The organism is Murinocardiopsis flavida, from assembly GCF_003014485.1.
GTDB lineage: Bacteria > Actinomycetota > Actinomycetes > Streptosporangiales > Streptosporangiaceae > Murinocardiopsis > Murinocardiopsis flavida.
Genome location: NZ_PYGA01000022.1, coordinates 1 through 56,778, shown reverse-complemented (window position 1 = coordinate 56,778; position 56,778 = coordinate 1). Strand labels below are relative to the sequence as shown.

Below are 56,778 nucleotides of genomic sequence, written 5' to 3'. Positions count from 1 at the left end.
CGGCAGGCGCACCAGCTCCGGCAGCAGCGCGCGCATGGGGTGCGTGCGGTGCAGGTCGTCGGTGCGCAGGCCGCCGAGAAGCTGGACGCCCGGCTCGTGCAGGTTGTGCAGCAGGAACACGAGGAGGGCCCGGGTGGAGGGGTCGGCCCAGTGCAGGTCCTCCAGGATCACCGCGAGGCCGCCCTTGTCCGCGGCGGCTTCGAGGAGGGTGAGGATCTCCTCGAACAGCCGGGCGCGGCCCTCGTCCGGCTGCTCTGGCAGCGGGCCGAGCTCCGGCAGCAGGCGGGGCAGCTCGTTGCGCCGCACCGCGCCGAGCTCGGCGGCGGGGACGTCGCGCACGAGCCTGCGCAGCACCGTGATGAACGGCGCGAAGGGCACGCCGTCGCCGCCCATCTCCAGGCAGCCGCCCGTAACAACCCGCGCCATGGGGCTGCGCGCCGCGTACTCGCGCAGCAGCCGGGACTTGCCGACCCCCGCCTCACCGGCGAGCAGGACGGCCGTCGCGCCGTCGTTGCGCGCCTGGTGGCCACTATCGAGCAGAGCGGCGAGTTCCCGCCGCCGCCCGGCGAACACGGGACTGCTGTCGCGATCACCCATGCCGCCCAGCATCCCACCCGCCGCGCGCCCACCCCGCCCCGGCAACCGCCCTCCCCCACAACCCACGCCGCCCACCACCCGCCACCTGGGACGTCGTAAATCTGCCAACTCACCCGCCGATAATTTGCCAAGTCACCTGCCAAATATTTGTCAGATCACCTGTCAAATAATCGACTAGTATCGAAGCGGAACCCCGACGACACGGAGTCATCATGTCCGACCTGGTTGCGCGCGTGGCCGCCGGCCGACTCTCACAATTGGCCGATCACTTGCGGATCGTCATGGTCGGCGGCCCCCGGCAGGCCGGCAAGACCACCCTGATGAAGGGCTACCTGGCCGACGGCGGCGGGGGGAGCTACCGCACCCTCGACAACGCGGACACGCTCCGCGCGAGCCGCGACGATCCCGCGGCATTCGCCGAATACGGCGACTCGCCCAGGATCATCGACGAGGTCCAGCTCGGCGGCGACGACCTGATCCGCGCCATCAAGGTCGCCGTCGACGCCGACCCCCGGCCGGGCCGATTCGTCCTCTCCGGATCGAGCCGCTTCCTGACCATCCCGACCCTGTCGGAATCCCTGGCGGGGCGAATGGCCTTCGTCGACCTCTGGCCGCTGAGCATGCGCGAGCGCACCGGTGCGAGCGAGGACTTCCTGACCCGTGCCTTCGCATCGCCCTCGGCGCTCCTCGACAATTCGACCTGGACGCGAGAGCAGTACCTGGAGTGCGTCGTCGCGGGCGGCTACCCGGAGGCCGTCTCGATCCCCCCGGGTGTAGCGCGCCACGCGTGGTTCGACGGCTATCTCCAAACGGTGATCAACCGCGACATCTCGAACTTCGCGAGCATCACTCACGGAGACGCGGCGGCGCGCCTCCTCGGGCTCGTCGCCGCCCGCGCCGGCAGCATCGCCGTCCTGTCCGACCTCGCCCAGAGCGTCGAACTCGCCAGGGAGACCACCAAGAACTACCTGTCCTACCTGGACATGGTCTACCTGACGACGAGCCTGCCCGCGTGGTCGACCAACCTGACGGCGCGGCTGCTCAAGACCCCGAAGCTCTACCCGACCGACTCGGGGTTGGCGGCGCACCTCCTCGGCGTCGGAGCATCCGAGCTGGCCGAGCCAGGGCATCCCGCGCTTGGGCCGCTGATGGAGACCTTCGTTGCGACCGAACTGCTCAAGGCCCGGTCGTACAGCGAGACGCGCACCAGCGCCTTCCATCTGCGCAGTACCGACCAGAACGAGGTCGACTTCGTCCTGGAGGGTCCCGCGGGCAAGATCGTCGCCATTGAGCTGAAGGCGTCGAGCTCGCCGGGCCCGCGTGCCCTGAAAGGACTCCGGTGGCTGCGCGAGCGGCTGGGCGAGCGCCTGCACGCCGGGATCCTGCTGCACCTCGGCACCGAGGCCGCGTCGCGCGGCGACGGGATCTACTCGATGCCGCTCTCCGTCCTCTGGGGCCACCGCCAACTGCGGTGACGCCCCCGCGCCAACCCGGTGCAGGTCCGCGCATCCCCTTGCGTCTCTAACGGTCGGCGCCATCGGGATGGATGCACGGCGAACTCGCGCCGATGGAGAGTTCCTTCTGGATGCTGGAGCGCACCGACATGCTGAACTTGTCCTTCTTGTGCTCCACCGACACGAACAGGTTGTCGGGGCGCTGGTCGCTATGCACCGTGTAGCCGTGGTCCTTCCAATACTCGACCAGCGCCTCGACGTGCTGTTCGTTCTCGCCGGGCGGTATGTCACGCAGCCAGTATTTCTTGGACACGGAGAGGAAGGTCTCGTGGTCGCACGAAGCTTTCACCGCTGGACCCACCAACTCCAGCTCCAGCGAGTCGGGCAGGACCGTAACCGTGTCATCGATGTGCGTATCGACGCGCCGCTCCGCCTGCCCCTCATCGAGAGGACTCTCCGGCACATCATCGGGACCTCCGCAACCGGCCAGCAGCATTATCGCCGCAGCCCAAACGAACCATTTCACCCGGCGCATACCGCCCTCCTTCCTTAGTCGCGCCTCGTACCGGCAACGACCTTGCCGATATGTTCCATCTCGGGGGTCTCGGAGTCATTGAAGTACCCGTCGTGCTCGGTCTCCGGGTCGGTCTGGACGTGAGTCGCCCGCGGGTCCTCCTGCTTGTCGAAGTAGTGCGTCTGGTACGACTCGCTGTCGCGAACCCAGTCGTTCTCCGACATGACGACGTGGATGTCCTTCATGCCACCGTCGAACTTCAGATCGGTGAGTTCACTCCCGACTCCGGGACTTCCCACGAGCACGAGGTTATCGGCGTAGGCCCCGGAGTCGTTGCGCGCTGCGGCACCGACCACCGTCGAGCCGTAGCTGTGCCCGATGAGCGTGTTGTTCGACGGGGCGCCCCTATGTGTGGTGCGCAGTCCAGCCTGGAAGTCCTGGAGGTCGTCCTTGCCGTCGTCCGCGTGTCCACCGGAGACGGCCCCAGTCCACCCAGGACTGTCGTATCCGATCCAGGAGACCACCGCGTGGTCGGACTCGCTGTCGGCCAGGTCTGCGGACTGGTGGACATTCTCGGCCCGGCCGAGCTGACCGTTGATCGCCGTCCACTTGATTCCCGTTCCGGGTACCAGTGTTAGACGTTGTCGGCGGTGTCGGGGTTACCGGTCGAGACGATCGCGCGGCCCTCCCCCTCGCTCGGGTCCAGCCCGAGGATGTAGTGGTCGGAGTCCTTCGCGGTGACGGTCCGCTCCAGCTTCTCCAACTCCCACAGCTCCAGAGATGGCGCACCGTCGGCACGGGATTCGGTCCAGCCCTCGGGGCGGACGTCCTGGAGGTCGAACTTCCGGACCTCCTCTCGGGTCATACCCTCCTCTTCCAGCATCCGGTCGATTTCCTCTGTGAGGAACTCGCGGTTGAGCTTGTCGCGGACCGCGGCGGGAACGCCGTCGAGGTTGCGGATGGCGTCGGGCTCCTTGCGCATGACCTCCTTGCGCTCGGCCTTGCTGAGGCCCTTCCACCACTTGTTGACGTCAGCGGGCTTGGTCTCGGGGTCGGGTGCCAGCCCGGAGCCGAAGTCGAAGAAGGTGAAATTGAGAGCACCGTCGTCAGGTGAACCCCCGCCGCCGTCCTTGGTTGGTTCGGCGTCTTTCGTGGGTTCTGCACGGTCGGGCGGGTCGCCCGCAGCGTCCCGAGATGCCGACGGGTCCGGGGCGGCACGGTCGGCCCGGCTCGGGGTGGGCTCACCGGGGTCCGACGCGGACTCGGGAGCGCCCTTGGCGGAGTCCGGATCGGTACCGCAGTCCTCGGACAGGGTGAGGCAGTCGACCGCTCCGGCGACCGAGCTGCTGATAAAGGAAGGGGAGATTGCACTGTAAAGGCCGGCGAAGATGGCACCGACAAGGACGACCACCGCTGCGTACTCGACAAGAGAGGCGCCGCGGTCATTGGGGGATGAGCGCTGGGCCACGAGGGCTCCATATGCGTGTTCTGTTGTTGGGGGACGCGGCGAGCCTACATTCCGTTCCCTTCCCGCAGAAGTCCCAACCAGGGCCCAGTTCGTCGGGACTTCGGGCCCAGCGCCGCTGTTTCGGCGAGCGCTGGGATGAGCGTGATGGTCATCGGCGGATGTGCACCGTGGTGAGGATTCGCGGGGGGTCCGGGCGCTTTGGGGGGCGGCGGGGCTCGCGCGATGCGGTGTGGCGGCGCTGCTCGGCCGCCCACTTGCGGGTGTCGGACTGGTACTGGTCGTTGGCCGCGGCGGCCTGGTCGAACGTCACGGGCACTCCCGGCTCGGTTGCGGGTGGCGGAGTGTCTCTCCGCCACCCGCAACCGTCGCCGTAAGGCCCTGGCCTGCGCTATCGGGAAGTCGCCCTAGTCGGCGGCGCCGCGCCCACCGCCTCCTCCCTAGGCAACCGCCCGGGACGGCGTCCGGCGTATGGCCGAACCGCGGCGGCGCCGCTCAGCGCGCTCGCACCGTGGCGCCGACACCGTTCAGCGCACGCGCACCGTGGCGCCGGCACCGCTCAGCGCGCCCGCGCCAGAGGGCGGGCTCCGCTCAGTGCGCCTGCGCCGTGGTGCGGGCGCTGCTCAGCGCACGCGGACGATGGTGCCGTAGGACATCCTGCCGTCCTTCCACAGCCAGTCCATCGCGGCGAGGCTCACCCGCGCGCAGCCGTGGGACGCCGGGTACGGCGGCACGGAGCCGTAGCCGTGCACCGCGATGCCGCCGTTGAAGTACTTGGGCCGGTACAGCTTGCCCAGCGGCCCGGGGTCCCACTTGTCGACGCCGCGGAACACCTTGTAGTCGCCCTTGGGGGTGGTGGCGGTGTGCTTCTTGCCGTCCTGGGTGTAGGGCTTGCCCGACCCGGTGGACGTGCTCAGGATCTGGCGGACCTTGCCGTTGTCGACGACGAGCAGCAGCTGCCGCTTGAGGTCGATCTCGATGACGCGGCCCTTGGTGCTGGTCGCCTTGGGCCGGACGCCCTTGTCGAGGGCGGCCTGGGTCTGGGGGCCGACGACGCCGTCGCGGCCGAGGCCGGCGGCCTTCTGCACCGCGTAGACGGCCTGCTTGGTGTTGCCGCCGAACTCGCCGTCGGCGGAGTCGATCCAGTAACCGAGCTTCAGCAGGCGCGATTGGAGGGCCTTGACCTTCGGCCCGGAGTCGCCCTGGCTCAGCAGTCCCTTCTTGGAGATGGTCGCGGGGACGCCGGTGGGGTCGTTGGCGGCCGGGCGGGCGTCGACGGCGCCGTTGGTGTAGGGGGCGGAGTATGCGGGGGAGGCGGGTACCGCCGCGGCGTGCGCCACGGTGCCGCCGCCGGTGACGGCGAGCGCGGACAGCGCCACGACGGCGGTGCGGGCGGCGCGGCGCCCGCGGGACCCATGTGCAGGAATGTGCATAAAGCCACTTTGCCCGGTATTTGCCTCGCTGCCACCTGATCCCGGCACGCTATTTTGGGCGGCTTGCCCGCGGGGCGCCATTGCGGAGAGGTGTGCCTGCACACGGGACCTCGCTGCGGGGCGGCCGCGGCTTGCCCGCGGGGCCCATTTCCGGGGAGGCTGGCGCCATGTCCCGGCAGCGACCGCCCGAACCAGCGGGCGACCCGAGCGGCCCGGTGGTCTTCGACCGCAGCGAGTACTACGCGCTTCGCACCTTCCGGTCCGACGGCTCCCCTGTGTCCACCCCGATCTGGCTCGCCCCCGCGGGCGGCCGCCTCTACGCCTACACCCCGGGCCGGTCCTGGAAGGTGCGGCGCCTCCGCGCGGACCCCCGCGTCGAGATCGCGCCGTCGGACTTCTCCGGCACCCCGCACGGGGCGTGGCGCGGCGGCACGGCACGGGTCCTGCCCGCGGCGGAACTGGCCGCGGCAACGCGCGCGCTGGCCGCGAAGTACCGGGGCCGGTTCCGCTGGTTCACGCTCGTCACGTTCATCGCCCGCCCGCGCGCCCGCGGCGGCGCCCCCGTGGGCCTGGAGATCACCGTCGACCCGGACTGACGGCGACCCGGGCCGGGCCCGCCGGGTGCGCCCGGCGGGTCAGCCGGGATCGGCGGCCGGTGCGGCGCACAGACCGTCGAGGAGGGTGTCCACCAGTTCCGCGGCGCAATCGCGCGGGGGGCGGGTGCCCTCGGACCTGCGCGCCATGAGCGCCCCGCCGACGAGCAGGTGCCGCACGGTCTGCGGCGGGAAGCCGGGCCGCAGCTCCCCTGTCCGCGCGCCGCGGCGCAGCACCGCGCGCATCTGCTCGTCGCGGGGCCCGAAGACCGTCCGCTTGATGCGCACCACCAGCTCGAGGTGGTCGTCGTTGAGCATCAGCACGCCGAGCGCGCGGTCGAGCGGGCTGTCGCCCTCGGCGCAGACCTGCGCCAGCAGGTCGACGAGGTCGTCGCGCACCGAAACGCCCGCCAGCGCCGGCAGGGGCGGCCGCAGGGTGGCGACCGCGTCGGTGAACAGCTCCTCCTTCGCGGCCCAGCGCCGGTAGATGGTGGCCTTGCCGACACCGGCGCGGGCGGCGATGGCGGCGACCGAGATCTTCGCGATGTACCTGCGCTCGGCCAGCAGCTCCAGCGCCGCCGCGAGGATCGCCGCCCCGGCCTCGCGGCTGCGGGGCCGGCCGGGCGCGCGGGTTCCGGTCGGTGCTGCGCTGGTCTCGGTCACGGGAGTCAGTCCCTCGCTGTCGCGGTCCGGCTGCCGGCGCCACTCTGCCGGGTCGCGCCGCCCGCCGCCACCTCGGGCCCGGGCGCCGCCGGGCCGCCGCGCGCGCGGCGGCCCGGCATCCAGACCAGGACGACGAGCATGCCGAACAGCCCGATGCCCATCGAGCACAGCGCCGCCATGTGCATCCCCGACAGGAACGCCGACTTCGCGGGCTCCACCAGCGCGGCGCCCGGCGCGCCCAGGGACCGCGCCAGCGCCATGGTGCCCTCGATGGACTCGCCCGCCGCCGAGCGGACGGGCGCGGGCACGCCGTCCAGGCCGTCGAGCGCCGGGCCGATGCCGGAGCGGTAGAACGCCGAGACCAGGGCGCCCAGGACGGCCACGCCCAGAGCGGTGGCGACCTGGCGCGCGGTGTTCTGCACCGCCGAAGCGGCGCCGGCCTGTTCGCGCGGCACGGCGTTCATGATGGCGACGGTGGTCGGGGTCATCGCCACGGCCATGCCGGTGCCCTGGGCGAAGAACGCCACCTCGATGAGCCACACGGGGGTGGTGCGGTCGATCAGCGCGTAGCTGCCCAGCGCCAGCGACGCCAGTGCCAGTCCGCTGGCGCAGACGAGCCGCGGCCCGAAGCGCGCCACGAGCGAGGAGCTGATCGGGGCGAACACCACCTGCGCCACCGCGACGGGGATCACCAGCAGGCCCGCCTGGAGCGGGGAGAACTCGCGGACGCTCTGCCAGTAGAAGTTGATGAAGAAGATCACCCCGGCCAGCGCGAAGAACATCAGCATGATCGCCAGCACGGCGACGCTGAGCTGCGGGTTGCGGAACAGGCGGACGTTGAGCGCCGGGTGCTCGATGCGCGACTCGTGCCAGACGAACACGGCGAGGACGGCGGCGCCGGCCGCGATCGACAGGTAGACCTCGGGGTCGGCCAGCGAACCGCGCTCCCCCGCGGTGATGATGCCGTAGACCAGCAGGACGAGGCCGACGATCGACATCAGGACGCCGAGCGGGTCGAGCCGGCCGGGGCGCTCGTTGCGCGACTCCGGCACCAGCCACAGCATCAGCGCGAGGGCCACGACCACGATCGGCACGTTGATGAGGAACACCGACCCCCACCAGAAGTGCGCGAGGAGCAGGCCGCCCAGCGGCGGCCCGATGCCGAGTGCCAGCCCGACCGCGCCGGCCCAGATCCCGATCGCGCGGGCCCGCTGCTCGGGCTCGAACACGTTGGTGATGATCGAGAGGGTCTGCGGCATGACCGCGGCGCCGCCCAGCCCCATGACGGCCCGCGCGGCGATGAGCTGCGCGGGGTCCTGGGCGTAGGCGGACGCGAACGAGCCGAGGCCGAACACGACGAGGCCGAACATCAGCACGCGCTTGCGGCCCATGCGGTCGCCGATGACGCCCCAGGTGAACAGCAGCCCGGCGAAGACCAGCGTGTAGGAGTTGATCGCCCAGGCCAACTCGCTCTGCGAGGCGCCGAGCCCGATCTCGGGGTCGGAGATGACCCGCAGCGCGACGTTCAGGATGGTGTTGTCGAGCACCACCACGAGCAGGCAGATCACCAAGACACCGAGGACGGCCCAGCGCCGCCGGTGTCCGGCGGGTCGGTCCGGTGTCTGCACCGACATCATCGACTCCTCAACGTGACTGAAGAACATGGCTGAAAGGGGTGTACCGCCCTATTTCAATACGAGTCGGTATCGTTTCGCAAGTCGGTTTCGCCATGGGAAACCGGCGCGGGAACACCTCGGCCTCGATGCCCGTTTTAGGTGCGTGCGATGATGAATGCACCGGCCGCGCACCGGCCGCGCTCGTCGGCCCCACCGGCGAGAAACCGTGTCGACCACAACGATCCGGGGACGCCCCACGGCGCTTCGAGATCACGGAGGAACGCACAATGTCGACGTCTGCCCCGAAGACCCCAACCCCCGCCGCGAGCGCCCCCAACGCCCTCTACGGCGGCACCACCTCCCGGCGGGTCACCGTCCGCGACATCGCCGAGGCCAAGCGCCGCGGCGAGCGCTGGCCCATGCTCACCGCCTACGACGCGCTCACCGCGCGCGTCTTCGACGACGCGGGGATCCCCGTCCTGCTCGTCGGCGACTCCGCGGCAATGGTCGTCTACGGCCACGACTCCACCATCCCCGTCACCGTCGACGACCTCGTCCCGCTCACCGCGGCGGTCGCCCGCGGCACCAGCAGGGCCCTCGTCGTCGCCGACCTCCCCTTCGGCTCCTTCCAGGCGTCGCCCGAGCAGGCGCTCGCCTCGGCGGCCCGGCTGATGAAGGAGGGCGGCGCGCACGCGGTCAAGCTCGAAGGCGGCCACCGGGTCGCACCCCAGGTCGAGACCTTGGTCGCGGCCGGTGTCCCGGTCATGGGCCACGTCGGGCTCACCCCCCAGTCGGTGAACACGCTCGGCGGCTACCGCGTCCAGGGACGCGGTGAGGAGGGCGCCCGGCTGCTCGCCGACGCCAAGGAGCTGGAGCGCGCCGGCGCGTTCTCCGTCGTCCTCGAATGCGTGCCCAAGGACCTCGCCGCCGACATCACGGCGCACCTGACCATCCCCACCATCGGCATCGGAGCGGGCAGCGGGACCGACGCCCAGGTCCTCGTCTGGCAGGACATGGCGGGGCTCAGCCCGCGGGTCGCCAAGTTCGTCAAGGAGTACGCCAAGATCGGCGACGCCCTCAGGGACGCCGCGTCGGCGTACGCCGAGGAGGTCGTCGCGGGCACGTTCCCCGACGAAGAGCACTCCTACGCCTGATCCCGGCACCGCTCGGCCCCGGGTCCGCCCACGCGGCCCGGGGCCCGCGCATCGCCGGACACGGTGGCGGGCCGCCGCGAAACCGAACGCTACTCGGCGGTAGAGTCGCTGCTGTTCCGGCGCGTTCCCCATGCGACCCACAACGGAGGCGACGATGCGCATCTCCATGCCCCTGCAATACGCGGGCGACCCGAAGCAGGCCGTCGACCAGGTCGTCGAACTGGAGAAGGTCGGACTCGACACCGTCTGGGTCGCCGAGGCGTACGGCTACGACAGCCCCACCTTCATGGGCTATATCGCCGCCCGCACCGAGCGCGTCAACATCGCCGCGGCCATCCTCAACGTCTACACCCGCACCCCCTCCCTCATCGCGCAGACCGCAGCGGGGCTCGACTACCTCTCCGACGGACGCGCCGTCCTCGGCCTCGGCGCCAGCGGCCCCCAGGTCATCGAGGGCTGGCACGGCGTCCCCTACAAGCGCCCGCTCGCCGCCACCAGGGAGACCGTGGAGATCTGCCGCAAGATCTGGGCGCGGGAGGAGCGCCTGACCCACGACGGCGCGGTCTTCACCCTGCCGCTGCCCCCGGAGGACGGCACCGGCCTCGGCAAGCCGCTCAAGCTGATCAACCACCCCGTGCGCCCGGCGATCCCCACCTTCATCGCGTCCCTCGGCGCGAAGAACGTGGCCCTGACCGCCGAGATCGCCGACGGCTGGCTGCCCATCCTCTTCATCCCGGAGAAGGCCGACGCGGTGTGGGGCGCGGCGCTCGCCGAGGGCGCCGCCAAGCGATCCCCCGACCTCGGCCCCCTCCAGATCGCCGCCGGCGGCATGCTCGCCATCGGCGAGGGCCCCGAGACCAAGGCGCTGCTCGACTTCGCCCGGCCCATGATCGCGCTGTACGTCGGCGGCATGGGCGCCAAGGGCAAGAACTTCTACAACACGCTCGCCCAGCGCTACGGCTACGCCGACGCGGCGGCCGAGATCCAGGACCGGTACCTGGCCGGCGACAAGGAGGGCGCGGCGGCGGCGGTGCCCGAGGAGATGCTGGAACTCACCAACCTGGTCGGGCCGGAGTCCTACGTCAGGGAGCGGGTCGAGGCGTTCCGCGAGGCGGGGGTCACCCACCTCAACGTCACCCCCGCGGCCGACGACCCCGTGGCGCTGATCGAGAAGGTCAACGGCTGGCTGAGCTGACCGCCCCCTCCTCCGCTGCGGCGGAGGCGAGGGCGCGGGCGAGGCCGGGGCGGGTGAGGACGTCGGTGGAGTCGGCGATCTGGTCGACCCCGCCCACGAGCGGGAGCGCGCGCAGGAAAGGGTCGTCGACCCGCTCCATGAGCGCCTCGGCGAACCGCCGGGCGTCCAGCACCGGGTACGGGCGGGCGTGGAAGGGGCGGGTCCGCGGGTCGCGCGGCGACGCCAGCGGGGCGCCGCTCAGCACCACCGCGCCGTTCTGCCAGGCCGCGACCTCCTCGTAGGCCCCGGCGAGGGCGTCCTGGCGTTCGGCGGGGTCGGCCGCAGCCAGCGCGGCGCCCAGCCGTTCGGCGGCCGGCGCGGCCTCGGGGACCTGGGCGAACGCGGTGCCCAGCCACTTGGAGTACGGGGGGTAGCGGCGCGCGAGCAGCAGGCACAGCCGCATCACGTCGCGGGCCTGGCGCGCCGCGACCACGCGGCTGCCGAGGTCGTCGCCCGCCTCGGCCGCGCGCCCGACGAACGGCTCCTCCTGGTCCAACCGCACCCACAGGGCGGCCGCGAGGTAGCGGCGGACGTCGTCGGGGTAGCAGGCGAGCCGCGCGCGCAGCGCTGTCAGCGCGCCTTCGCCGCTGTCGTCGCGCAGCCCGTCGTGGTAGACCGCGCCACCCGTGACCTCGGCGAACCGCTGGGCCGGCACGGCGAGCCAGTCGGTCGTCGCGATGCCCCCGCGCGGGTCGACGCCGAGGCGGGCGCGCAGGAACGAGCCGGGGTCGGTGACCGCCACCCGGTGCTCACCCGCCCCGTCGGCGGCCGCGGCGTCGGTGCCGTCCTCGTGCCGCGTGTAGCGGACCGGCCAGCCGCGGAACCGCTCGGGCAGCCGCCGGTCGAGCACGGCGCTGATGGCGGGGCCCTGCGTGCGCGCCACCTCGGGGTCGAGGAACAGGTGCACCCGCGGCCCCCAGTCGTGGTCGGTGGAGCGGGCGCTGTCGAAGCCGAGGACGTCGGACCCCTCCCCGATGCGCGCGGCGCTGTAGCGCAGCCCGGGGAAGGCGGCGGCGAGCACGGGCCGCACCGCCTCGCGGAAGAAGAGCCCGCACAGCCGCGCGCCAGGGATGAAGGTCGCCGTCACCCGGCCGATCCTAGGAGCGCCGCGCAATGGCGGACAAGCCCGTTTCGCGGTGCCGCGGGGCGGGGGTCAGGACCGCCGGGGCGGTGCGACGCCCCACCCCCATTTCGGGACGGGGGCCCACCCGGCGGCACCGGCGCCCGGCCGGGAGTTGGCGACCGCCAGCCGGGTCCCCCATTCGATGTAGCCGGTGAAGGCCGACCGGAACTCCGGGTCGGCGGGCAGGCCCACCTCGTCGGCCGCGTCCATGAGCAGGGAGATCCAGCGGCGGCGCTGCTGCTCGGTGATGCCCTTGCCGAGGTGCCGGTCGGCCATGCGCTGGAAGCCGCCGCGCTCCTCGGTGTAGTGCTCCGGCCCGCCGAAGACCTCGGCGAGCCACAGCGCGACGTAGTGGGGGTGGTGCGCGTCCATGTGCCGGAACAGCGGTTCGAGGAGGTCGTCGCGGTGCACCTCGCGGTAGAACGCCTCGGTCAGCCGCTCCCATGCCTCGGCGCCCCCGGCCCACTCGTACAGGTTCGGCGCGGTGTCCTCTGCGGCTCCGGCGCCGGCCCCCGCGACGCGGGTGGGTGCGTAGTGCCGCATCTCCTCGATGTCGCGCACGTAGGGCCGGACCTCGGCGACGAAGGCGTGGAACGCGTCACTGGCCCGGAAGCCCTTGAGGTGGTCCTCTGTCGACGTCCAGTCGATCCGCAGGATGTAGCTGCCGGGTTCCTCCTCGCAATGGGAGAGCTCGTATGCCCTGCACTGGGGCGCCGACGCCAAGGGCACCGCGGCCCGGGCGCAGGCGGCCTCGAACTCCGCTCGATCGGGTTCGGCGATGCGGTACCTGATGTACTCAAGGGTCATGCCCAGGAGCCAAGCACCGGCCGCCGCACGCCACCATTGCGTGCGCGCCACATCGCGGTAATCGCGGCCCGCCGTCACGCAGCGGAACCGGCGGGGCGGCGGGCGGAGACCGTGGCGGCCGATGCCGCCCCGTGGCATGGTGATCCCAAGCGCCCAGCGCGGCTCCGCACCAGGTGGGGCCGTGCAGACAGGGAGGAGCCCACCATGCCGAGACCCACACCGTGTCTATGGTTCGACACCCAGGGCGAAGAGGCCGCGAACTTCTACACCGGCGTCTTCGCCGACTCCAAGATCCTGGAGGTGACCCGCTACGGCTCGGCGGGCCCACGCCCCGAGGGCTCGGTCATGACCGTCACCTTCGAACTGGACGGCCAGCGCTACGTCGCGCTGAACGGCGGGCCGGAGTTCACGTTCAGCGAGGCCGTGTCCTTCCAGGTGGACTGCAAGACCCAGGACGAGGTCGACTACTACTGGGAGCGGCTCGCCGAGGGCGGCGAGCAGGGGCCCTGCGGCTGGCTGAAGGACAGGTTCGGCCTGTCCTGGCAGATCGTCCCGACGGTCCTGGCCGAACTGGTCGGCGACCCCGACCCGAAGCGGTCCCAGGCCGCGATGGCGGCCATGCTCACCATGGGCAAGCTCGACATCGCCGCCCTGAAGAACGCCGCCGACGGGGCGTAGCCCGCCCGCGAGCGGCCCGGCGCCCGGCACCGTCACCGGGCGAGTTGCCGCTCCAGCACCGCGCGCGCCTCCACCAGCGACGGGCCGTACCAGGTCAGGTGGCGGCCGCTGACCAGCGCGGCGGGCAGGCCGGGGAACGCCTCCGGGCCGTCGGACGCGGAGAACGCGTACGGCTCGTCGGGCAGGACGACCAGGTCGGCGGGCCCCGATGTCAGCTCCTCGATCGGCACCTTGGGGTAGCGCCCGCCCGACCCCGCGTGCACGTTGGCGACGCCGAGCCGGGCGAGGACGTCCCCGGCGAAGGTGTCGCGGCCCAGCACCATCCAGGGACGCCGCCAGATCGGCACGATCGCGTGCGCCCACGGCCGGGGCCGGCGCGCGATCACGTCGCCCCACGCGTCGGTCGCCGCCTGGAGCCACGCCGGGGCGTCCAGGCCGCACGCCGACAGCATCCGGTCCAGGCTCGTCAGCGCTTCGGGCAGGGTGCGGATGACCGTCACCCACACGGGGATCCCCGCCAGGCGGAGCACGTCGAGGTCGCCCTGCCGGTTCTCCTCGAAGTTCGCCACGACGAGGTCGGGGCGCAGCTCCCGCACCAGGTCGAGGTCGGGGTTCTTGGTGCCGCGCACCCGGGCGAGGGCCAGGCCCGGCGGGTGGGCGCACCAGTCGGTCGCGCCCACCAGCAGGCCGGGGTCGGTGACGGCGACCGCCTCCGTCAGCGACGGGACCAGGGAGACCACGCGGCGCACCCGGGCCGGCACCTCGACGGTCGCCCCGGTGTCGTCGACGGCGGGCCCACTGGTCACGCCGCTCCCGCCACCGCTCACACGTCCGTGATGCGGATCCCCGCGTGCGCCTTGTAGCGCCGGTTCACCGAGATGATGTTCGCGGTCAGCGCCTCCACCTGGTGGGCGTTGCGGAGGCGGCCGCCGTAGATGCCGCGCACCCCCGAGATCCGCGCCGCGAGGGCGCGCACCGTGTCGGTGGCGTCGCGGTCGTCGCCGAGGACGAGGACGTCGAGGTCCACCCGGTCGACCTCGGGGTCGAGCAGCACCACCGCCGAGACGTGGTGGAAGGCGGCGACGACGCGGCTGCGCGGCAGCACCGCCTCGGCCTGCTGAGCCGCGCTGCCCTCGGGCACGTCCAGGGCGAACGCGCCCTTCTTGTCGAAGCCCAGCGGGTTGACGCAGTCGATGACGATCTTGTCGGCCAGCGCGTCGGCGAGCGATTCGAGCAGCGCCCGGTGGCCGTCCCACGGCACGGCGACCACGACGAGGTCGCCCTGCCGGGCCGCCGCCGCGTTGTCGGCCCCGCTGATGTCCGCGCCGGCGCCGAGGCCCTGCCCGACTTCGGCGGCCGCGGTCTCGGCGCGCTCGGCGCTGCGGGAGCCGATGACGACGCGGTGCCCCGCCATCGCGAACCGCCGGGCGAGCCCGCGCCCCTGGTCGCCGGTTCCGCCCAGGACCGCGACGGACAGCCCCGCTACATCGGGGAGGTCGTGAGGAGACTTCTGGTCTGCTGCCATCCCCCGATCATTTCAGGCCGGGCCGCGCCCCAGTGCCTCCGGGTCACCGGCGCGCCGCGGGCGCTTCGGCCGCGCCGGCCGCCCCGCTCTCCGGCCCCGGCGGGCGAACCGGGCGGAGCGGCTGCGGCGGGCCGCGCGCGTAGGGCACCATGGGTGCGTGGAAGCCCATCACGTAGCGGCACTGCACGAACTCCTCGCGGCGACCCCGTGGGTCGACCGCGCCGAGGAGCTGGCCCGCGCGCTGCGCCACACGCGCGACCCCGGCGGGCTGCTGCTCATGGGCACCCCCGAGGAGGAGCCGTGGCACCTCACGGCGCACCTGGACGACGAGAGCAGGTACGCGGGGCTGCCGCAGCTCTCGCCCACGCTCGTCCGCTGGGACCCCGCTCCCGGGGCACCCGCCCACCTGCGCGTCGGCCTCGACCGGCTGGCGGAGGTCCGGCAGGGGGAGACCCTGTTCGTCGTCAACTCGGCGGCCGAGGCGCCGGTCCCGCTGCTCGAACGGGTCGACGACGCCCGGCGCACCGGTGCCACCGTCCTCGCACTCGACCAGGGCGACCGGGAGCTGACCGCGCTCGCCCACGACTCCATCACCCTCGACCCGGCGACCGACCCGCTGTCGTTCGAGAGCCTGCAACACCTGGTGAGCACCGCGGCGGGGCATCCGCGCGCGCAGCGCCGCCCGGGCCTGCGCGACCGGCTCAACCGCTTCCTCGACGTCGTGAGCGGCCCCCGCATCGGCGAGTGACGGGCGCGGGGCCCCGCCTCACCAGCCGCCGAGCTCCTCCGCGACGCTCATCCGCCGCCGGTCGAAGGTCGTCGTGAGCGGCGGGGCGGTGTCCCGGCCCGGCACCGCCTCCTCGACGATCCGGATCCGGTTCCCGCCCGCGAACTCCATGCGCTCGGGGCACGGGGCCTCCTGCCGGTCCCAGACCACGACCTGCCTGCTGAACGGTCCGCCGCGCTCGCGCAGGTACACCCGGCAGGACGGGTCGATGACGCTGACGTAGGACTCCGCGACCAGGACGTGCCGCCCGCCCGGCGCGACCTCGGCGGCCACCGTCTCCTCTGGTGGGCCGGAATGCACCAGGGCGACCAGCGACGCGAGGACCGCCCCCGCCGCGCACAGCAGCGCCCCGGCGACGGCGACCACCACGATCACCCAGACCCGGTGCCCCCAGACGCGCCGCGCGGCAACGGAGTAGAGCACGGTCGCGGCGAACCAGCAGGCCGGCGCCGCGACGGCGTAGAGCACGGGCGCCTCCAGCAGGTAGAAGCGCCGCCCGAGGGGCACGGCGGCGAACGCCGCGAACCCCGCCGCGACGAGCCCGAGCACCAGCACCGCCACGACGACCCGCCGGGTCCGCCGCACGGCGCGCGGGCCGCCGGCACGCGGGGCGTCCGCCCGGACGTGCTCCGCCGCTGTGCGCGGCGCCGGATCGGCCACGCGGCTACTCCTCCCGCTCCTCCTCGGCGTCCCACGCCTCGTTGCGCTCCGCGGCGTGCCGCAGCGCGTTCGCCGCCGAGGGCTCATCGGGGTAGGGGCCCATGCGCACATTGTCCGGGCAGCCCGCGCCGTGTTCGACGCGGCCGTGCTTGAGGCAGTACCACCAGTCGCCGTCCATCGGTCCGCTCATCGCCGCCTCCCGCCGGGTCGATCCGGGCGCGCGCCCGCGCGCCCGCACCCAGCCTGCCATCCGCCCGGCCCCGCGCGCGGCGGCGGCGCACACCGGAATCCCGCGGGCACCCGGCCCGCCGCCGGGCGCCGGGGCGCAGCCCCATGTCAGCACGGCGGGTCGGTAGACTTCGCAGACATGACGACTCCGCTTGTCCCCGGGCGCCTATCGCCGCCGCGCAGGGTCCCCGGCAGCATCGAGCGACCCGAGTACGTCGGGCGCAAACGCCCGGTCGAAGGGGTCCTCGGCGACATCCAGACCCCCGAGACCATCGAGCGCATGCGCGTCGCCGGACGCATCGCCGCGCAGGCCCTCGACGAGGTCGGCCGGCACATCGTGCCCGGCGTCACGACCGACGAACTCGACCGGGTCGGCCACGAGTTCCTCATCGACCACGGCGCCTACCCGAGCACGCTCGGGTACAAGGGCTTCCCGAAGTCGCTGTGCTCCTCGCTGAACGAGGTCATCTGCCACGGCATCCCCGACGACACCGTGGTCGCCGACGGCGACATCGTCAACATCGACATCACGGCCTACATCGGCGGCGTCCACGGCGACACCAACGCCACCTTCGTCGCGGGCACCGCCGACGACGAGTCGCGGCTGCTGGTCGAGCGCACCCGCGAGGCCACCATGCGCGCCATCAAGGCGTGCCGCCCGGGCCGCCAGGTCAACATCATCGGGCGGGTCATCGAGTCCTACGCCAAGCGCTTCGGCTACGGGGTGGTCCGCGACTTCACGGGCCACGGCGTCGGCCCGGAGTTCCACTCCGGCCTGGTGATCCCGCACTACGACGACCCCCGCGCCGACACCGAGATGGTGCCGGGCATGACGTTCACGATCGAGCCCATGATCACCCTGGGCGACATCGCCTACGACGTGTGGGACGACGGCTGGACCGCGGTCACGTCCGACCGCAGGCGCACCGCCCAGTTCGAGCACACCCTCGTCATCACCGCCACCGGCGCCGAGATCCTCACCCTGCCGTAAGGCGCCGCTCCACCCGCACACCCTGTCCGCACCCCCCGCACGCGGCGGCGCCCACCGGTGCCGCCGCGTGCGGCCGCGGACGCGAGGCAATAGGGTCGGGCACCGTGAAGATCCTCATCTCGGCCGACATGGAGGGGGCGACGGGGGTCACCTGGCCCGCCGACGTCGAGCCCGGCACCGAGCAGTGGCAGCGCTGCCGCACCATGTTCACCTCCGACGTCAACGGCGCCATCGCGGGCTTCTTCGCGGGCGGCGCCACCTCGGTCCTCGTCAACGAGGCGCACTCCACGATGCGCAACCTGCTGCTGGAGGAGCTGGACGACCGCGCCACCATGCTCACCGGTCGGCACAAGGACCTCACGATGGTCGAGGGGGTGCAGCACGGCGACGTCGACGGCGTCGCGTTCCTCGGCTACCACTGCGGCGCGGGCGCCGAAGGCGTCCTCGCGCACACCTACCTGCCGAACTCCATCACCGGGGTGTGGCTCGACGGCGAACCCGCGAGCGAGGGGCGGCTCAACGCCCACGTCACCGCCGCGTACGGCAGCCCCGTCGTCCTGGTCACCGGCGACGACCGCGCCTGCGACGACGCCGCGACCTACGCACCGGCGGCCCGCACGGTCGCCGTGAAGGACCACGTGTCGCGCTACGCCGCCGTGTGCCGCCCGCCCGCCCGGACGTTCGCCGACATCGCTGCGGCCGCGGAGTCCGCCGCGCCGCTGGCGCGGCGCACGGCACCGGTCGCGCACGGCGAACTCACGGTGGAGGTGGAGGTCGACGCCGCGCAGCTGGCCGGCGCCGCCGCCATGGTGCCCGGGGTGACCCAGATCGGGGAGCGGCGGGTCCGCTACACGGCGCCCGGCGCCTACGCGATGATCCGCTGCTTCAAGGCCGTGACCACGCTCATCTCGGCGGCGGTGGAGCGCACCTATGGCTGAGCACACCACGCGCACGGCCCCGCACACCGGCGCTGGTAGCGTCCGCGACGACGAGGCCGTCCGGTTCACCTCCGACCTGATCCGGATCGACACCACCAACCGCGGCGGCGGCGACTGCCGTGAGCGGCCGGCCGCCGAGTACGTCGCCGAGCGCCTCGCCGAGGCCGGGATCGAACCCGCCGTCCTGGAGGCCGCCCCGGGCCGCTCCAATGTGGTGGCACGGGTGCCGGGCAGCGACCCCGCGGCGCCGGCCCTGCTCGTCCACGGGCACCTCGACGTCGTCCCCGCCGACCCTGCCCAGTGGAGCGTGCACCCGTTCTCCGGCGAGGTCCGCGACGGCATGGTGTGGGGCCGCGGCGCGATCGACATGAAGAACGCCGACGCTGTCGTGCTCGCCGTGGTGCGGGAGTGGGCGCGCAGCGGCCGGCGGCCGCGCCGCGACATCGTCCTCGCGTTCACCGCCGACGAGGAGGACAGCGCCGCCTACGGCGCCGACTACCTCGTGCGCGAGCACGCCCACCTGTTCGAGGGGTGCACCGAGGGCGTCAGCGAGTCCGGCGGGTACACCTTCCACGCCGCCGATTCCGGCGGCGGCCCGCTCCGCATCTACCCCGTCGCGGCGGCCGAGCGGGGCACCGCGTGGCTGCGCCTCAGCGCGCACGGCACCGCCGGCCACGGGTCCAAGGTCAACTACGACAACGCGGTCGCGGCGCTGGCCGCGGCGGTCGCCCGCATCTCCGCGCACCGCTGGCCGGTGCGGCTCACCCCGGTGACCCGCGCCGCGCTGGCGGGCATCGCCGCCGCCGTCGGGGTGCCCGCCGACCCGCACTCCCCGGCGTTCGACCCCGAACGCGACCTCGACCCGCTGCTCGACGCGCTGGGCCCGGCGGCGGCGATGCTGCGCTCCACCGTGCGCAACAGCGCCAACCCCACGATGCTCGACGCCGGGTACAAGGTGAACGTCATCCCGGAGACCGCGTCGGCGGGGGTCGACGGCCGGATCCTGCCCGGCGGCGAGGCGGAGTTCCGCGCGACCCTCGACGAACTCACCGGCCCCAAGGTCGACTGGGAGTTCGCGCACCACACCACCCCGGCATCGGCGCCGGTCGACGCGCCCCTGTTCGGCGAGATGCGCGCGGCGCTGCTGGCCCACGACCCCGGGGCGCACGTGGTCCCGGTGTGCATGTCGGGCGGCACCGACGCCAAGCAGTTCGCCGCCCTCGGCATCGCCGGGTACGGGTTCACCCCCCTGCTGATGCCGCCCTCCCTGGAGTACGGGACCCTGTTCCACGGCGTCGACGAACGCGTGCCCGTCGAGGCCCTGCACTTCGGTGCGCGGGTCATGGACCGGTTCTTGACCGCATCGGGTGGCGGGCGCTAGTGATGGGTACCACCCCGCCGCCACCATCCCCACCGAACGTGAGGACCCCGACGTGACCGAGCGCCTGCCCTACGGCTCCTGGCCCTCCCCCATCGACGCGGCGACCGTCGCCCGCCACGACGGCACGCCCAACTGGCCGGAGGCCCTCGGCGAGGAGGTGTGGTGGACGGAGGGCCGCCCGGAGGAGGACGGCCGGGTGGCGCTGGTGCGCAGCCGCCTCGACCGCGAGGACCCGCCGCAGACCGTGCTGCCGCCGCCGTGGAACGCCCGCAGCAGGGTCCACGAGTACGGCGGGCACCCCTACGCGCTGCTGGCCGACGGCGCCGGCACGGCCGTGGTCTTCAGCGAGTACAGCGACCAGCGGCTGTACCTCTACTCCCCCGACTCCGGGGGCGAGCCGACCGCGCTGACCCCGGTCCCCGAGATCCCCGGCGGGCTGCGCTACGTCGAACCGGTCGCGGGCCCGCGCACCGGGGAGGTGTGGTGCATCCGCGAGACCCTCACCGGCCCGGCGCCCACCGACGTCGCCCGCGCCATCGTCGCGGTGCCCCTCGACGGCTCCGCCGCCGAGGACCCCGCCGCCGTCCGCGAGGTCGCCTCCGGGCACCGGTTCCTGGCCTGCCCGCGGCTGTCGCCCAACGGCAGGCGGCTGGCGTGGATCGGCTGGAATCACCCCGACATGCCGTGGGACGCCACCGAGCTGCGCGTCGCCGACATCGACGTCCAGGGCCGCGCGGCGGGGGCGCGCACCGTGGCCGGCGGGCCGCGCGAGGCGGTCGTCCAGGTCGAATGGGCCAACCCCGACCGGTTGTACTACGTGAGCGACCCCGAGGGCTGGTGGAACCCGTTCCGGCTCACCATCGGCCCCGACGGCGACACCGTTGAGCCGCTCGGTCCGGTCGAGGAGGAGTTCGGCGGGCCGCTGTGGCAGCTCGGCGCGCGGTGGCTGCGCCCGCTGCCCGACGGCAGGATCGCGGCCGTCCACGGCACCGCGTCGACCCGGATCGCCGTGACCGAACCCCGCTCCGGCCGGTTCTTCGACCTCGCCACCCCGTTCACCGAGTGGTCGCCGCGGCTGACCCTCGCCGGGACCGACCGGTCCACCATCGTGAGCATCGCCGCGTCGGCCGAGCGGGCGCACGAGGTCATCGCGGTCCAGCCCGACAAGGCCGCGTGGCGCTCGCTGAGCCGGCCCGGCGGCGACACCGCCGACCCGCTCGCCCCCTACCTGTCGGCGCCGCGGCCCCGCGTCTTCACCTGCCGCCCCGCCGCGGGCGGCGAGCGCGAGGTGCACGCCGTCGTGCACCCGCCGCGCAACCCCGCCGCGTCAGGGCCCGACGACGCCGCCGCGCCCTACGCCGTCTGGGTGCACGGCGGCCCCACGAGCCGCGCGCCCATGGTCCACGACCTGGAGATCGCGTACTTCACCAGCCGCGGCATCGGGGTGGCGGTCGTCAACTACGGCGGGTCGACCGGGTTCGGCCGCGCCTACCGCGAACGGCTCAGGGAGAACTGGGGCGTCGTCGACGTCGAGGACTGCGCCGCCGTCGCCGGGGCGCTCGCCGAGGAGGGCGCCGCCGATCCCGCGCGCATCGCCATCCGCGGCGGCAGCGCCGGCGGCTGGACCAGCGCGGCGGCCCTGGCGTCGACCGACGTGTTCAGCTGCGCGGCCATCCTCTACCCCATCCTGGACCTGGCGGGCTGGCGCAACGGCGAGACCCACGACTTCGAGTCCCAGTACCTCGAAAGCCTCGTGGGGCCGTGGCCGCAGACCCGCGAGCGCTACGAGGAGCGCTCCCCGGTGAACCGGGCGGCGTCGGTCACGGCCCCGTTCGTGCTGATGCAGGGGTTGGAGGACGCGATCTGCCCGCCCGTGCAGTGCGAGCGCTTCCTTGAGCGGATCGCGGCACTGGCGGCCGACGGCAAGGGCGTCCCGCACGCCTACCTGACCTTCGACGGCGAGCAGCACGGGTTCCGCAAGGAGCCCACGATCATCGCCGCGTTGCAGGCGGAGCTGTCGCTGTACGCGCAGGTGTTCGGCTTCGAACCGGCGGGCGGCCCGCCGGTGCTGGAGCTGCGCCCGTGACCCCGGTCCGCCGCGTCCGGGGCGGGTAGCCCATGCGGACCGCCGCGCCGCTGGCCCGGCCGCCGCGGCTGCGGCGCGGCGACCGGGTGGCCGTCGTCTCCCCGTGCAGCCCGATGCCGGCCGACCGGCTCGACGCCGCCTGCGCGGTCGTGCGCGGCTGGGGCCTGGAGGTGGTCGAGGGCGCGCACGCGCGCGACCGGCACCCCGCGCTGCACTACCTCGCGGGGACCGACGCCGACCGGGCCGCCGACCTGCGCGACGCCTGGCTCGACCGCGGTGTCTCGGCCGTGCTGTGCGCGCGGGGCGGCGACGGCGCGCACCGCACCCTCGACGCGCTGGACTTCACCGAGCTGCGCCGCGGCGCGCCCAAGGCGTTCGTCGGCTACAGCGACGTCACGGCGCTGCACGAGGCGTTCGCGGTGGAGATGGGGGTGGCGACGGTGCACGGGCCCGTCATCGCCTCGGCGGAGTTCCTGAACGACGCGCGGACGGCCGAGGAGCTGCGCGCCACCCTCATGGAGCCCGAGACCCGGCTGCGTCTGACGTCCGACACCGCCGAACCGCTGGTCGGCGGCGCCGCGCACGGCATCACGGTGGGCGGCAACCTCAGCCTGCTCGCCGACGGCATCGCGACCCCGCACAGCCGCCCCTCGGCGGCAGGGGGGATCGTGCTGCTGGAGGACATCGGGGAGGACGTCTCCCGCATCGACCGGATGCTCACCCAGCTGCTGCGCAGCGGCTGGCTGCGCGGCGCGGCGGGGTTCGCGCTCGGGTCGTGGCGCGACTGCACGCCGGGGCCCGAATCCATCAGGGAGCTGATGCGCGAACGCCTCGGGCCGCTGGGCGTCCCCGTGGTGTGGGAGCTGGGGTTCGGCCACGGGGCCAGCCAGCTCACCGTGCCGCTGGGGGTCGCCGCGGTGCTCGACGCCGACCGCGGCGAGCTGCGGCTGCACGAGCCCGCGCTGGCGTGACACCGGTGCGGCGGCACTGGCGCGGCCCCCGGTGTCAGCCGAGGCCAGTGTCAGCTGAGAAACGCGCGCAGCAGCGCGTCCTGCTCCGCGGTGAGCTGGACGGCGGCCCCGACCTCCAGGGCGCGGCGGGACGCAGGCACCCCGAGATGGGTGCCGACCCCGCCCTGTTCGACTGGATCACCCGGCGCGCCGCCGAGAGGGCCGGGCACTGACCCGACACCGGTCCGGGCCCGGACCGGGCACCCCGCCGGACCGGGGCCGGGCCGCCGCGCGATCCGGCGCGCCGCTTCCACACCGAAAACACGCGTGCCCATTGCGGTTCCTTAACCCTCCGTGCGGAGACTCGAAGTAGGGGGACGCGCCCGGGAGATCCCCGGACCGTCCCGCGAGGGGCAGGTGAGCGCGATGACGACGACACCAGCGCAGAACCGGCGGCGCACACAGCGGCAGGGGCCGGTGCCCGTGCAGCGCACCGGCAGCACCCGGGCCGCCGTGCGCCCCGGCGGCCTGCGGGGCACGGTCGAGTTCGCGGGGGCCATGCTGGCCAGCGTCTTCGCCGCCGACATCGTCGTCCCCGAGGCCGAGCCCGGCGTCATCCGCGACCAGCTCGTCGAACTGGGCTACCTCGACAACGCGGCCGGCCACGCCGAGCGCATCGAGGCACTGCGCTCGTTCCAGCGGACCCACGGACTGCGCCCCGACGGCGTCGCCGACGCCCGCACCGTGACCATCCTGACCAGGGACTCCCGCGAACACCGCGAACTCCGCGCCCTGGGGCTGTAGAACGACGTGGCCGCCCATGGGGCCGCGCGCGGACGTTCGGTGGACGTCGGGTCCGCTGGGCGGCCTTGTGCGCTGCCAGGACACCGGTGACCAGTGGGAAAAGGCAGCACCAAAGGCGCCAGGGGCCCGGCCGGGCGATCGTCGGCGGCGTGCCGACGCACCGCTCGCACCGGGGCCTGCCGGCTCATTCCCAATTCCGGACGAAGTACTCCCCCGGTCGCGGGTGGGCGTTCGGCTTATTCGGCAGCCTCCGTGAAGTGATTACCACTTCGGGCGCCGTGAAGTGGGAAATACTTCACGGAGGCCGGCCACCGGGGTGAACGCGGCGCCGGCACCGTGCGGATGACCGCCGACCGGATCCCACCGCCGTCGTCAGTGCCGCTTTTCCCGCAGACCACCCGCATCCCGCCCGGTGACAAGGCCGCCCCGCAGACCTGCGGCCATGTTCTTGGCCCGGCGTGCTCTGGCCTCGACCAGGTCGAGCAGCAGCGCTTGCAGCGACTGGCCCTTTGCGTCGGCCGCCCGAACCAGGGCGTCGCGAACGTGTTCAGGGACGCTCTCGATCCTCAGCACAACCATGGATGGGGTTTTACATGCGCCATGAGCCGCGTGCCTACTCCGCTTGGGTATTCGCCGTGGACCAGGCGGACCATAGGGTCGCGTAGGTGCCGCCGGAGGACAGCAGCTCCGCGTGGGTGCCGGTCTCGACCACGCGGCCCTGGTCGAGGACGACCACGGTGTCGGCGGTCGCGGCCTGCGTGAGGCGGTGGACGACGACGATCGCCGTCCGCCCCGCCAGGATCCGGTCGGCCGCGGCCTCCAGGACCCGGGCCCCCGCGCTGCCCGCCTCGGCCGTGGCCTCGTCGAGCACGGCGACCGGCGGGTCGGCCAGCGCGAGGCGGGCCAGCGCCAGCTGCTGGGCGCGGGTGGCGGTCAGCCGGTGCCCGCCGTCGCCGACGACGGTGTCGAGCCCGTCGGGGAGCGCCCGGACCCACGCATCGGCGCCGACCAGGTCCAGCGCCGAGTGCAGGGCCGCGTCGTCGGCGTCCGGCCGGGCCAGCCGCAGGTCCTCGGCGAGCGGCCCCGCGAAGACGTGCACCTCCTGAGTGACCAGGGCGACCTGGGCGCGGGTTGCGGCCGGGCCGAGCGCGTCGAGGCGCACCCCGCCGATCTCGACCGTCCCGGAGTCCGGCTCGTGGACCCCCGCCGCGAGCTTCGCGAGCGTGGTCTTGCCCGCGCCGCTCGCGCCGACCAGCGCGACCCGCGCCCCCGCGGGCACGTCCAGGTCGACGCCGTGCAGCACGTCGTGGCCGGGGGTGTAGGCGTAGCGCGCGGCGCGCACCCGCACCGCCGCCCCCTTCGGCGCGGGCGGCTCCGCCGGATCGTCCGGCGGCGGCATCTCGGCGACCCCCACCAGCCGGGTGAACCCGGCGCCGGCCTCCTGCACGGTGTCGAACAGGTACAGCAGGACGTTGATGGGGTTGAACAGCGCGATGAAGTACAGGGCCGCGGCCGACGCCGTCCCGATGCTCACGGCGTCCGACGTCACCAGCCAGAAGCCGACCACCAGGATCGCGGCGAGGCCGACGTACTCGGCGGCGTTCAACCGGGCGAGGAAGCGCGTCCGCAGGACGTTGGCGCGCAGCGCGAGGCCGACGGCCGCCCGCGACCGGGCGTCGACGCGCGCCAGGTGCCCGGCCGAAAGGCCGAAGGCGCGCACCGTCGCGGCGCCGCCGACCGAGTCGAGGAGCTGCTGCGCGCGCTCCCCTTCGGCGACGCGCTCGCGCGCGTACACCGGGGCGGTCGCGCGCAGGTACCGGCGCAGGGCGAACGCCTGGATGGGCACGGCGCACAGCCCGGCGAGCATCAGCCGCCAGTCGAGCGCGCCGAGCCCGGCGATGGTCAGCAGCACCGTCAGCCCGGACATGGCGAAGACGGGGATCGCCTCGCGCACGGCCTTGGCGATGACCGAGACGTCGCCGGACACCCGCGCGACGACGTCGCCGGACCCGGCCTGCTCCACCCGCCCCATGGGCAGCCGCAGCGCCCGGTCCATGACCCGTTCCCGCAGCACCGCCAGGACGGACTCGCCCAGTTGCGCGGCGAGCGCCTTTCCGGCGGCGAGCAGCACCGCCTGCGCCACGGCGAGGCCGGCCAGCAGCGCCACCGGCGGCACCAGGGCCGCCGCGGCGCCGCCGGCGACGATCAGGTCGACCATCCGGCCGATGATCGGCGGCCCCGCGAGCTGCGCCACTGTGCCCAGTACGAGCGCCGCCACGCTCAGCACCGCGAGCGGCCGGTGCGGCCGCAGCAGGCGGCGCAGCATCCGCCGCGCCTGGCGGGGGGACGCGGTCGGCAGCAGGCCGGGCCGGGCGCCGGTGCCGTCAGCGGCCCGGCGGGTGTCGGGGGTCGTCACGTGAGCACCGTCTCCCGGTAGCGGGGGTCGTCGGCGACCAGGTCGGCGTGCGTGCCCTCCGCTGCCGCCGTCCCGGCGTCCAGCAGCACGACCCGGTCGCACACGGCGAGCAGCGCCGGGCTGGTCGTCACGAGCACCGTGCTGCGCCCGTGCCGGACCGCGCGCAGCCCCTCGGCGACGCGGGCCTCGGTCACGGAGTCGATGGCGCTCGTGGGCTCGTGCAGCACCAGCACCACCGGGTCGGCCGCCAGCGCCCGCGCCAGGGCGACCCGCTGGCGCTGCCCGCCTGAGAGCGAGCGGCCCCGTTCGGAGATGACCGTGTCCAGCCCGGCGGGCAGTGACGCCGCCACCTCGTCGACCGCCGCCGCGGCGACCGCGGCGTCGCGCACCCCGGCGCGGTCCTCGGCGGGGTCGGCGGCACCGGCGAGGTTCTCGCGGACGGTGCCCTCGAACAGGTCGGCGTCGTGGTCGCCGATGAGGACCGCCGCGTGGGCGTCGCCCGGCGCGAGGCCGACCAGCGGAACCCCGTCGAGGAGCACCGACCCGGACGCGGGTTCGCAGCGGCGGCCCAGGCAGTCCAGCAGCGCGGCCGCGGCGGCCTGGTCGGGTGCCGCCACCCCCACGAGCGAACCGGCGGGGACGTGCAGCGACAGCCCGTTCAGGGCGCCGTGGTGCAGCCCGTCGACGCGCACCTCGCCGCGCGCCCCGGCGGGGACGGCCGACCCGTCACCGGCGCCGACGGCGGTCGGCGCGCCCAGCACGTCCGCCACCCGCCCCGCCGACGCGCGCACCTGCGCGTACAGGGACCGCATGACGGCGAAGCGCTCCATGGGGGAGGTGAGGAACTGGGCCAGGCCGACCGCGGAGATGAGCTGGCCGACGGTGATGCGCTCGTCGATCGCGAACACGCCGCCGACGTAGGCGACCAGGGCGAGGAACGCGCCGACGGTGAGCGGCGCGATGCTCTCGACCGCCGCCTCGGCGCGGGCCGCCGAGAGGGTGGCGCGCAGTGAGCCGCGGCTGGCGCCGACGTAGCGGTCGGCGGCGGCGCGCTCGGCGCCGATGCCCTTGAGGGCGCGCAGCCCGCGCACCAGGTCGGCGGCGAGCCCGGCGGCGCGGGCCACCCGCGCCTGCTCGGCGCGGCCGCGCCGCTCAAGGGGGCGCCCGAGCAGGTGGGAGAGCAGCAGCACGGGCGGCAGCCCGACCACCACCAGCAGTCCCAGCGGGACCGAGATCAGCAGCAGCGAGACCACGGCGACCGTGAACGCCGACGCGGCCGCGGCGCTCATGGCGACGACGAGCGCCACGGAGGCGACCCGCTGCGCGTCGGAGGTGGCGACGCTGAGGAGCGCACCGGAGGTGCGGCCGTCCTCGGCGCCGCCGCGCGGGTGCAGCACCCGCGCCGCGACCTCGCCGCGCAGGTCGTGCTCCGCGTACTGGGCGGCCTGCACCCCCAGCCGCGACCCGTACTTGTAGCTGAAGGACAGCAGCAGGAACGCCGCCGCCAGCGCGCCGAGCCCGAGGCCGAGGCCCGCCGTGCTGCGCTCGCCGAGCGCCTGGTCGATGACCACCCCGACCAGTACGGGCACCATGGCCTCGCCCGCCTGGTGGCTGACCATCAGCGCCGCCGAGCCGCTCAGCAGCGCACGGCGGCCGCGCAGCGCGCGCCGGATCACCGCTCCCGGCGTCCATTCCCCGAGGGGCGCCTCCGTGTCGCCGCCCTCGTGCCCGACGCGGTCGGGGCGGCCGTCCACGAGCGCGTCGGCGGTCACCGCCGCCTCCGGCCGGGCCGGCACCGTCGCCGTGGTCGCATCCAGAATCCCCGCACATCCCTCAAGGAAAGAAAAAGCAAGGCTAACCTAACATTGAGGTATTCCCGGGCCTGCTCCAACCCCCGCCCGCGGCGCACCGCCCCGGCGGCCGTCGAGGTTCGCGGGGGGCGGGGCCGCGCGGGCTACGTGCCGGCGGGTTCGCCGAGGGCCGCGTAGTGGCAGGCCGCCAGGTGGGAGTCGCTCCCGGCGGGGAGGACGCCGGGGTCCTCGCCGCGGCAGCGGTCGGCGATCCCCGCGCGGTCCGCCTCGCCCGAGGCGAGGATCTGGCAGCGGGCGTGGAAGCGGCACCCTCCCGGGACGCGGGTGGGGTCCGGCGGCTCGCCCGTGAGGACGACCCGCTCCGCGACCCCGCCCTCGGGCAGCACGGACAGCAGGGCCTGGGTGTAGGGGTGGCGCGGGGCGGTGAGCACCTCTTCGACCGTCCCCGACTCGACGACCCGGCCGAGGTACATCACCGCGACCCGGTCGGCGATGTTCCACGCGAGCCCCAGGTCGTGCGTGACGACCAGCGCGGAGAGGCCGAGGTCGTCGCGCAGCCGCAGCAGCAGCGCGAGGATCTCGCCGCGCACCGACGCGTCGAGCGACGCCACCGGCTCGTCGGCGACGATGACCTCGGGGTCGAGCACCAGCGCCCCCGCGATGACCACCCGCTGGCGCTGCCCGCCGGACAGCTCGTGCGGGTAGCGGAGGAAGAACCGCTCGGGCGGCCGCAGCCCGGCGCGCGCCAGCGCGTCGGCCACCTTCGCCTTCTCGTCCGCGGTGACGCCGTAGTGGATGCGCAGGCCCTCCGCGACCGCGTCGTAGACGACGTGCCGGGGGTTCAGCGAACCGCTGGGGTCCTGGAGCACCAGTTGGGCGCGCCGCCGGTACGCCTTGAGGGCCTTGCCGGTGTAGGACAGCGGGCGCCCCTCGAAGGTGACCCTGCCGTCCGTTGGGCGCTCCAGGCCCAGCAGGGTCCTGGCGAGGGTGGTCTTGCCGCAGCCCGACTCCCCGACCAGCGCGATGATCTCCCCGGCGCGCACGTCGAGGTGGACGCCGTCGACCGCGCGGGCGACCCCGCGGTCGCCGCGCCCCTTGAACCGCACCTCCAGGCCCTCCGCGCTGAGCACGGGCGCCGCCGCCCCGCCGGGGACGGCGCGATCGCCCGCGTCGTCCCGGGTCGCGGGGTCGGGGCCGGTCTGGGCGGTCATCGGATCTCCTCCGGCTGGGCGGGGTCGGCGCCGTTCGCGGGGCGGTCGGGCGGTGCGGCGGACGGTGCGGCGGGCGCGGGCGGCACGCCGAGCTCCACGGCCTGCTCGTCGCTGAGGACGTGCACGCACGCGGCCCGGCGCTCGGCGCCGGCCCGCCAGAGGGCCGGGTCGGTCTCGGCGCAGCGGTCCTGCGCCGCCGGGCACCGCGGCCGGAACGAGCAGCCCGCGGGCAGGGCCGCGGGGTCGGGCGGGTCGCCGGGGAGGCCGCGGGGCCTGCGCCGGGACGCGGGGTCGCCGATCCGCGGGAACGCGGCGCTGAGCGCCTCGCTGTAGGGGTGCCGCGGGGTGCTGAACACCTCGTGGGCGGCCCCCTCCTCCACGACCCGGCCCGCGTACATCACGGCGAGGCGGTCGCAGGTGTCGGCCAGGACCGACAGGTCGTGGCTGATCATCAGCATCGAGATGCCGTGGTCGGAGACGAGCCCGCTGATGAGCCGGAGGATCTGCGCCTGGATCATCACGTCCAGCGCCGTCGTCGGCTCGTCGGCGATGATCAGCCGGGGGTTGCACGCCAGTGCCATGGCGATCATGACCCGCTGCCGCTGCCCGCCGGACAGCTCGTGCGGGTACGCCGCGGCCCGCTGCTGGGGCAGGCCGACCTGCTCCAGCAGGGCGCTCACGCGCGTGCGCACCTCGGCGGGCGTCCGCTGCTCGTGCAGCAGTATCGGCTCGGCGATCTGGTCGCCGATGCGGCGCACCGCGTTCAGGGAGTGCATCGCCCCCTGGAACACGATGGACGCCCCGGCCCAGCGCACCGCGCGCAGCCGCCCCCATTTCATGGTGAGGACGTCCTCGCCGTCGAGCAGGATGCGCCCGCTCATCCTGGCGGTCGAGGGCAGCAGCCGCAGCAGCGCGAGCGCGATGGTGGACTTGCCGCACCCCGACTCCCCCGCGACACCGAGCTTCGTGCCCGGCGCCACGGCGAGGTCGACCCCGCGCACGGCCGGCACGTCGCCGCTGCCGGTGCGGTAGGTGACGGACAGGTCCTCGACCGCGAGGAAGTTGGTCCGCTGCGCGGCGTCGTTGCCTCCGGTGCTCATCGGCGCTCCCTCAGACGGGGGTTGAGCACGCCTTCGATGGCACGCCCGCACAGGGTGAACGCGAGCGCCACGAGGACGATCGCGAGGCCGGGCGGCAGCAGGTGCCACCACAGGCCGGAGCTGACTGCCCCGGCGTTGCGCGCCTCCTGGAGGGTGCCGCCCCACGACAGGGTGTTGGGGTCGCCGAGCCCGAGGAAGGCCATGGTCGACTCCATGATGATCGATTCGGCGACGGTCAGCGTGGTCTGCGCCAGCACGATCGGCATCACGTTGGGCAGGACGTGGCGGGTCATGACGTGCCCGTGCCCGCCGCCGAGCGCCTTCGCGCGGTCGATGTAGGGGCGCGCCTCGACCGCGAGGGTCTGCGCGCGGACCAGCCGCGCCGTCGTCGGCCACGCGGTCAGGCCGATGGCGAGGATGATGGTGACCGTGCCCTGTCCCATGACCGCGGCGAACGCGACCGCGAGGACCAGTGCGGGCAGCACCAGGACCCAGTCGGTGATCCGCATGAGCACGGTCGACCCGAACCCGCCGTAGTGCCCGGCGACGATCCCGACGAGGGTGCCCAGGCCGACGCACATGAGGGTGGCGAGGAACCCGACCGTCAGCGAGACCCGCGAGCCCCAGATGACGAGGTCGAGGATCGAGCGCCCGTAGTTGTCGGTGCCCAGCGGGTAGGCCGCGCTCGGCGGCTCGTGCGGCCCGCCCGGCGCGTCGGTGAGGCTGAGGTCGGCGGGGCCGATCAGCAGCGGGGCGCAGAGCGCGATCAGCACGAACACGGCGAGCCCCGCGAGGCCCGCCAGCCCGGCCCGGTTGCCGCGGTACCCGGCCCAGAACCGGCCCAGCGAGTGGCGCCTGCGCCGCCAGGCGAGGGCGCGGGGCGACGCGGGGGCCGCGGACCCGCCGCCGGCCTCCCCCGGCGGGCGCTCGACCGGCCCGGCGCTCACGTGCGCACCCGCGGATCGAACAGCGGGTAGACGAAGTCGGCCAGCAGGTTCATGAAGATCACCGATGCGGAGAAGAAGATGAAGAGCCCCTGCACGAGCGGCAGGTCGGGCACCGAGAGCCCTTCGTAGAAGAGCATCCCCAGGCCGGGCCAGGAGAAGACCGCCTCGACCAGGATCGTCCCGGACACCACCTGGCCGATCTTGAGGAACAGCAGGGTGACGGTCGGCAGCAGGGCGTTGGGGACCGCGTGGCGGCGCAGCACGAGGTCGTCGCGCAGGCCCTTGGCGCGCGCGGTGACCAGGTAGTCGCTGCCCATCTCGTCCAACAGGGACGACCGCATGATCATCAGGTACTGGGCGTACAGGACCGCGACCAGGGTCGCCACCGGCAGCACCATGTGGTGGGCGGTGTCGACGATGACGTTGCCGACGCCGGAGACGTCGGGCGAGCCCATGCCGCCCGTGGGGAACAGGTGCGGCATGCCGCCGGCCCCGCCCGCGAGCACCACGATCATCAGCAGCCCGAGCCAGAACGTCGGCACGGAGAACAGGGTGAGCGCCACCCCGGTGTGGACGCGGTCGGCGGTGGAGCCGCGCCGCCACCCGGCCCGGGTGCCCAGCCACAGGCCGAGGGCCGCCGCGATGAGGGTGGCGGTGCCCACGAGCAGCAGCGTCGGACCCAGCCGCGTCGCGATCAGCTCGGTGACCGGCGCCTTGTACTGGTAGGACAGGCCAAGGTCGAGCCGGAGCAGGTCGCGCAGGTACCCCAGGAACTGCTGCCAGAGCGGCTGGTCGAGCCCGAACTGGCGGAACAGCTCCTCCCGCTGCTCCGGTGTCACCTTGCGGCCCTGGGTCATGGCCGCCACAGGGTCGCCGGGGATCACCCGGAACAGGAAGAAGCTGGTCACCATGACCGCGAGCAGCGACACCAGCGCGCCGAGGAGCTTCACGGCGAAGTAGCGCAGCGACACGCGGCGGCCGGCGGGCCGCCGCCCCGGCACTGGGCCGGGGGCGGCGGCATCGGGCGCGGCGGCTTCGGACTCGGGCCGCGGCGACGACGAGGAAAGGCTCATTCCGGCGCGCTACTCCCGGTCGTCCGCAGTGGCGGAACGGCGGCGCAGCACCAGGAACGCACCCGCTCCGAGGACGACCACGACGGCAGCGCCGATCCCGACGAGCATGCCCGTGGAGATCCCGCCGCCGGAGTCGGCCTCTGCGGGCTCCGCCTCGTAGAACGACCAGTAGCCGTCCTGGCCCCAGATGTTGCCGCCGGGGTCGGGCTGCACCTGGAAGGAGGCGACCTGGTCGGTGCGGTAGCCCTCGAGGGCGCCGGGGTAGTCGAGCACGTTGACGACGGCGTCCTCGTACAGGACCTGCTGCATCTCCTTGACGATGGCGGCGCGCTTCTCCGGGTCGTACTCCTCGATCTGCTGGTCGTAGAGCTTGTCGTACTCCTTGTTGCAGTAGAACGCGTCGCCGCGCATCGAGCCCTTCTCCTCGGGCCGGGCGTCGCAGGTGTGCAGGCCGAGGACGTAGTCGGGGTCGGGGTTCACGTTCCAGCCGGTGAAGATGAGGTCGTACTCGCCGCCGTTGAGCTTCTCGGAGATGAGGTTGGAGTCGACGTACTGGCCCTCGATCTCGATCCCGATGTCCTTGAGCCACTCCTCCATGAACTTGCCGGTGTCGACGTAGTCGGGCTTGTCGTTGTGCACGGCCATGCGGAGCTTGAGGGGGTCGCCGTCGGGGGTCTCGCGGACGCCGCCGTCGCCCATCTTGTACCCGGCGTCGTCGAGCATCTTGTTCGCGGCCTCGGGGTCGAAGTCGAGGCGGTCGGCGCCCTCGGGCTTCCAGTAGTAGTCCTTGTAGCGGGCGGGGATGTAGCCCTCGCCGACCTCGGCGTAGCCGCCGTAGACCTTGTCGACGATGGCTTCCTTGTCGATGGCCTTCATGATGGCCTGCCGCAGGACCTTGTCCTTCAGCGCCGGGTTGCCGTCGCCGATCTTCTCGCCGTCCTGGGTCTGGGCGCCCGGGTTGACGGTGAAGCCGTTGAAGCGCTTGCCGGTGGCGGAGTTGACCTTGATGTTCTCGGCGCCCTTGAGGCTGTTGGCCTGCGCCGGCGTGAGCGACGGCTGGGCGACGAGGGACACCTCGCCGCTCTTCAGCGCCTCGACCATGGCGTCCTGGTCGCTGAAGTACTTGAAGACGACCTTGTCGAACTTCGGCGCGCCGCGCCAGTAGTCCTTGTTCGCCTCAAGGGTGATGCCCTGGTTCTCGTCGTTCTTGGTGAGCTCGAACGGACCGCTGCCGACGATGGGGAACTCTTCGTCGTTGTTGAACTTCCCGAAGTCGTCGACGTTCTCCCAGACGTGCTTGGGCACGATGGGGATGTCGAGGGCGAGCATGGTCGCCTGCGGCTTCTTGAGCTTGATCTCCAGCGTGGTGGGGTCGGGCGCGGTGACCTTGTCGAAGTTGGCGACGAAGTTGCCGTTGGCGGTCGCCGCGGCCTCGTCCTCCATCATCGTGGTGTAGGTCCACGCGATGTCCTCGGACGTCAGCGGCTTGCCGTCGGACCACTTCGCGTCGTCGCGGATCTTGTAGGTCCACGTGAGGTCGTCGTCGGAGGTCTCCCACGACTCCGCCAGCGCCGGGATCGGCTTGTTGGTCTTGGGGTCGTAGTTGGTGAGGAAGTCGTAGATGTAGCGGTGGATGTTGGTGCTGATCAGCCGCTGCGCGATGAACGGGCTCAGGGAGTCGACCGGCTGGTCGGCCGCCATGGTGAGCGTCTGCTGGCCGGAGTCGGCCTGCGCGGCGGCGGGCGCCGCGGGCAGCGCGGAGCCGACGAGTGCGATCGCGGCGGCGACGGCCATCAACCAGCGAGGGGTTCGTCGTCTGGGGGGTGCCTGCTCTGTGACCATGCTGTCAAACCCCTTAGTTGGTGGAGGGAGATCGACCGTCTCACCGGTGGATTGGTGGTTGTTTACCAGCGTGGCCGGAAAAGCGTCAACGCTCTACACCGCCCGTGTCACACAACGTTCACGATGTGGCCGCGGCGCATGGCTTGCGCCGGTGCCACGGTGGCGGGCAGGGCCGGTGAGGTGCGATGCACGTACCGCCCGAGTGGCCGCAAATACCTATAACCGCTACGGTTTCGCACATGATGGGGCACTCTCACGCCTTGAGCGGCGTGGTCGGCTGGATGGCGATCGTACCGGTGGTCCAGGGGACCGAGGTCCTCGGCGTCCGATTCGATCTGGGCCCCGCGGAGATCGTGGCGGGCTCGCTGGTCTGCGCCGGGGCGGCGCTCGTCCCCGACCTGGACCACAAGAGCTCCACGATCACGCAGACCTACGGCGCCGTCACCCGGGCGATCGGGGTGATCTTCAACTGGCTGTTCGGCGGCCACCGCATGGGCACCCACTCGCTGCTGTTCGCCGTGCTCATGGGCGCACTCACCACCGCGCTCGCCCTCTGGTCCGACCTCGCCGTCCAGGTCTTCGTGTTCCTGCTCGTCGGCATCGCGTTCAACGGCCTGGGCTTCGGCATGGACAAGAACAAGGTCGCCGCCGAGGTCATCAACGCCATGGGCACCGCCGGCATCTGCATCGCGCTCTACGCCAACGGCACGAACTACACCTGGGTGGGGCTCGCCGTGGCGTTCGGCTGCCTGCTGCACTTCGTCGGCGACTGCATCACCGACATGGGCTGCCCGCTGATCTGGCCCATCAGCAAGTACCGCATCGGCAGCCCCATCTCCTTCAAGGCCGACGGCGTCGTCGAGCGCAAGGTCGTCACCCCGTTGCTAAGCATCGCCATCGTCCTGCTCAGCGTCTACCTGTTCCCCTGGCAGGAAATGCTGCCCAAGTACTGACCGCCTCACTACGCTGGGCGGGTGACACGCACCAGTGAGGGCCTCAGCCCGGAATTGCACGCCTACGCCGTCGCGCACAGCGCGCCCGCCGACTCCCTGCTCACCGAGCTCGCCGAGGAGACCCAGCGCCTCTTCCCCGATCGCGCCGGCATGCAGATCGGCCCCGACCAGGGTGCCTTCATGACGATGCTGGCCCGGCTCATCGGCGCGCGCGAGGCGGTCGAGATCGGCACGTTCACCGGCTACTCCAGCATCTGCACCGCGCGCGGCCTCGCGCCCGGCGGCACCCTGCTCGCCTGCGACATCAGCGAGGAGTGGACCTCGGTGGCGCGCCGCTACTGGGAGCGCGCGGGCCTGTCCGACACCATCACGCTCGCGCTCGGCCCGGCCGTGCAGACCCTCGCCGCGCTCCCCGACGACCGGATGTTCGACCTCGCGTTCATCGACGCCGACAAGGACGGCTACGTCGCCTACTGGGACGCCCTGGTGCCGCGCATCCGCCCCGGCGGGGCGCTGCTGATCGACAACACGTTCTCGCACGGGCGGGTCATCGACCCCGCCGAGACCTCGCCGCAGGTCCAGGGGATCCGCGACTTCAACGCGCACGCGCGCGACGACGAGCGCACCACCGTGGTCATGCTCCCGGTCGGCGACGGCCTCACACTGGCGCGGCGGACCTGACCGCTGAGCTGCGCGCCGACTCCAGTGGGCACAGCAGCAGCCAGGGCAGGCCCGGCACCGGGTGGACGGCGCCGGGTTCCGCAGCCCCGGTGAGCAGCGACCCGCTGGGGGCGCCGGCCGAGGTCGAGACGATCACGCGCCGCCCGGTATTCACAAGGGCCGCGTCGGCGCCGAGCGCGGCCAATGCGGGCAGCAGCCGCGCCTCCAGGAGGCCCGCGGGGACGTCGGCGCCGACCACGCCGAGGAACACCCCGTCCGAGCGCACGGGCAGGGTGAGCGTGAGCATGTAGCGGTCGGTCCCGCCGAAGTCGACGTAGGGCCCCGCGACGTGCCGCGCGCCGGTCTCGCGCGGCAGGCGGAACCACTCGGCGCGGGCGTAGTCGTAGAACTCCAGGCTCTCGGGGTCGAGGTCGACGTCGAGGAACACGGGGTCGCAGCCCGGCGCCGAATGCCACCACTCCAGCCGGCGCGGCTGGTCGGCGAGCAGGCCGGGCGCGACGATCATGCCCGCGCCGACGACGAGGTCGCGGTCGCCGCCCAGCCAGTCGAGCACGATGGGCCGGACCTCGGCGATATCGCGGCAGGTGAGGGGTTCGCCACGGGCCACGGCCGCGCGGTGGCAGGCGACCATCGTGCCGCGCAGGGACTCCAGTGACGCGAAGACGTCCTCGGCCGCCCCGGCGATCCAGGCGGCGAGGTCGACGGGGCGCTGGGTGCTCGGAAGGGTCATCGCTGTTCCGCCCTCTCGGGGATCGCCGGCGGATGTCGCGGCGGCGCTGCCGCCGTCCCCCTTTTCTTAACCCGCCGGGGAGGGAAAATCCACCCCGTCGGCGGCACCTTGTCCCGGCTTGTCCCGGCGATACGGCGCGGAACGCCGCGTTTCCGCGCCCGCCGGGCGACGCGCACCGTCAGGGAACGCGGGTGCCGCCCGCGGTGCGGGCGAGGTCGACGTGGATCTCGATGAGCCGCTGGGTCAGGGCTTCGACGTGCCGCTCCGTCAGCGCGCGGGCCTGCTCGGCGTCGCGGCGCGCGATCGCCGCCACCGCGGCGTGGTGCGCGGCGGCGACGGCAGCGGGGGCGAGCGCGGTCCGCGCGGGGATCCACGCCATCGCGCCGACCTCGGCCTGGATGTCGAACTCCTGCGTGGTCAGCCGGACGGACTGGGCCGCGGCGGCGACCTCGATGTAGTAGCGGCCGTCGAGGCGGCGGCGCGCCTCGACGCTGTCGGCGGCGTTGAACCGGTCGACGACTTCGCGCAGCCGGGCCACGTTGTCGGGTGCGGCCCGCTCGGCGGCGAGGCGCGCCGCGGCGCCGGAGACCGCGGCGTGGACGTCGCCGAGTTCGCGCAGGTCCGTTGTCGCCGATTCGAGGATCCGGGCGAGCGCGCGGTCGGCGAGCGCCGTGGGCGAGGCCCGCACGAAGCTGCCGCCGCCGCGCCCGCGCCTGGTCTCGACGAGCCCTTGGCTGCGCAGGCTGGACAGCGCCTCGCGCAGGGTCACCGTGGAGACGTTCAGCGCGGTCGCCAACTCCGACTCCGAGGGCAGTTGCTCGCCGTCGGAGATGAGGCCGAGGGAGATCGCCTTGGCGAGCCGGCGCGCGACGGCCTCGCCGCGGCCCGCGCCGTCGTCGAGGGGCGCGAAGACCACGCGCCTGGCGGCTCCGGAGAGTCGACTCACCACACCAGCTTTCATGACGGATCGGGTCGCGGGCCGTGCCCCGGTCGGCGGGCGACCCTGCCGCCGACACGGTCCAGTCTGGCGTGCCCGGGGGTGCGCGGGAGGCGTGGCCCCGGGTATTGCCCTTTGAAATATAAACCCATATGTTTTTTATTACACGTCCTTCCGCTCCCGCTCTCCGTCGCACCCCGCTCTCCGTCGCACCTCTCCGCCCGCACTCCCCGCACACGCCGGCCAAGGAGAACCGCCTATGACCGAGACACGCCCCGGCGGCCACGGCGCGCCGCACCGGCCCACCACCCCGGGAACGGGCGAGGCCCCGATCGACCCGCCCGAAGAACTCGTCGTCGCTCCCCCGCGGATCCCCGTGCGCGACGAGCGCACCCGCGCCTTCGTCGAGGAGTGGCGCAACGCGTCCTACAACTGCTACTCCTCCGGGCACAAGTTCTGCCGCGAGGTCTGCCCCGTCATGCAGGTCACCCGGAACGAGTCGTGGACCCCCACCGCGTTCCACGCCAACGTCGTCGCCATGGAGAAGGGCGAACTCGACGTCGCCGACATCGCCGCCGACTACGTCAACTGCACCCAGTGCGGCGCCTGCGAGCTCCGCTGCCCCAACACCCTGTTCACCGGCGACTTCTACCGCTTCCGCACCCGCACGGTGGACGTCGTCAAGGCCGTGCGGGCGCTCGCCGTCGACAGCGGCGTCCACCAGCCCGGCTGGCAGCGGTGGAACCTGCGCACCGACGAGCGCACCCACGAACCGGTCCTCGGCGACACCCCCGTCAGCCAGGAGCACGTGCGCGACTGGGCCGACGGGCTCGACCTGCCCGTCGGCGGCGAGACCATCCTGTTCGTCGACTGCGAGGCCGCGTTCTACCGCACGGCGGTGCCCCGCGCCGTCGCCCAGCTCCTCACCGCCGCCGGGGTGGAGTTCGGGCTCATGGGCGAGCAATGGTGCTGCGGCGGCCCGGCCGCCGAGATGGGCTACCGCGCGCAGGCCGAGCGCTTCGCCCGGCACAACCTCGACGACTGGCGGGCCGGCGGCGTCAAGCGCGTGCTCGTGCTCGACCCGCACGACTACATCACCTTCACCGAGGACTACCCGGCGTACTTCGGCGCCGACTTCGACATCGAGGTGGTGCTGGTCGTGGAGCTGCTCGCGGAGCTCATCCGGGACGGGCGGCTCACCCCCAGCGTCCCCGTCGAGCGCACGATCACCTACCACGACCCGTGCCGGCTCAACAAGCGCAAGGGGGTGTGGGCCGAGCCCCGCGAGATCCTGCGCGCCATCCCCGGCCTCGTGTTCAACGACGTCGACCGGGTCACCCAGTGGTCCTACTGCTCCGGCGGCGGGGGCGGCCTCCCCGTGGAGAAACCGGAGCTCACCGCCGCGATCAGCGCGCGGCGGCTCGACCAGGCCGCCGCACTGGAGGTCGACACGCTGGTCAGCGCCTGCCCCTGGTCCGAGCGGCCGCTCAGCGAGGCGGGCGAGGCGCGCGCCATCGACGTCGTCGACATCCACGAGCTGCTCGCGGAGTCCCTCGGCATCACCGTCGGCGGCAGCCGCGGCGCAGCGGGCGACCGGACGGGCGGCTGCGGCGGCGGATCCTGCGGCTGCGCGGGGACGGGAGGTGCGGACCGGTGACAGCCACCGAGGTACTCGACCCGGTCATCGAGGCCCTGCACGGCGTCCTGCGCCCGGACCAGGTCCTGACCGGCCGCACCGACCGCTACAACAGGGCCAGGGTCCCCGCCCCGTTCCCCGTCCACCGCTGGGCCGAACGGCTGCCCGACCTCGCCGTCCTCCCGGAGACCACCGAAGAGGTCGCCGCGGTCGTCAAGGTCGCCAACCGGTTCAGGATCCCCGTCGTCCCGCGCGACGGCGGCACCGGCCTCACCGACGGCGCGGTCCCGCTGCGCGGCGGCATCGTCGTCGACGTCAAGCGGATGAACGCCGTCCACGAGATCGACCTGGAGAACCGCACCTGCACCGTGGGCGTCGGCATCAACATGCTCAAGCTCAACGAGCAGCTCGCCCAGTACGGACTTATCTACCCCGACGACCCGGCGTCCTACCCGTGCTCCCTGGTCGGCGGGCGGATCGGCACCAGCGGCTGGTCGCTGATCGGCGCGCGCTACGGCCACACCCGCGACCTCGTGCTCAGCTTCGACCACGTGCTGCCCACCGGGGAGGTCATGCACGTCGGCGACGGCGCGGGCGGCAAGCTCACCAAGAGCTCCAGCGGCTACCAGCTCAAGCACCTGTTCATGGGGCACCAGGGCACCCTCGGCATCGCGACCCGGGCCACCCTCAAGCTGTATCCCAAGCCCGAGGCGGAGTTCTCCCCGTTCTTCGCCTTCGCCGACTACGACAGCGCCTACGCCTGCGTCGGCGCGCTGGCGCGCGCCGGGGTCGCGACGTTCTCCGGCGCGGTGCTGTTCGACGAGTGGAAGGTCGCCTACCTGCGCCGCGACGACGAGGCGTACATCCCGCAGCCCGCCGATGTCCGCGCCCTCGCCTGCACGGTCCTCTACGGCTACGACGACGAGGTGCGCGCCGGCGGCCGCCGGCTGCTGCGCATCGCCCGCGAGCACGGCGCCCGCTACCTGGGCGACGAGATCTCCGCGGGCGACTGGGCGGCCCGCCACGACCGCTACGCCACACCGCTGCACGGGCGGACCCGGTCGGGCCAGGTCGTCCCGATGAGCTGGCACTGCGAGGACGCCGCCGTCAACTACACGGATCTGCCCGCGGTGGCGCGCGAGTGGCACGCCATCATCGGCGAACTGCGCGCGAAGACCGACGTCTTCGACGACTGGGGGATGTTCTGCTACACCAGCGGGTCCACCGGCGCCGACTACCTCACCGAGATCGACGTCGGAATCTGGGAGCAGCAGCTCGGCGACCGCGCCTGGGCGATGTGGGTCGAGGCGAAGCGGGCGATCGCCGCGGCGGCCCTGCGGCACGGCGGCTCCATCAGCGCCTGCCACGGGTCCTGCCGCGAGGGCGAGGTGGACCTGGTGCCCGAGGAGCTGGGGCGCGGCTTCGACCTGATGCTCGACCTCAAGCGCACCCTCGACCCGAACAACATCATGAACCCCGGCAAGTACCTGCTCGACCGGGCCTACCCGGACCCCGGCGCCACGGCCGGGACCGGAGACGGGGGGACGCCGTGAGCGCCGAGCCCGAGTCCGGGGGCGCGCCGCGCGCCGCGCGGCCCTACCGGTACGCCGAGCAGCACACCCCGCCGCCCCCGCAACGGGCCAGCGAGGTCGCCATCACCCGCTTCGAGCACGTCTTCGAGGTCGACCCGCGGCTCATGGACGTATGGGTCGCGCAGCAGGCCTTCCCCAACTGGGACACGCTGCGCATCATGCACGCCCGCGCCGACCACCTGGAGTGGATGCACCGCCACTTCGCCGCCACCGTCGTCCCCGCGTCGGAGCTGATCGCGGAGATCGAGGCCCCGACCGCGGACTGAACCCCCCGGGGGTCCGGAGCGCACCGGGCCCCTCCGGGGGCGGCTCCGCCCGCTCCTTCGCGAAGGAGAACGATGACCCGGCCCGACGCCAACCCCGCACCCGACGCCGACGCCGCCCGCCTCGCGGCGCTCGGCTACACCTCCGAGTTCCGCCGCGACATGTCGCTGTGGGCGAACTTCTCGCTCGGGTTCACCTACCTCTCCCCCGTCGTCGGCATCTACACGCTGTTCGCGGTCTCCCTCGCCCTGGGCGGGCCGCCCATGTTCTGGAGCCTCGCCGTCGTCGGCGCCGGGCAGTTCCTCGTGGCGCTGGTCTTCGGCGAGATCGTCTCCCAGTACCCGCTCGCCGGCGGGGTCTACCCGTGGGCGCGGCGGCTGTGGGGGCGGCGGTGGGCCTGGATGACGGGCTGGGTGTACCTGGTCGCGCTGCTGGTGACCATCGCCAGCGTCAGCTACGGCGCCGGCCCCTTCCTGGCGCGGCTCCTCGGCTTCGAGGCCGGCCCGGCGAGCACGACCGGCTGCGCCCTCGCCGTCATCGCCGTCGCGCTCGCCCTCAACCTGGCCGGGACGAAATGGCTGGCGTGGGCGGCGATCATCGGGTTCAGCGCCGAACTGCTCGGCGCCCTCGTGGTCGGCGGGTGGCTGCTGATCGCGGAGCGCCACCACGGGCTCGGCGTGCTGTTCGACGCGTTCGGCGCCGGCTCGGGCAGCGGCTACCTCGGCGCGTTCCTCGCCGCCGGGCTCATCGGCATCTTCCAGTACTACGGCTTCGAGGCGTGCGGCGACGTCGCCGAGGAGGTGCCCGACCCCACCCGGCGCATCCCCAAGGCGATGCGCATGACGATCTACATCGGCGGGGCTGCGGCCATGTTCGTCTGCCTCGCCCTGCTCCTCGCGGTGGAGGACTACGGCGCGGTGATCGGCGGCGCCGACACCGACCCCGTCACGACCGTGCTCACCGAGGCGTTCGGGCCCGTCGGGATGAAGGTCGTGCTCGGCATCGTCCTGATCTCGTTCGTGTCCTGCGCGCTGAGCCTCCAGGCCGCCGCGAGCCGCCTCCTCTACTCCTACGCCCGCGACGGAATGATCGCGGGATCGCGGCTGCTGCGCACCTTCCTCCCGCACCGGCACGTGCCGCCCTACACCCTGGCGGTGGCGGCGGCGGTCCCCGCCCTGGTCGTCCTCTGCTCGCTGCTGTCCACCGACGCCCTCACCAAGATCATCTCCTTCGCGACCCTCGGCATCTACCTCGGCTTCCAGATGGTGGTCCTTGCGGCCCTGCGGGCGCGGCTCAAGGGCTGGCGCCCCTCCGGCGCGTTCACCCTCGGGCGCTGGGGGCTGCCCGTCACCATCGGCGCCCTGGTGTACGGGGTCCTGGCGATCGCCACCATGGCGTGGCCGCGCACCCCCGAAGCGCCCTGGTACGACGACTACATCGTCGCCCTGTCCGGTGCGGTCGTCATCGGGCTGGGCGTGCTCTACCTCGTCACCGCGCGCCCCTACGAGCGCGGCGACGCACCGGCGGGCGACGCCGTCCCGGGCGGGCCCGCTGCCGCCGGAACCGCACCGAGCAGCGAACCGAGCACAAGGAGGCGCCCATGAGCGGCGAACCGCGCACCCTGCACAACTTCATCAACGGGGCACCCGCCGCGGCGGAGGAGACCGGCGACCTCATCGACCCGGTCACCGAGGAGGTGTTCGCCCGCGCCCCGTTGTCGGGCGCGCACGAGGTCGACACCGCCGTGCGCGCGGCGGCCGGGGCCTTCGAGCGGTGGCGCGACACCACCCCCGCCGAACGCCAACTCGCCCTGTTCCGCATCGCCGAGGACGTCGAGCGCCGCGCCGCGGAGATCGTCGCCGCGGAGTCGGAGAACACCGGCAAGCCGCTGGGGCTCACCCTCGACGAGGAGATCCCCATGGCGCTGGACGCCATCCGGTTCTTCGCCGGGGCGGCCCGGACCCTCGAAGGCCGCTCGGCAGGGGAGTACATGGCGGGCCACACGTCGTGGGTGCGGCGCGAACCGGTCGGCGTGTGCGCTCAGGTCACCCCGTGGAACTACCCGCTGCTCATGGCCGTGTGGAAGTGGGCGCCCGCGATCGCCGCGGGCAACACCGTGGTCCTCAAGCCCTCCGACACGACCCCGGTGTCCACCCTGCTCACCGCCGAGATCCTCGCCGAGCACCTGCCCCCGGGCGTGTTCAACGTGGTGTGCGGCGACCGCGGCACCGGGCGGGCGCTGGTGGCCCACCCCGGCCCGCAGATGGTGTCGATCACCGGCAGCGTCCGCGCCGGCAAGGAGGTCGCCGCCGCAGCGGCGGCCCACCTCAAACGCACCCACCTGGAGCTGGGCGGCAAGGCACCGGTGATCGTGTTCGACGACGCCGACCCGGCGGCGGCCGCCGCGGCGATCGCCGAGGCCGGGTACTTCAACGCCGGGCAGGACTGCACCGCCGCGACGCGCGTCCTCGCCGGCCCCCGCGTCCACGACGCCTTCCTCGACGCGCTGGTCGGGCAGGCGAAGAACGTGCGAACGGGGCCGCCCGGCGACGACGGCGCCGCGTACGGCCCGCTGAACAACGTCGCCCAGTTCGGCCGGGTCGCCGGCTTCGTCGACCGGCTGCCGGGCCACGCCGACGTACTCGCGGGCGGCCGGCGCGCCCGCGACCGCGGCTACTTCTACGAGCCCACCGTCGTGGGCGGGCTCCGCCAGGACGACGAGATCGTGCAGAACGAGGTGTTCGGCCCGGTCATCACCGTCCAGCGGTTCGACTCCGAGGACCGGGCCGTGGAATGGGCGAACGGTGTCGAGTACGGGCTGGCGTCCAGCGTGTGGACCACCGACCACGCGCGCGCCCTGCGCGTCTCGCGGCGGCTCGACTTCGGCTGCGTGTGGATCAACTGCCACATCCCGCTGGTCGCGGAGATGCCGCACGGCGGCTTCAAGAGCTCCGGGCACGGCAAGGACCTGTCGATGTACGGATTCGAGGACTACACCCGCGTCAAACACGTCATGAGCAACCACGAAGAGGCCTAGGGAGCGCCCCGCGCCCGGCCGGAAAGGCGATCACCGTGAAATTCAGCTATGTGATGCTCCCCGACTACCCGTTGTCGGAGTCGCTCGCCAGCATCGAGCTCGCCGACGAACTCGGCTTCTACGCCTGCTACGCCGCCGACGAGACCTGGCACAAGGACCTGTGGCTGCTGTTCGCCGCCGCGGCCGGGCGCACCAGCCGGATCCGCTTCGGGCCCAGCGTGTCCTCTGTGGTGCTGCGCGAGCCGACCCTGATCGCCCAGGCCGTCGCGACCCTGGACGAGCTGTCCGGCGGCCGCGCCGAAGCGGTGCTGTCCAGCGGCAACTTCGGGCTCCTCGCCCAGTACACGATCGACTGGGCGCGCACCCGGCCGCTGTCGCGCGTCAAGGAGGGCCTGCACGTCATGCGCACCTTCCTCGACGACGGCGCGATCACCTACAACGGGGACTTCTTCTCCTACGACGGGCTGTTCACCTTCGCGCGGCCCGTCCAGGACCGCGTCCCGCTGAAGCTCGGCGCGATGCGCGGCCCGAAGTCCTTCGAGGCGGCCGGTGAGCTGTCCGACGGCTGCCACCACGCCCTGAGCTACACGCGCGGCGCCTACGACTACGCGGTCGAGCACATCAGGATCGGGGCCGAGCGTGCCGGGAAGGACTGGCGCGACCTCGACATCGGCGCGTGGGTGGTGTTCGCCACCGGGCCCGACTCCGCCGCGGCGAAGGACGCCGCCCGCAGCATGGTCGGGATCTACGCGTCCTCGATGCCCGAGGAGCAACTCCTCCGCAACGGGGTGGACCCCGCCGAGCTCAAACCCATCATCGACGCCATCGGGGCGGGCGACCTCGCCCGCGGGATCGAGCTGACGACCCCCGACATCGCGGAGCGCCTCTCCGTCGCGGGGACGCCGGAGGAGTGCGCGGCGAAACTCCGGGACGAGATCGCGCCCAGCGGGGTCAACCACATGATCCTCGCCATAACGGACCGCAGCCTCGTCAAGGCGTTCACCGGCCGCGACCTCCCGGGGGCCGCCGACGTCGACACCCAGCTGCGGCTGGTCCACGACCACATCATGCCGCGCTTCGCCTGACCGCGCGGTGCGGCGCCGACCGGGGGGCGGCGCCGCACCGCCGGGCCCCCGCCCGTCCACAGCCCGCGAGGCTTCCCTGCGCGCACCCCGGCACCTGGAGTAGCCTCCCGAACCATGCGCATCCTGCACACCTCCGACTGGCACCTCGGGCGGTCCTTCCACCGGGAGAACCTGATCGAGGCGCAGGCGGCGTTCGTCGACCACCTCATCGCCACCGTGCGCGCCGAGCGGGTCGACGTCGTCGCCGTCGCGGGCGACCTCTACGACCGCGCCCTCCCGCCCGTCGACGCCGTCGCGCTGTTCGACGACGCCCTCGCCCGCATCCGCGGCACCGGCGCGCAGGCGGTGCTCATCAGCGGCAACCACGACTCCCTGGTCCGCATGGCCTACGGCACCCGGCTCATGGCCGCCTCGGGCATCCACCTGTGCAGCTCGCTCGGCTCCGTCGGCACGCCCGTGGTCATCGACCACCCCCGCGGCCCCGTCGCCTTCTACGGCATCCCCTACCTCGAACCCGAGGTCGTCCGGCACGCCTGGGACCTCCCCGACCGCAGCCACAAGGCCGCCGTCGGCCACGCCATGGACCTCGTCCGCGCCGACCTCGCCGCGCGCCCCGCAGGCACCCGCTCCGTGGTCCTCTCGCACGCCTTCGTCACCGGCGGCGAGCCCAGCGACAGCGAGCGCGACATCAGCGTCGGCGGCGCCGCGCACGTGCCCGTGGGCGTGTACGACGGCGTCGACTACACCGCGCTCGGCCACCTGCACGGCCGCCAGCGCATGGCCCACACCGTCCGCTACTCCGGCTCGCCGCTGGCCTACTCGTTCTCCGAGGAGCACCAGACCAAGGGGTACTGGCTGGTCGACCTCGACCCCGGCGGCGCGGCGCACACCGAGTTCGTCGCCGCCCCGGTCCCCCGCCCCGTCGCGCGCATCCGCGGCCGCATCGAGTCCCTGCTCACCGACCCCGCGTGGGAGCGGCACACCGACCACTGGCTCCAGGTCACCCTCACCGACCCCGCGCGCCCCGCCGCGCCCATGGAGCGACTGCGGCGGCGGTTCCCGCACACCCTGAACCTCGCCTTCGACCCCGACGACGGCGGCCCGGCCGACGACCGCACCTGGGCGCGGCGCACCGCGGGGCGCGGCGAGGCCGACCTCGTCCGCGACTTCGTCGACTGGGCCCGCGGCACCCCCGCCACCGCCGCGGAGGACCGCCTCATCCAGCGGGCGTTCGAGGACATCCGCACCGGCGAGGCCGCGCGCTGATGCGGCTGCACTCCCTCACCCTCCAGGCGTTCGGCCCGTTCGGCGGCACCGAGACCGTCGACTTCGACGCGCTGTCCGACGCCGGGCTGTTCCTCATCCAGGGCCCCACGGGCGCCGGCAAGACCTCCGTGCTCGACGCCGTGTGCTTCGCCCTGTACGGCAGGGTGCCCGGCGCCCGCGAGGACGCCAAGGCGCCGCGGAGCCTGCACGCCCCGCCCGAGCGCGTGCCCGAGATCCGCTGCGAGCTGAGCGTCCGCGGCCGGCGGCTGTCGATCGTCCGGTCGCCCTCCTGGGAGCGCCCCAAGCAGCGCGGCACCGGCACCACCCGCGCCAACCACAAGGTGGTGGTCAACGAGCGCGTCGACGGCGCCTGGCGGCCCGTCACCACCCGGCCCGACGAAGCCGGCCAGTTCCTCGGCGACCTCCTCGGCCTGTCACTGGGCCAGTTCTGCCAGATCGTGCTGCTGCCCCAGGGCGAGTTCGCGCGGTTCCTGCGCGCCACAGCGGCCGAGCGCCGCACCTCGCTGGAGCGGATCTTCGCGACCGGGGTCTTCACCGACGTCGAGAACTGGCTCACCGAGCACTCCAGGGCGCTGGGCCGGGCCGCGGCCGAATCCGAGGAGCGCGTCCTCGCCGTCGCCCGGCTCGCCGCCGAGCACGGCCGCAGCACGCCCCCCACGGCCGACCCCCACCCCGGCCACGGTGCCGGCCACGGGGCCGACCTCGACTCCCTCGCCCCGTGGGCGGCCGAGCTCGCCGCCGCCACCGCGGGCACCGCCGCCGACCTCGCCGCCCTCGCCGAGCAGGCCGACGCCCACCACGCGCGGGTGCGCGACCGCCTCGACCAGGCGCGCGGCACCGCCGAGCGGCGCGCCCGCCGGTCGCGGGCCGCCGAGCGCGCCGCCGACCTGGAGCGCGGCGCCGAGCAGCGGCGCGCCATCGACGCCGAACTCGACTCCGCGCGGCGCGCCGCCGCCGTCGTCCCGGTGCTGCGCACCGTCGAGTACCGGCGCGACCGCGCCGAGAAGGCCGCCCAGGGCGCCGAGGAGCACTGGGCGCTGGCAGCGGCGCTCGCCGGGTACGACACGGCGGCCGCGCCCGGCCCCGACCCCGATGGCGCGGTGCGCGCCGCCCTCGCCGCGAGCGGGCGCGAACGGCGCGACGAAACCGCCACCCTCGACCACCGGCTCGGCGACGCCGACCGCCTCCGCACCGTCCGCGCCGAGATCACCGCCCTCACCGGCGAGATCGACCGCATCGCCGAGCAGGGCGCGACCGCTCGCGGCGCGGTCGCCCACCTGCCCGTCCGCCGGGCCGAGATCACCGCCCGGTTGGCCGACGCCCGCGCGCTCACGGGCCCGCGCGAGACCGCCGTCGAGTCCCTCGAAACCGCGCGGCGCCGCCTGGAGTCCGCCGAGTCCGCCGAGCGCCTCGGCGCCGAGCTCGCCGCGAGCCGCGCCCGGTGCACGGCCGCCGTCGACGCCGCCCAGGCCGCGAAGGACGCCCTGCACCTCCTCCGCGAACGCCGCATCGACGGCATGGCCGCCGAACTCGCCGGCCGCCTCGCCACCGACCGCGCCTGCCCGGTGTGCGGCTCGGCCGTGCACCCCGCGCCCGCCGTCGGCGCGCCCGACCGCCCCACCCCCGGCGACGAACAGGCCGCGTCGCGGGCCTCGGAGGCCGCGCAGCAGCGCCGCGGCGACGCCGAGCAGGCGGTCGCGTCGCTGGCCGAACGCCGCACCGCCGCCGAGGAGGCCGCCGCCGGGCTCGACCCCGCCGCGGCGCGCGCCCTGGTCGCCGAGCGCACCGCGGCGCTCGACCGCCTCGACGCCGCGGCCCGCCAGGTCGACGCGTTGGCCGAGGAGCTCGCGGCGGTCGACTCCGATCTCGAATCGGCCCGCCTCGACGCCGCGCGCCTCGCCACCGAACTCGCCGAACGCACCGAGCGCCGCACGGCGCGCGAGCAGGAGGCCGAGCGGCTCGCCGCCGGCCTCGACTCCGCCCGCGGCACCGACCCCGACCTCCAGTCCCGCATCCAGCGGCTGCGCGCGGAGGCCGACCTGCTCGACTCCGCCGCCGAGGCGCTGCACCTGCTGAGCACGGCGACCGAGGAACTGCGCGACGCCGAGACCGAAGCCCGCCGCGCCCGCGACGAGCACGGCTTCGCCGACGACCCCGCCGTCCGGGCCGCCGAGCGCGACGACCCCGCCCGGCGCGACCTCGCCCGCCGCGCCAAGGAGCACGACGACGAACTCGCCGCCGTGCACGCCGCCCTCGCCGACCCCGAACTCCGCACCGCGGCCGAGGGCCCGGCGCCCGACCTCCCGGCGCTGGAGGCCGCACTCGCGACGGCCGAGGCCGAGGCCACCGCCGCCGCGCGGCGCCGCGACCGGTTCGCCGAGCGCGCCGCCCGCCTCGCGGAGCTGCGCACCGAACTCGACCGCGCCCTGCACGACTCCGGGCCGGCCCGGCGCCGGCACGCCACCGCGTCCGCGCTGGCGGCCCTCACCGCGGGCACCTCGGCCGACAACCGCGAGAAGGCCCGGCTGTCCGCCTACGTCCTCGCGGCCCGGCTGGAGCAGGTGGTGCACGCCGCCAACCACCGGCTCGCCACGATGTCCGGCGGCCGCTACACCCTGCGCCACACCATCGACCGGTCCGCGGGCGACCGCTCACGCTCCGGCGGCGGCCTGGGGCTGCGCGTCCTCGACTCCTGGACCGGCGACGAGCGCGACCCCGCGACCCTGTCGGGCGGCGAGACCTTCTTCAGCTCGCTGGCACTCGCGCTGGGCCTCGGCGACGTCGCGGCGCAGGAGGCCGGCGGCACCGACATCGGCACCCTCTTCGTCGACGAAGGGTTCGGCACCCTCGACGAGGACACCCTCGAAGAGGTCATGGAGATCCTCGACGCCCTCCGCGAGGGCGGCCGCGCCGTCGGCGTGGTCAGCCACGTCGCCGACCTCCGCACCCGCATCACCGCGCAGCTCAAGGCCGTGAAAACGCCCACCGGCTCCCGGTTGGAGCAGGTGGGCTGAGGAAAACCCCGGTGCCGGCCGGGCGGCCGGCACCGGGGGCGGTCAGTCGCCGCTGGACCAGTTCTCCAGGTAGGACCGGATGAACGCGATGATCCCGGTCAATCCGGCGACCGTGTACACCGCGGGCCCCACCGCCTCGGCCGCCGTGACGATCACCGGGGCCGATCCCGCCACCAGGCCCACCACCTGGACTGCGACGAGGACGATTCCGCCAAGGAGGAACAGGGCGAGCCCGATCCGGAAGGCGATGTCGAGTGCTCTGATCATGCCGCTCCTTCTGTGTTCGTTGCGTCGCCGGTGCTCAACCGGGAATGGGCAGGTAGCCGACCGCGACCAGCGTGCCGATCAGCAGGGTCGGGAGGACGTACCACAGCAGCAGCGGGAGGAACGTCCGCGCCGGGTCGACCCCGGCGATCCCGCTGGCGATGTAGATGGGTGCCGCGCCGGGCGGCGACGCCCCTTCCGTCGACGCGAAGAGCAGCACCACCACCGCCGCGACCGTCGGGGAGATCCCGGCGGAGACCAGCGCGGTGAAGGCGACGGACCCCACGGCGACCATGGTGGCCGTGGAGGTGAGCGGCGCGGCGGCCGCCAGCACGATGACGCCGATGAGCAGCGCGAGGACGAAGGTCGGCGCGTTCAACCCCGACAGCAGCCGGGTCAGCTCCTCGCCCATCCCCAGTTCACCGAGGATCGTCGACGCGGCGAAGGCGAAGAACAGCACGGCTCCGATGACGCCGTACTTCGGCCCCGCCTCCCCGAGCAGCCGCCACCACCCGCCACCGGTCCGCGGCAGGCTCTTCCGGCCGACCGCGAGCGTGATCAGGATGACGAGGACCGGGATCCAGGTGATGATGCTGACCGCGTCGACGGCCCCTGACCCGGCGTAGCGGTCGACACCCTCGGCGACGGTCCCGGTGGTCAGCACCACCGGGACGATGATCCCGGCGAAGATCAGCAGTGACGGCCAGCCGAGTCCGAACGTGCGCCTGATGGGCTGGATCTGCGCGGAGTCGACCGGGCCGATCCCGTACCAGCGGACCAGCACCCAGGTGAGCAGCAACCGGTAGAGCAGCAGCCACGACCCGCCGACGAAGAGGGCGAGGAAGATGGACTCCGCGGACACCATGGCGCTCACCGCGCCCAGTCCGGTGAGGATGAACAGCGACGAACTGGGCGGGAACGCGACGCCCAGCCCGGCGTTGCCGGCGACCATCGTCGCGGCCAGCCGCGGCTCGATGTTCGCGCGGACCATCCACGGGATCGTGATGGACCCGACGGCCGCCGCGTTGCCGGAGCCCGAGCCGGACACCGTGCCGAACAGCGCCGAGGCGACGGTCGAGACGTAGGCCGGGCCGCCGCGGCGCCGGCCGAGCATCGAGTTGAGCATGTCGACGAGGCGGTCGACCAGGCCGGTCCGGCTCAGCATGAATCCCATGAACACGAACGCCGACGCGGCGAAGACCACCTCCTCCGTCGCGGCGGCCTTGACGCCCGCCCACATGAGGCCCGGCGCGGCCGCGCCGCCGAACAGGGCGACCACGACGAACCCGAGGACCATGGCTTCGCCGATGCCCCGTTTGAAGACGACGTTCCACAGGATGATGGTGGTGAGGTAGGCGACGAACGCCCAAAGGCCGACCATGGTGCTCCGTAGCTGGTTGGGCGGCCCGCGAGGGCCGGGGGTGGCTTGTGGTGGGCTGCGGGGGTGGCTCCGCGGCGGTGTCCGCCCGACGTATCGGCGCGTCCCTGCCGCCGGCCGCGGTGTGCGGACGGGTGGCCCGCGAGCGGGTGACCGCCACGCCGTGCGGAGTGGGGCGGGACGGCCGGGCGAGGGGACCGGCGCGCCGCCCCGTCCGCTCCGTCCGCCCAACGCGCGCGGCCGGAGCGGACGGCCTTCTAGCCGGACGTCCGGCCGAGGCGGTCGGCGAGCGCGAGGGTGCGCCGCGCCGACTCGACAATGGGGGCATCGATGAAACGCCCGTCGGGCAGGGCGACGGCCCCCGCGCCGTCGTCGGCGCCGTCCTCCGCGGCGGCCACGATCTCGCGGGAGCGGGCCACCTCGCCGTCCGACGGGGTGAAGGCGCGCCGGATCACGGGGACCTGGCGGGGGTGGATCGCCGTGCGGCCGAACATGCCGAGCGCCCGCCCGGCCGCGCACGACGCCCGCAGCCCCTCCTCGTCGGCGACGTCGACGTAGGCCGACATCGCCGGGGCGGGCAGCCCGTTCGCCGCCGCGGCCAGCACCACGCGCGAACGCAGCCAGCCGAACGCGGCGTCGCCGCTCAGGTTCATCTGGGCGGCGAGGTCGGCCTCGCCCAGCGCGAGGCCGCGCACCGCGGGGTGCGCCCCGATCGCCGCCGCGTTCTCCACTCCCAGCGCCGATTCGAGCAGGCAGTGGAGGGCCGTCCCGGCGCCCAGCGCCGCTGCGACGGCCGCGACGTCCTCGGGCGAGCGCACCTTGGGCACGCGCACCGCGTCGAGCAGGGGCGCCCCCGCGAGCGCCGCGAGGTCGCGCCGCCCGATCCCGCCGTCCGGGGCGTTGACGCGGACGTGCAGCTGCGGGGCCGGGCCGTCCGGCGGACCGCCGGGCGCCCCGCCGGTGAGGAAGTCCAGCACGTGCCCGCGGGCGGCGTCCTTGGCCGGGGCCAGGACGGCGTCCTCCAGGTCGAGGATGACCGCGTCGGCGCCGCTGCGGCATGCCTTGGCGAACCGGTCGGGCCGGTCGCCGGGGACGTAGAGCCAGGTGACCGGGGTCGCGTCCGCGATGCTCACGCGACCACCCCCGCGGTGCGCAGCCGCTCGACGTCGGCCGGGGCGTAGCCGAGCGCCCGCAGGACCTCCTCGGTGTGCGCGCCCTTCGGCGGGCCGGCCCACTTGATCTCGCCGGGGGTCTCGGTGAGGCGGAAGAGCACGTTCTGCATGGCCACGGTGCCGAGTTCGGCGTCGGGGACGTGCACGATCGAGTCGAGGGCCCGGTACTGGGGGTCGGTCACGACGTCGCGCACGTCGTAGATCGGTGCGATCGCGGCCTCGGCCTGCTCGAAGGCGTCGATGACCGCCGCCGCGTCGCGCTCGGCGATCCAGCCGCCCACGGCGGCGTCGAGTTCGTCGGCGTGCTCGGCGCGGGTGCGGCCGGTGGCGAACCACGGCTCGTCCGCCAGCTCGGGGCGCCCCACCAGGCGCACCACGCGTTCGGCGATCGACTGGGCGCTGGTGGAGATGGCCAGCCACCGGCCGTCCCTGGTGCGGTAGGTGTTGCGGGGCGCGTTGCTCGCGGAGCGGTTGCCGGTCCGCTGCGGGACCGCGCCGAGCGCGTGGAAGGCGGTGATCTGGGGGCCCAGCACCGAGAGGATCGGCTCGATGATCGCGAGGTCGACGACCTGGCCGCGGCCGGTCTGCTCGCGGGCCTGGAGCGCGACCATGACGGCGTAGGACACCGCGAGGGCCGCGATGCCGTCGGCGAGCGCGAGCGGCGGCAGGGTCGGCGGGCCGTCCGGTTCGCCGGTCATCGCGGCGAACCCGCTCATCGCCTCGGCGAGCGTGCCGAATCCGGGGCGCCCCGCCATGGGGCCCGTCTGCCCGAATCCGGTCACCCGGGCGATGACCAGCCGCGGGTTCACCTCCCACAGGCGTTCGGGGGCGAGGTTCCAGCGTTCGAGGGTGCCGGGTCGGAAGTTCTCGATCAGGACGTCGGTCTCCGCGAGCATCCGCAGGGCGACCTCCTGTCCCTCGGGAGACGAGAAGTCGACGGCCGTGACGCGCTTGTTGCGCGAGAGCAGCTTCCACCACAGGCCGACGCCGTCCTTCGCATGGCCGTGCCCGCGCGAGGGGTCGCCCCGCCGCGGGTGCTCGATCTTGATGACGTCGGCGCCGAAGTCGCCCAGGTAGGTGGCTGCCATGGGCCCGGCGAACAACGTGGCCGCGTCGACGACGCGAATGTTTCCCAGCGGTTTCATAAAATGCATCCTATAAAATATGTGATCTCCGTCAATCCCCTCCCTTTGGCCCCATTGCCGCCTCCCGTCACCCCCGTCACCCTCGTCGCGACCCGGTTGCCGCCGCGGCACTCCTGTTGACGCCCACCACCCCCGTTGACGCCGTCGCCGCCCTCGCCCCTCGCCGACGCCGTCCTCGCCGCCACCCGCCGACCCGATCCGCCAGCACCCCGCTCCGCCGTATCGGACCGGCGCCCCCGGCTCCACTAAGCTGGCGCAGACAACACTCGTCCCGGGAGGAGACCGGTCCTTGGTTCGCGGCAGGCCCCCCGGCAGTCCCGCAGCGCGCGACACCGCCCGCCGTCCCCCGGCCAGCAAGGCCGACTACGTCCACGAGGCGCTCCGCCAGGAGATCCTCAGCGGCGCCCTGGCACCTGGCAGCGCCATCGGCCAGGAGGAGATCGCCACCCGGCTCGGGGTCTCCATCACGCCCGTCCGCGAAGCGCTGCGCCGCCTCGAAAGCGACGGCCTGATCTCCTACCGCGCCCACCACGGCGCCACAGTGTCCGAACTCGGCTCCGACGCCGCCGAGGAGCTGTACCTGCTGCGCGCCGCCGTCGAAGGGCTGACCGCCCGCCTCGCGGCCGACCGCATCACCCCGGAGCAGCTCGACCGGTTGCGCGCCGTTCACGAGCGCATGCTCGACGCCGCGCAGCGCAGCGAGGAGCCCGGTGGGGCGACCAGCGGGGCGCACGCGCTCGCCGAGGACAGCAGGGTGTTCCACCAACTGATCGCCGACATCGGCGGGCCGGCGTTCCTGGCCGCGCACGTGGCGTCCATCCGGCAGAACAACCCGGTGCCGCTGTCGGCGTCACTGTGGAACGACCCGGCGAACACCCGGCGCTTCCTCGACGCGCACGAGCGCCTGCTCGCCGCGCTCGCCGCGGGCGACTCCGCCGAGGCCGAGCGGCTCATGGTCGAGCACATCCAGGCGGGCGCCGTCGCCCGCACGGCCACCCCCTGACCCCCGACCCCGTCCCACCCGCGGCGACCCGCGTGCCCCGACCAGCAGCGGACCTCCAGGCCGAGAGCACCCACACCGCAACGAAGCAGGGCAAGGCTGCGGGTGGTTCCGACGCTCTCGGCCCGCACCCCCGCAGGACCCCGGGGGGTTCCGGTGCTCTCGGCCCTCCCCTCTCGATCTCCCTTGGGCCGGTGCCGTTGCGCGCCTTGTCGGTCTAGGTGGCGGGGAGGGAGCGGGCGAGGCGGAATCCGACGTCGTCGATCCGGAAGGTCGGGTGGCTGCGGCGGCGCACCGAGGCCCGGCAGCTCCAGTGCTCGTCGGCCCACCCGCCGCCGCGCAGCACCCGGTAGGTCCCGTACACCTCGGCGTCGTAGAGGTCCCAGGTCCACTCCCACACGTTGCCGAGCATGTCATAGAGGCCCCACGCGTTGGGCTGCCTGGTGCCCGCCTCGCGGATCCGGCCGCCGGAGTTCCGGCCGTGCCACGCGATGGCGTCGAGCGGCCCGTACCGCGCGCCCTCCGTCCCGGCCCGGCACGCGTACTCCCACTCGGCCTCGGTCGGGAGCCGGTACCCGGCGGCGGAGGGGTCCCACTCGGCGTCCTCGGTCTCGGGACGCAGCCGGTACGCCGGCGCCAGCCCCGCGCGCCGCGACAACGCGTTGCAGAACCCGGCGGCGTCCCACCAGGACACGCCCTCGACGGGCAGCAGGTCGCCCGTTGCCGCACCCGGCCGCAGGCCGGTGGCCCGCTGGTACACCGCTTGGGTCACAGGGAGCGCTGCGATCCGGTACGGCGCGAGCTCGACCTCCCACCGGGTCTGTGTGCGGCGGTCCGACAGCGTCACCCGGCCCGGCGGGATGCCGACCATCCCGCTGTCCATGTCGGCGTCCGTGTCGGCGTCCGTGTCGGCTTCCATGGCTGGTGAGCCTAGCGGCGCCGGACCCGGCACACCCGGCCGACCCGGGTCCGCCCGTGCGGCCCTGCGGCCGTACGCCTCCCGCGCGGCCGCACGCCTGTGCCTTCGAGCCCTCTTGCGACCGTGCCCCCCGCGCGGCCGAACGTCCGTGCCGCCGATGTGCTCGGGGCCGGGGGTCTCAGGCGATGTCCAGCGGCTCCTCGTGGCTCGGCGCGGGGAACTCCGCGTCGATCGCGGCGAGCTCGGCCGGTGTGAGCACGATCGCGGCCGCGTCGGCGTTCTCGCGTACGTGCGCCGCGCCGACCGCCTTGGGGATCGCCAGGACGTCGCCGTCGCGGATCACCCACGCCAGTGCCGCCTGCGCCGGGGTGATACCCCGCTGTTCGGCGATCCCGGCCAGCACCGGGTTGCCGAGCAGCCCGCGGCGCAGCCGCCCGCCCTGCGCCAACGGGCAGTACGCCATGGCCGGGACGCCGTGGTCGCGGCACCAGGGGAGCAGGCCGCGGTCGACGCCGCGCGAACCAGCGTGGTACAGCACCTGGTCGGTGGCGCATTCGGTGCCGCCGGGCAGCCGCCACAGTTCGGCCATGTCGGCGGCGTCGAAGTTCGACACGCCCCACGCGCGGATCTTGCCGGCGGCGACCAGCCCGCGCATGGCCTCGACCGTCTCGGCGAGCGGGACGGACCCGCGCCAGTGCAGCAGGTACAGGTCGATGTAGTCGGTGCCCAGCCGGTCGAGGCTGCGCTCGCACGCCGCAGGGGCCGACCGCGCCCCGGCGTTGTGCGGGTAGACCTTCGACACGACCACGGCGTCGTCCCGGCGCCCCGCGATCGCCGCGCCGACGATGCGTTCGGCGCCGCCCTCGCCGTACATCTCGGCGGTGTCGATCAGGGTCATTCCGAGGTCGAGTCCGGTGCGCAGCGCGCGCACCTCGGCGTCGCGCCCGGCCGGGTCCTCGCCCATGCGCCAGGTACCCTGCCCGATGACGGGCACGGTGATTCCGGCCCCGAATCCGATGGTGCGGGAGTCGTCCACGCGGCTGCCTCCGTCCGCTCGGGGTGCCGGCCGCCGCCGGGTGCGTTCAGCGCCGCGCCCACGGTACCGGCGCCTGCCGTCCGCGATCCGTCACCCACTGTAGTGCGCCGCCCAGCGGCCGCCCGCTCCGGCTCCGGGTTTAGCCTGCACCTAAGAGCTGCCCCGGGGCCGATACTGCGGGTCACCATTCGTTGACCTGGGCTCGCGTTTACGCTGGTCATAGGGGTTCACCATGCGGACGTTTGGGGTTGGTCCGGTCTGATCCGGCCTGTTTCGGGGTGGTCGGGACTCGTTCGTTGACGTGGTGTTGACGCAGGAAAGGGGCAGGCGCGGCGGGCTGGCCTGCGGGGACAGGCGGTGCGGGTGGGGCGGGCTCGCTGCGGCGGGCGGTTCGGGGGCGCGTGAGTGTCCGGGCCTGTGCGACCGGGGTACTGGGGCGCGTCGGGTGGGTCGGGCTCGGGCGGGTGCGCGTGGCGGGGGCGGCTCCTGGGCGGGTTCCCCGCGAGGGTGGCGGGTTCTGGTCACGGGAGCGGCACGCGGCGGGAGAGCGGAGGGCCGCACGCTGGC

The 56,778-nt window shown here is 73.8% G+C and carries 54 protein-coding genes (1 of these 54 only partly in view); 24 read left to right on the top strand and 30 right to left on the bottom strand.

The genetic code is table 11. The features are described 5' to 3' along the window. Positions 1-597, bottom strand: partial view of a helix-turn-helix transcriptional regulator gene (locus CLV63_RS25795; RefSeq protein WP_106585866.1) — the beginning only. It extends 2,361 nt beyond the left edge of the window; the window shows 597 of its 2,958 coding nt (coding positions 1-597); it begins with the start codon at positions 595-597; its stop codon lies beyond the left edge, outside the window. A gap of 212 nt (positions 598-809) precedes the next feature. Here CLV63_RS25795 and CLV63_RS25790 point away from each other — a divergent pair, with 212 nt between their 5' ends. Then, positions 810-2,072: an ATP-binding protein gene (locus CLV63_RS25790; protein WP_106585807.1), complete on the top strand. Its 1,263-nt coding sequence runs from the start codon at positions 810-812 to the stop codon at positions 2,070-2,072. A 46-nt stretch (positions 2,073-2,118) separates the two neighbouring features. Here CLV63_RS25790 and CLV63_RS25785 read toward each other — a convergent pair whose 3' ends face one another. The 5 genes from CLV63_RS25785 to CLV63_RS25775 form a co-directional block, all read right to left on the bottom strand. Next, positions 2,119-2,586, bottom strand: coding sequence for a hypothetical protein (locus CLV63_RS25785; protein ID WP_245929055.1), 468 nt, complete (start codon positions 2,584-2,586; stop codon positions 2,119-2,121). A 14-nt stretch (positions 2,587-2,600) separates the two neighbouring features. Further along, on the bottom strand, positions 2,601-3,089 hold the full coding sequence (locus CLV63_RS34715) for an alpha/beta hydrolase (protein WP_245929054.1): 489 nt from the start codon (positions 3,087-3,089) through the stop codon (positions 2,601-2,603). A gap of 110 nt (positions 3,090-3,199) precedes the next feature. Continuing rightward, the gene (locus CLV63_RS34710; RefSeq protein ID WP_245929053.1) at positions 3,200-4,033 is read right to left on the bottom strand and encodes a hypothetical protein; all 834 of its coding nucleotides are present in this window, start codon (positions 4,031-4,033) and stop codon (positions 3,200-3,202) included. A 148-nt stretch (positions 4,034-4,181) separates the two neighbouring features. Then, positions 4,182-4,343: a hypothetical protein gene (locus CLV63_RS33755; protein WP_170134321.1), complete on the bottom strand. Its 162-nt coding sequence runs from the start codon at positions 4,341-4,343 to the stop codon at positions 4,182-4,184. A 310-nt stretch (positions 4,344-4,653) separates the two neighbouring features. Further along, positions 4,654-5,463: a L,D-transpeptidase family protein gene (locus CLV63_RS25775; RefSeq protein ID WP_106585806.1), complete on the bottom strand. Its 810-nt coding sequence runs from the start codon at positions 5,461-5,463 to the stop codon at positions 4,654-4,656. A 167-nt stretch (positions 5,464-5,630) separates the two neighbouring features. Here CLV63_RS25775 and CLV63_RS25770 point away from each other — a divergent pair, with 167 nt between their 5' ends. Next, positions 5,631-6,059 (top strand): PPOX class F420-dependent oxidoreductase, encoded by a 429-nt coding sequence (locus CLV63_RS25770; RefSeq protein ID WP_106585805.1) that lies wholly within the window; start codon positions 5,631-5,633, stop codon positions 6,057-6,059. Positions 6,060-6,098: 39 nt separating this feature from the next. Here CLV63_RS25770 and CLV63_RS25765 read toward each other — a convergent pair whose 3' ends face one another. After that, entirely contained in the window at positions 6,099-6,719 is a 621-nt protein-coding gene (locus CLV63_RS25765; protein WP_106585804.1) for a TetR/AcrR family transcriptional regulator, read from the bottom strand. A 5-nt stretch (positions 6,720-6,724) separates the two neighbouring features. Continuing rightward, positions 6,725-8,383, bottom strand: a complete 1,659-nt coding sequence (locus CLV63_RS25760; RefSeq protein ID WP_394339813.1) for a DHA2 family efflux MFS transporter permease subunit — start codon at positions 8,381-8,383, stop codon at positions 6,725-6,727. A 239-nt stretch (positions 8,384-8,622) separates the two neighbouring features. Between CLV63_RS25760 and panB the strand changes: the two genes are divergently transcribed. Continuing rightward, entirely contained in the window at positions 8,623-9,489 is an 867-nt protein-coding gene (gene panB, locus CLV63_RS25755; protein WP_106585802.1) for a 3-methyl-2-oxobutanoate hydroxymethyltransferase, read from the top strand. A gap of 154 nt (positions 9,490-9,643) precedes the next feature. After that, positions 9,644-10,684, top strand: a complete 1,041-nt coding sequence (locus CLV63_RS25750; RefSeq protein WP_106585801.1) for an LLM class F420-dependent oxidoreductase — start codon at positions 9,644-9,646, stop codon at positions 10,682-10,684. Here the strand turns inward: CLV63_RS25750 and CLV63_RS25745 are convergent. Together CLV63_RS25745 and CLV63_RS25740 are read right to left on the bottom strand one after the other, a co-directional pair. Continuing rightward, positions 10,665-11,810 carry a DUF4037 domain-containing protein gene (locus CLV63_RS25745; protein ID WP_106585800.1) on the bottom strand — a complete coding sequence of 382 codons (1,146 nt, stop codon included), beginning with the start codon at positions 11,808-11,810 and terminating at the stop codon, positions 10,665-10,667. The genes CLV63_RS25750 and CLV63_RS25745 overlap by 20 nt on opposite strands. Positions 11,811-11,876: 66 nt before the next feature. After that, the gene (locus CLV63_RS25740; protein WP_106585799.1) at positions 11,877-12,653 is read right to left on the bottom strand and encodes a group II truncated hemoglobin; all 777 of its coding nucleotides are present in this window, start codon (positions 12,651-12,653) and stop codon (positions 11,877-11,879) included. Between the two features lie 204 nt (positions 12,654-12,857). Between CLV63_RS25740 and CLV63_RS25735 the strand changes: the two genes are divergently transcribed. Next, complete coding sequence (locus tag CLV63_RS25735; RefSeq protein ID WP_106585798.1) at positions 12,858-13,331, top strand: VOC family protein; 474 nt, start codon at positions 12,858-12,860, stop codon at positions 13,329-13,331. A gap of 32 nt (positions 13,332-13,363) precedes the next feature. Here the strand turns inward: CLV63_RS25735 and CLV63_RS25730 are convergent, their stop codons facing one another. Both CLV63_RS25730 and npdG read right to left on the bottom strand, forming a co-directional pair. Further along, on the bottom strand, positions 13,364-14,137 hold the full coding sequence (locus CLV63_RS25730) for a helical backbone metal receptor (RefSeq protein WP_211301472.1): 774 nt from the start codon (positions 14,135-14,137) through the stop codon (positions 13,364-13,366). A gap of 17 nt (positions 14,138-14,154) precedes the next feature. After that, positions 14,155-14,856, bottom strand: coding sequence for an NADPH-dependent F420 reductase (gene npdG, locus CLV63_RS25725; RefSeq protein ID WP_106585797.1), 702 nt, complete (start codon positions 14,854-14,856; stop codon positions 14,155-14,157). A gap of 157 nt (positions 14,857-15,013) precedes the next feature. Between npdG and CLV63_RS25720 the strand changes: the two genes are divergently transcribed. Next, entirely contained in the window at positions 15,014-15,604 is a 591-nt protein-coding gene (locus tag CLV63_RS25720; protein ID WP_211301471.1) for a hypothetical protein, read from the top strand. Positions 15,605-15,622: 18 nt separating this feature from the next. Here CLV63_RS25720 and CLV63_RS25715 read toward each other — a convergent pair whose 3' ends face one another. Next, positions 15,623-16,303, bottom strand: a complete 681-nt coding sequence (locus CLV63_RS25715) for a hypothetical protein (protein WP_106585795.1) — start codon at positions 16,301-16,303, stop codon at positions 15,623-15,625. A 4-nt stretch (positions 16,304-16,307) separates the two neighbouring features. Further along, positions 16,308-16,493, bottom strand: coding sequence for a hypothetical protein (locus CLV63_RS25710; protein ID WP_106585863.1), 186 nt, complete (start codon positions 16,491-16,493; stop codon positions 16,308-16,310). Positions 16,494-16,670: 177 nt separating this feature from the next. Here CLV63_RS25710 and map point away from each other — a divergent pair, with 177 nt between their 5' ends. The 7 genes from map to CLV63_RS25680 all read left to right on the top strand — a co-directional run bounded on the left by map (position 16,671) and on the right by CLV63_RS25680 (position 23,681). Next, the gene (gene map / locus CLV63_RS25705) at positions 16,671-17,522 is read left to right on the top strand and encodes a type I methionyl aminopeptidase (protein ID WP_106585794.1); all 852 of its coding nucleotides are present in this window, start codon (positions 16,671-16,673) and stop codon (positions 17,520-17,522) included. Positions 17,523-17,626: 104 nt separating this feature from the next. After that, entirely contained in the window at positions 17,627-18,460 is an 834-nt protein-coding gene (locus CLV63_RS25700; protein WP_106585793.1) for a M55 family metallopeptidase, read from the top strand. Beyond that, on the top strand, positions 18,453-19,841 hold the full coding sequence (locus tag CLV63_RS25695; protein ID WP_106585792.1) for a M20/M25/M40 family metallo-hydrolase: 1,389 nt from the start codon (positions 18,453-18,455) through the stop codon (positions 19,839-19,841). The genes CLV63_RS25700 and CLV63_RS25695 overlap by 8 nt, the downstream gene beginning before the upstream one ends. Before the next feature lie 52 nt (positions 19,842-19,893). Then, a complete protein-coding gene (locus tag CLV63_RS25690) occupies positions 19,894-21,927 on the top strand; it encodes a prolyl oligopeptidase family serine peptidase (protein WP_106585862.1) in 2,034 nt (677 codons plus the stop codon). Positions 21,928-21,959: 32 nt separating this feature from the next. Continuing rightward, on the top strand, positions 21,960-22,898 hold the full coding sequence (locus CLV63_RS25685; RefSeq protein ID WP_106585791.1) for a S66 peptidase family protein: 939 nt from the start codon (positions 21,960-21,962) through the stop codon (positions 22,896-22,898). Positions 22,899-22,945: 47 nt separating this feature from the next. Further along, positions 22,946-23,110 carry a hypothetical protein gene (locus CLV63_RS33750; protein WP_170134320.1) on the top strand — a complete coding sequence of 55 codons (165 nt, stop codon included), beginning with the start codon at positions 22,946-22,948 and terminating at the stop codon, positions 23,108-23,110. A 193-nt stretch (positions 23,111-23,303) separates the two neighbouring features. Further along, entirely contained in the window at positions 23,304-23,681 is a 378-nt protein-coding gene (locus CLV63_RS25680) for a peptidoglycan-binding protein (protein WP_106585790.1), read from the top strand. A gap of 372 nt (positions 23,682-24,053) precedes the next feature. On the opposite strand, the gene CLV63_RS25675 is transcribed toward CLV63_RS25680, so the two are convergent. The 8 genes from CLV63_RS25675 to CLV63_RS25640 form a co-directional block, all read right to left on the bottom strand. Next, positions 24,054-24,260, bottom strand: coding sequence for a hypothetical protein (locus CLV63_RS25675; RefSeq protein WP_106585789.1), 207 nt, complete (start codon positions 24,258-24,260; stop codon positions 24,054-24,056). A 34-nt stretch (positions 24,261-24,294) separates the two neighbouring features. Further along, positions 24,295-26,097: an ABC transporter ATP-binding protein gene (locus CLV63_RS25670; protein ID WP_342751439.1), complete on the bottom strand. Its 1,803-nt coding sequence runs from the start codon at positions 26,095-26,097 to the stop codon at positions 24,295-24,297. Beyond that, complete coding sequence (locus tag CLV63_RS25665; protein WP_245929052.1) at positions 26,094-27,869, bottom strand: ABC transporter transmembrane domain-containing protein; 1,776 nt, start codon at positions 27,867-27,869, stop codon at positions 26,094-26,096. The genes CLV63_RS25670 and CLV63_RS25665 overlap by 4 nt, the downstream gene beginning before the upstream one ends. A gap of 182 nt (positions 27,870-28,051) precedes the next feature. Continuing rightward, the gene (locus CLV63_RS25660) at positions 28,052-29,119 is read right to left on the bottom strand and encodes an ABC transporter ATP-binding protein (RefSeq protein WP_106585788.1); all 1,068 of its coding nucleotides are present in this window, start codon (positions 29,117-29,119) and stop codon (positions 28,052-28,054) included. Next, on the bottom strand, positions 29,116-30,219 hold the full coding sequence (locus CLV63_RS25655; protein ID WP_106585787.1) for an ABC transporter ATP-binding protein: 1,104 nt from the start codon (positions 30,217-30,219) through the stop codon (positions 29,116-29,118). Before CLV63_RS25655 ends, CLV63_RS25660 begins: the two co-directional genes overlap by 4 nt. Next, positions 30,216-31,166, bottom strand: coding sequence for an ABC transporter permease (locus CLV63_RS25650; RefSeq protein ID WP_106585786.1), 951 nt, complete (start codon positions 31,164-31,166; stop codon positions 30,216-30,218). Before CLV63_RS25650 ends, CLV63_RS25655 begins: the two co-directional genes overlap by 4 nt. Next, a complete protein-coding gene (locus CLV63_RS25645) occupies positions 31,163-32,239 on the bottom strand; it encodes an ABC transporter permease (RefSeq protein WP_106585785.1) in 1,077 nt (358 codons plus the stop codon). The genes CLV63_RS25650 and CLV63_RS25645 overlap by 4 nt, the downstream gene beginning before the upstream one ends. Positions 32,240-32,248: 9 nt before the next feature. Next, positions 32,249-34,081 carry an ABC transporter substrate-binding protein gene (locus CLV63_RS25640; protein ID WP_211301470.1) on the bottom strand — a complete coding sequence of 611 codons (1,833 nt, stop codon included), beginning with the start codon at positions 34,079-34,081 and terminating at the stop codon, positions 32,249-32,251. Between the two features lie 239 nt (positions 34,082-34,320). On the opposite strand from CLV63_RS25640, the gene CLV63_RS25635 reads away from it, so the two are divergent. Both CLV63_RS25635 and CLV63_RS25630 read left to right on the top strand, forming a co-directional pair. Beyond that, entirely contained in the window at positions 34,321-35,034 is a 714-nt protein-coding gene (locus CLV63_RS25635; RefSeq protein ID WP_106585783.1) for a metal-dependent hydrolase, read from the top strand. A gap of 21 nt (positions 35,035-35,055) precedes the next feature. After that, the gene (locus CLV63_RS25630) at positions 35,056-35,715 is read left to right on the top strand and encodes an O-methyltransferase (RefSeq protein ID WP_106585782.1); all 660 of its coding nucleotides are present in this window, start codon (positions 35,056-35,058) and stop codon (positions 35,713-35,715) included. Here the strand turns inward: CLV63_RS25630 and CLV63_RS25625 are convergent. Both CLV63_RS25625 and CLV63_RS25620 read right to left on the bottom strand, forming a co-directional pair. After that, on the bottom strand, positions 35,693-36,445 hold the full coding sequence (locus tag CLV63_RS25625; protein ID WP_106585781.1) for a cache domain-containing protein: 753 nt from the start codon (positions 36,443-36,445) through the stop codon (positions 35,693-35,695). The two genes, CLV63_RS25630 and CLV63_RS25625, sit on opposite strands and share 23 nt — an antisense overlap. A 178-nt stretch (positions 36,446-36,623) precedes the next feature. Further along, positions 36,624-37,391 (bottom strand): FadR/GntR family transcriptional regulator, encoded by a 768-nt coding sequence (locus tag CLV63_RS25620; RefSeq protein WP_211301469.1) that lies wholly within the window; start codon positions 37,389-37,391, stop codon positions 36,624-36,626. 250 nt (positions 37,392-37,641) lie between these two features. Between CLV63_RS25620 and CLV63_RS25615 the strand changes: the two genes are divergently transcribed. The 8 genes from CLV63_RS25615 (at position 37,642) to CLV63_RS25580 (ending at position 49,297) form a co-directional block, all read left to right on the top strand. Next, on the top strand, positions 37,642-39,039 hold the full coding sequence (locus CLV63_RS25615; protein ID WP_106585779.1) for a (Fe-S)-binding protein: 1,398 nt from the start codon (positions 37,642-37,644) through the stop codon (positions 39,037-39,039). Continuing rightward, on the top strand, positions 39,036-40,571 hold the full coding sequence (locus CLV63_RS25610; protein WP_106585778.1) for an FAD-binding oxidoreductase: 1,536 nt from the start codon (positions 39,036-39,038) through the stop codon (positions 40,569-40,571). Before CLV63_RS25615 ends, CLV63_RS25610 begins: the two co-directional genes overlap by 4 nt. After that, positions 40,568-40,876, top strand: a complete 309-nt coding sequence (locus CLV63_RS25605; RefSeq protein ID WP_106585777.1) for a hypothetical protein — start codon at positions 40,568-40,570, stop codon at positions 40,874-40,876. Before CLV63_RS25610 ends, CLV63_RS25605 begins: the two co-directional genes overlap by 4 nt. Positions 40,877-40,948: 72 nt before the next feature. Beyond that, positions 40,949-42,478 carry an APC family permease gene (locus tag CLV63_RS25600; RefSeq protein ID WP_106585776.1) on the top strand — a complete coding sequence of 510 codons (1,530 nt, stop codon included), beginning with the start codon at positions 40,949-40,951 and terminating at the stop codon, positions 42,476-42,478. Continuing rightward, the gene (locus CLV63_RS25595; RefSeq protein WP_106585775.1) at positions 42,475-43,911 is read left to right on the top strand and encodes a gamma-aminobutyraldehyde dehydrogenase; all 1,437 of its coding nucleotides are present in this window, start codon (positions 42,475-42,477) and stop codon (positions 43,909-43,911) included. The genes CLV63_RS25600 and CLV63_RS25595 overlap by 4 nt, the downstream gene beginning before the upstream one ends. Positions 43,912-43,946: 35 nt before the next feature. Then, entirely contained in the window at positions 43,947-44,996 is a 1,050-nt protein-coding gene (locus tag CLV63_RS25590; protein ID WP_106585774.1) for an LLM class flavin-dependent oxidoreductase, read from the top strand. 114 nt (positions 44,997-45,110) lie between these two features. After that, a complete protein-coding gene (locus CLV63_RS25585) occupies positions 45,111-46,262 on the top strand; it encodes an exonuclease SbcCD subunit D (protein ID WP_106585773.1) in 1,152 nt (383 codons plus the stop codon). Next, complete coding sequence (locus CLV63_RS25580) at positions 46,262-49,297, top strand: AAA family ATPase (protein WP_106585772.1); 3,036 nt, start codon at positions 46,262-46,264, stop codon at positions 49,295-49,297. The genes CLV63_RS25585 and CLV63_RS25580 overlap by 1 nt, the downstream gene beginning before the upstream one ends. 42 nt (positions 49,298-49,339) lie before the next feature. Here CLV63_RS25580 and CLV63_RS25575 read toward each other — a convergent pair whose 3' ends face one another. The 4 genes from CLV63_RS25575 to CLV63_RS25560 form a co-directional block, all read right to left on the bottom strand. Continuing rightward, the gene (locus CLV63_RS25575; protein WP_106585771.1) at positions 49,340-49,564 is read right to left on the bottom strand and encodes a hypothetical protein; all 225 of its coding nucleotides are present in this window, start codon (positions 49,562-49,564) and stop codon (positions 49,340-49,342) included. A gap of 34 nt (positions 49,565-49,598) precedes the next feature. Further along, the gene (locus tag CLV63_RS25570; protein ID WP_106585770.1) at positions 49,599-50,942 is read right to left on the bottom strand and encodes a TRAP transporter large permease subunit; all 1,344 of its coding nucleotides are present in this window, start codon (positions 50,940-50,942) and stop codon (positions 49,599-49,601) included. A gap of 254 nt (positions 50,943-51,196) precedes the next feature. Beyond that, on the bottom strand, positions 51,197-52,072 hold the full coding sequence (locus tag CLV63_RS25565; protein ID WP_106585769.1) for an HpcH/HpaI aldolase/citrate lyase family protein: 876 nt from the start codon (positions 52,070-52,072) through the stop codon (positions 51,197-51,199). Then, positions 52,069-53,256: a CaiB/BaiF CoA transferase family protein gene (locus CLV63_RS25560; protein WP_106585768.1), complete on the bottom strand. Its 1,188-nt coding sequence runs from the start codon at positions 53,254-53,256 to the stop codon at positions 52,069-52,071. Before CLV63_RS25560 ends, CLV63_RS25565 begins: the two co-directional genes overlap by 4 nt. Positions 53,257-53,545: 289 nt before the next feature. On the opposite strand from CLV63_RS25560, the gene CLV63_RS25555 reads away from it, so the two are divergent. Next, complete coding sequence (locus CLV63_RS25555) at positions 53,546-54,259, top strand: GntR family transcriptional regulator (RefSeq protein ID WP_106585767.1); 714 nt, start codon at positions 53,546-53,548, stop codon at positions 54,257-54,259. A 214-nt stretch (positions 54,260-54,473) separates the two neighbouring features. On the opposite strand, the gene CLV63_RS25550 is transcribed toward CLV63_RS25555, so the two are convergent. Continuing rightward, positions 54,474-55,175 (bottom strand): formylglycine-generating enzyme family protein, encoded by a 702-nt coding sequence (locus CLV63_RS25550; RefSeq protein ID WP_394339812.1) that lies wholly within the window; start codon positions 55,173-55,175, stop codon positions 54,474-54,476. Between the two features lie 178 nt (positions 55,176-55,353). Next, positions 55,354-56,211, bottom strand: coding sequence for an aldo/keto reductase (locus CLV63_RS25545; RefSeq protein WP_106585766.1), 858 nt, complete (start codon positions 56,209-56,211; stop codon positions 55,354-55,356). Positions 56,212-56,778: the final 567 nt, after the last annotated feature.

Coding starts and splice junctions, on each gene's coding strand:
- CLV63_RS25560 (WP_106585768.1), bottom strand. CDS start 53,256: ATGAAACCGCTGGGAAACATTCGCGTCGTCGACGCGGCCACGTTGTTC.
- CLV63_RS25645 (WP_106585785.1), bottom strand. CDS start 32,239: ATGAGCCTTTCCTCGTCGTCGCCGCGGCCCGAGTCCGAAGCCGCCGCG.
- CLV63_RS25680 (WP_106585790.1), top strand. CDS start 23,304: ATGACGACGACACCAGCGCAGAACCGGCGGCGCACACAGCGGCAGGGG.
- CLV63_RS25710 (WP_106585863.1), bottom strand. CDS start 16,493: ATGAGCGGACCGATGGACGGCGACTGGTGGTACTGCCTCAAGCACGGC.
- CLV63_RS25760 (WP_394339813.1), bottom strand. CDS start 8,383: ATGTTCTTCAGTCACGTTGAGGAGTCGATGATGTCGGTGCAGACACCG.
- CLV63_RS25615 (WP_106585779.1), top strand. CDS start 37,642: ATGACCGAGACACGCCCCGGCGGCCACGGCGCGCCGCACCGGCCCACC.
- CLV63_RS25660 (WP_106585788.1), bottom strand. CDS start 29,119: ATGACCGCCCAGACCGGCCCCGACCCCGCGACCCGGGACGACGCGGGC.
- CLV63_RS25580 (WP_106585772.1), top strand. CDS start 46,262: ATGCGGCTGCACTCCCTCACCCTCCAGGCGTTCGGCCCGTTCGGCGGC.
- CLV63_RS25550 (WP_394339812.1), bottom strand. CDS start 55,175: ATGGAAGCCGACACGGACGCCGACACGGACGCCGACATGGACAGCGGG.
- CLV63_RS25750 (WP_106585801.1), top strand. CDS start 9,644: ATGCGCATCTCCATGCCCCTGCAATACGCGGGCGACCCGAAGCAGGCC.
- CLV63_RS25570 (WP_106585770.1), bottom strand. CDS start 50,942: ATGGTCGGCCTTTGGGCGTTCGTCGCCTACCTCACCACCATCATCCTG.
- CLV63_RS25685 (WP_106585791.1), top strand. CDS start 21,960: ATGCGGACCGCCGCGCCGCTGGCCCGGCCGCCGCGGCTGCGGCGCGGC.
- CLV63_RS25770 (WP_106585805.1), top strand. CDS start 5,631: ATGTCCCGGCAGCGACCGCCCGAACCAGCGGGCGACCCGAGCGGCCCG.
- CLV63_RS25595 (WP_106585775.1), top strand. CDS start 42,475: ATGAGCGGCGAACCGCGCACCCTGCACAACTTCATCAACGGGGCACCC.
- CLV63_RS25775 (WP_106585806.1), bottom strand. CDS start 5,463: ATGCACATTCCTGCACATGGGTCCCGCGGGCGCCGCGCCGCCCGCACC.
- CLV63_RS25635 (WP_106585783.1), top strand. CDS start 34,321: ATGATGGGGCACTCTCACGCCTTGAGCGGCGTGGTCGGCTGGATGGCG.
- CLV63_RS25785 (WP_245929055.1), bottom strand. CDS start 2,586: ATGCGCCGGGTGAAATGGTTCGTTTGGGCTGCGGCGATAATGCTGCTG.
- CLV63_RS25655 (WP_106585787.1), bottom strand. CDS start 30,219: ATGAGCACCGGAGGCAACGACGCCGCGCAGCGGACCAACTTCCTCGCG.
- CLV63_RS25790 (WP_106585807.1), top strand. CDS start 810: ATGTCCGACCTGGTTGCGCGCGTGGCCGCCGGCCGACTCTCACAATTG.
- panB (WP_106585802.1), top strand. CDS start 8,623: ATGTCGACGTCTGCCCCGAAGACCCCAACCCCCGCCGCGAGCGCCCCC.
- map (WP_106585794.1), top strand. CDS start 16,671: ATGACGACTCCGCTTGTCCCCGGGCGCCTATCGCCGCCGCGCAGGGTC.
- CLV63_RS25600 (WP_106585776.1), top strand. CDS start 40,949: ATGACCCGGCCCGACGCCAACCCCGCACCCGACGCCGACGCCGCCCGC.
- CLV63_RS25625 (WP_106585781.1), bottom strand. CDS start 36,445: ATGACCCTTCCGAGCACCCAGCGCCCCGTCGACCTCGCCGCCTGGATC.
- CLV63_RS25675 (WP_106585789.1), bottom strand. CDS start 24,260: ATGGTTGTGCTGAGGATCGAGAGCGTCCCTGAACACGTTCGCGACGCC.
- npdG (WP_106585797.1), bottom strand. CDS start 14,856: ATGGCAGCAGACCAGAAGTCTCCTCACGACCTCCCCGATGTAGCGGGG.
- CLV63_RS25640 (WP_211301470.1), bottom strand. CDS start 34,081: ATGGTCACAGAGCAGGCACCCCCCAGACGACGAACCCCTCGCTGGTTG.
- CLV63_RS25695 (WP_106585792.1), top strand. CDS start 18,453: ATGGCTGAGCACACCACGCGCACGGCCCCGCACACCGGCGCTGGTAGC.
- CLV63_RS25585 (WP_106585773.1), top strand. CDS start 45,111: ATGCGCATCCTGCACACCTCCGACTGGCACCTCGGGCGGTCCTTCCAC.
- CLV63_RS25735 (WP_106585798.1), top strand. CDS start 12,858: ATGCCGAGACCCACACCGTGTCTATGGTTCGACACCCAGGGCGAAGAG.
- CLV63_RS25740 (WP_106585799.1), bottom strand. CDS start 12,653: ATGACCCTTGAGTACATCAGGTACCGCATCGCCGAACCCGATCGAGCG.
- CLV63_RS25575 (WP_106585771.1), bottom strand. CDS start 49,564: ATGATCAGAGCACTCGACATCGCCTTCCGGATCGGGCTCGCCCTGTTC.